Raw genomic sequence first — 56,905 nt, forward strand, 5'->3', positions numbered from 1 at the left:
GCCCTCACGGGCATGCTGGCTGCGGGTGAGTTCGGTCCAGGCCATCGTGGTCTCCGTTCAGTGTCGTACCCGAACAGAAACACAACCTCCTGAACTCACTCAATTAGTTTCAAATCGGGCTCTAAGGTCATGCTTAAGGCCACTGTGGCGTGCGGGAAACCCCCTTGGTTTGGTCAAAATACTGCCGCATTCATCGGCTTCAACGTGGTTAATCAAGCATTAACGAGCGTCGGTTTGCCCGGCCAGCTACAGTGAGGACCCCATGTGCCTAGCCCAGATCCCGCACCCCGTCATTCCCGGATCCTTTGCCACAGCCCCTGGCGCCATGAGGGGCGGGTCGCTTGTGCTGGGGTTCAAAGCGAATTGGCCGATGCGGAGGATGCTGCTGCAGATGCTGGGCGTGGCTTTATTGCTCTGCGCGGGAGGGCTGTGGATGATGAACGCGGAAATGATGCACCCGGGGGACAAAGTGATCCGGGTGGGCGTTTGCGTGGTCTTTTTCTTTCTGGGGATGGTTCTGCTGACCATACGGCCCCTGCGGCCCGGCACAGAGGTGTGTTTCGATCCGGTGCGGCGGGAATTGCGGGTCCTGAGAACCAATAGCCAAGGCGCGGTCCGGACTATTCTGCGCCGCCGCTATGACAGCCTTGGGGCAGCACGGCTGACCTCGGCCACGGTTCAGTTGTTCGAGGCGGATGGCAGCTTGTTGTTCGAGGTGCCGCTGAGTACTGTGCAGTCTCGCAGCCTGTTGCGCGATCAGCTCAGCGGATCTGTGCCGCTGCTGACCTGAAAACCGCTTGAAAAATGGGCGCAGGATTTTCGCGGTTGCTCGGTAAGGTATTGCAATCAAAAGGACAACTTCCCGGTTCGCGGGTAACTGTTCGGTTAGGAACAGACAATGTGGAAAATTGCCAGTTTCATTTCGTCGCCCGGTGGCACAGGTGTTGGGCATACAAAATTCGTTCCAACGGAGTCCTCTGACGATGAAAAACCTTCTGCTTGCCGCCGCCCTGACCGGCGCCGCCGCCACCGCCGCTGTCGCCGCGCCTGAAAAATACGTGCTGGATTCCAGCCACAGCCAGGTGGTGTTCAACTACAACCACCTCGGCTTTTCGACCACTTGGGGCATGTTCTCGGGGTTTGAAGGCGAGATCATGTTCGACAAGGAAGATCCGGCAGCCTCCAGCGTTTCCGTGTCGATGCCCGTGATGTCGATGCTGACCGGCTGGCAGGCGCGTTTCGATCACTTCATGTCCAATGACTTCTTTGCGGCAACCGAAGATGAAATGGTGACCTTCACCTCCACCGAGATCCACGTGTCCGGCGAGAACACCGCGCACATCACCGGCGATCTGACACTGAACGGTGTGACCAAATCTGTCGTCCTGGATGCCAAGCTGAACCAGTCGGGTGATCACCCGATGGCGGGCAAGCCCTGGGCCGGTTTCAACGCAACCACCACGCTGCTGCGCAGCGACTACGGTCTGGAAAAATTCGCTCCTTACGTCAGCGATGAAGTCCAGGTTCAGATCTCCATCGAAGCGATGAAAGCTGAATAAGCTACTGACTCGATCGTAAGATCCGCCGCCGGTTCCAGTCTGGGACCGGCGGCTTTTTTGTGCGCGCTGGTGTGGTGCGCTCTGGGGGGCTTCAATAGGCTCTCGGAGCGATGGCCGGAGGAGCCGCGGGCAGGGAGGCATCTCAGCAGGAGCGTTAGGATCCCTGCTGCGTCACCGGTTATGGCGTGGAGGACAACAGGTACGGGTTTTCATTCCGTTGGCCTCATTGCACCGTGGAGGCTGTAACTGTCGGGGCCGCCCCTATGCGGAGGCTCTGCCGTCCTTTTGTACCCGCATACGATTATCGATGGCCTAAACGAAAACGCGGGCCACTGGTGTGGCCCGCGTAAAGAAGCGCTTTGATCGGGGGAAGCCGCGCCGTCAGTTGCGCGTCGCCTCCAGCTCCACCGAGATCTCCACCGCAAAGGCAAGAGTGCCTTCGTCCTGGGTGCCCTGACCGATATTGAAATCCAGCCGGTTGACGGTGGTCTGTCCGCGCATGCTTGCTTTGTCACCGTCCAGGGTCAGTTCGAATGGCAAGGTGATGGGCACGCTTTGATCGCGGATGGTGAGCGGTCCAACCGCCTGATAGCCGTCTGCGGTCTTTTCGATCTCACCTTCGAATGTTGCGGTGGGATATGTCGCCTGATCGAAGTAATCCGGGCCCATCGCCTGGTCCGTGACCGATCCAAGGGTCAGCGAAGCGATCGAGATGGTGACGGAAACATCGCCAGCCGGTCCCGGCGCAGTAGGCTCTTCGAAATTGATGTCGGCGTTCCAGTCGGCGAACTGACCGGTTACGCTGCTGCCCATCTGCACAACCGAGATGGCAAGGGTGCCGCTCTCGACGCGCCAGCCAGAGGTATCTGGTGTCTCGGTTTCTGCACTCGCGGTGGACTGCGGTGCAGGGGCTTCGGCCTGCGTTGCTGTGGCGGTTTGGTCGTCGTCGAGACCAAGGAACGCACCGGTACCAAGGACCACTGCAAAGACGGCAATGGCGGCAAGGGCAGGAAGGGCGCTGTAGCTTTGCGCCGGGGGCACGGGCATATCGCCGGATCCGGGCAGCATACGACGCAAGGTCGAATCCTTGTCGATCACATGATGCTTCAGCGCGCCCGCCACGTGCAGGGCCAGCGCGGCCAGCAGGGTCCAGACCAGAATACCATGTGCCGCGCCAAATAGACTGGCAACGCTTTCGGATTTGGCGACAAAGGGCAGGGACTGGCCAAAGGGCCAGAGGATCGGTGCGAAGCCCGTTGTCGCGGCGTGGTGGATCCAGCCGGTCAGCGGCACCGCCACCAGAGAGATATAGAGCATCCAGTGCACGATTTCAGCCGCCAGTGCTTCGGGCTTGTTGTCTGGGTGCAGCAGCCCCGGCTTCTCCTGCGTCACCGCCCAGAGAATCCGGGCCAGGGCCACAAAGAACACGGCAACGCCGACCGTCTTGTGCAGGGAAAACAACAGCGTGGCGCGGGAAATGGTTTCCTGCGCGCCGTCAAAGCCGGGGCTTTGGATGGTGTGTGCCAGCTCGTTGGCAAAATAGCCAAGCGGGAAGGCGGCAAGGATCAGCAAGGCTGTCAGCCAGTGAAACGTCTTGGCAACACTGCCGTAGCTGGAGAAAGAATTGCGGCGGGACACGGGGACAAACCCTCCTTGGGTACGGGATACGGCTACAGCCTACCGTGCGGGCGCGCGCATGCAATGCGGGCAGCTGTCAACCGGTGCACATGGGAGGTGCGCTGACGCGGCATCGAATGCAGATCCCTTGTACGCAGGGTCAGCTGCGTCTAAACCGGCTGAAATGGCAAATAAAGATGGGGTCTTTGATGACTGTCGCATTCGTGTTTCCCGGGCAGGGTGCCCAGACAATCGGCATGGGCAAGGAGTTGGCCGAGGCCTATCCCGCCGCAAAAGCGGTGTTTGACGAGGTCGACGCGGCGCTGGGGGAATCCCTTAGCAACCTGATCTGGGAGGGCGATATCGAAACCCTCACCCTGACTCGCAATGCCCAGCCGGCGCTGATGGCGACCTCCATGGCCGCGATGCGCGCACTTGAGGCCGACGGTATCACCATCAACAAGGCCGCTTTTGTCGCCGGGCATTCGCTGGGGGAATATTCCGCGCTGGCTGCCGCTGGGGCGATCTCGGTTGCCGATACCGCGCGTCTGCTGCGCACCCGCGGCGCTGCCATGCAGGACGCCGTGCCGGTGGGCGAGGGCGCAATGGCCGCGATCTTGGGGCTGGATCTTGATGCGGTTCGGGCGGTTGCAGAAGAGGCCGCTCAGGGCGAGGTCTGTCAGGCCGCCAATGACAACGACCCGACGCAGGTTGTGGTCTCCGGTTCCAAGGCCGCCGTTGAGCGCGCCGCCGTGATTGCCAAGGAAAAGGGCGCCAAGCGCGCCGTGATGCTGCCGGTCAGTGCCCCATTCCACTGCGCGCTGATGCAGCCTGCCGCCGATGTGATGGCCGAGGCCTTGGCTGGTGTTGAAATCAAAGCCCCTGCCGTGCCGCTGATCGCCAATGTGCGCGCTGATGAGGTGACCGATCCCGATACCATCCGCCAGCTGCTGGTCGAGCAGGTCACCGGCTCGGTGCGCTGGCGCGAAAGCGTGCAGGCGATGGCCGCCAAGGGTGTGACCGAATTCTGGGAAATCGGCGCGGGCAAGGCCCTGTCCGGTATGATCCGCAAGATCGACCGCAGCCTGACTTGCCGTCAGTTCGGCACCGCCGAGGGCGTTAAAGCTGCGGTTGAAGGCTGACGCGCGGCCTGAGCGATATGTCTGCCGGTTGCCCGGCGGGACGTGGTCGCCCGGGTGGGCGTAAACGCGCCCGCCATGGGGCGGGCGGACGCGTCCCGACGCTTGCGCGCCGGGAGAAGACCATAAATAGCGTCTCTGCATGAGGCCGTTCAAAGACTTGAGGAAAAGAACATGTTTGATCTGACTGGCAAGACTGCCCTCATCACCGGCGCATCCGGCGGCATTGGCGGCGATATCGCCCGCGCGCTACATGCTGCTGGCGCCACTGTTGCCCTTTCCGGCACCCGCGAAGAGCCGCTGAAGGCCCTGGCCGAGGAACTGGGCGAGCGCGCCTTTGTGCTGCCTTGCAACCTCAGCGACGCGGACGCCGTCGAAGCGCTGCCGAAACAGGCGGCCGAGGTAATGGGCTCCGTTGATATCCTCGTGAACAACGCAGGCATCACCAAAGACAACCTGTTCATGCGCATGAAGGATGAGGAATGGCAGAGCGTTCTGGACGTGAACCTCACGTCCACCATGCGCCTGTGCCGGGGCGTGCTGCGCGGCATGATGAAGGCGCGCTGGGGCCGGATCATCAATATTTCCTCAGTGGTCGGTGCGACCGGCAACCCGGGGCAGGCCAACTACGCAGCCTCCAAGGCCGGTATGGTCGGCATGTCCAAATCCCTCGCCTATGAAGTGGCCAACCGGGGCATCACCGTCAATGCGGTTGCCCCCGGTTTCATTGCCACAGCGATGACCGACAAGCTGAACGACAACCAAAAGGACGCGATCCTGACCCAGATCCCAGCAGGCCGCATGGGAGATTCGAAAGAGATCGCTGCCGCGGTTCTATACCTTGCCAGCGCTGAGGCCGCTTATGTGACCGGCAGCACCTTGCACGTGAATGGCGGTATGGCGATGCTGTGATTAGCAATAGCCTTGCCGCGCCGGATTGCGGCGTTGCAGAATGATGAAAAAGGGGCCCTCTCGGGCTCCTTTTTTGCGTCTGTCAGAGGTGATCTCCTTCACAAGTATCTGTTAACAAAAACTTTATGGTGAAATCCGCGGCGCGGGGCTTGTGGGCGTTCCCCACAACCTCCATTTGCCAGTGCAGCACGCGTTTTAACCCGTTCTCTGGATCACCCGGAACGGCGCGAAAACGTTTGCCTCTGGGCGCGTCTGTGCTATAGGCGGCCCATATTTCCGCTGACGAAGGGGTTTGACCCCTGTCTCGGTCAGCCCCCGCCCGGCGGGGGCACAACCGCCCGGATCGGGCAAAACCACGCCAGCCCGAGCGGGTAAGGGCAAAACCGGGCAGATTGCCCTGAAGAAAAAACGAGGAATGGATATGAGCGACGTCGCAGACCGCGTGAAAAAGATCGTTGTAGAGCACCTGGGTGTTGAAGAAGCCAAAGTGACCGAGAATGCCTCGTTCATCGACGACCTGGGCGCAGACAGCCTGGACACGGTCGAGCTGGTTATGGCCTTTGAAGAAGAGTTCGGAATCGAAATTCCGGACGATGCAGCCGAAACCATCCAGACCTTCGGCGACGCAGTGAAATTCATCACTGAAGCTTCCTAAGATACGTCATTCACATATCTGTGAATGCCAAGGCGGCGCTTTCCTACCGGGAAGCGCCGTTTTGCGTCATGGAGGGTGGACGGTTTTGTGGCGAGGTGATCATGGACGTCCCCAGTCTGTGGTATGCTGGGGACGATATCCTGATCCAACCCGCTAGGAGGACCTATGCCATGATGATCTACCCCACGATGGAGCTGATGAACGGCGGTTGCGTAACGCTGGACAAGGGGCGCCTGGAGGAACCGGTTCTTTGGCATGTGGATCCGGTCAAGACGGCCAAGGATTTTGCGGCCGCCGGAGCGGAATGGATGCACCTGACCGACTTCAATGCGGTGCAGGGCGATGATTCCAATGCTGCCCTTGTCGAGGAAATCATCCGCAGCGTCGGCATTCCGGTGCAACTGGGGGGCGGCCTGCGAAGCCGCGAGCAGGTCGAGCACTGGATCGACCTTGGTGCCGGGCGGGTCACCGTCAGCACCCTGGCCGCGCGGGATCCTGCGCTGGTCAGCGAATTGGCCAAGCAACACCCCGATCAGATCGTGCTCGCGGTGGATGTCTGGCAGGGGCAGGTGATGACCGAAGGCTGGCGCCAATCCGGTGCGTTCTCTCCTGAAGCCTATATCGCCGCCTTTGAAAACGCGCCTTTCGCGGCAATCCTGGTCACCGATATCGACAGCGACATGTCCGAGGTCGAGGCGCAGCTGGGTCTGATTTCCGGCCTAGCAGCCGAGGCGAAAGCGCCGGTCATCGCCAGCGGCGTGGTGCGCAACGTGGATGACATTTCGCGGTTGAAATACATCCCCAATATTGCCGGTGCCCTGGTCGGGCGGGCGCTGTTCCGCAAGACGCTGACGCTTGAGGAAGCGCTGGAAACCGCGCGTCCGCAACCCGAACCCGTCGCGGAATTTCGCTAAAGCACCGATGACGCGGTCGTTATTTCGGCGCTCTGCGGGCTCCGGCGGCGGATGCTCCGGGCTACCAAGGTGATAGGTCAGTCGCTTAGTCTGCTGAAAAGAAATGAAAACACCCTTCGGCGCAGCAGGCCGTAGGGTGTTTTTCTTTGGTGGCTCTCCGACAATACAGTCCGACCGGCCCATCTGCGCGGACCTGCGTCGGCGCTCTTGCACCTTTTGGTAAATCCAAGGTATCTGGATGGGCGAAAAATGCCGAGGCAGAGGAGAGCATGGAATGCGTCGAGTAGTTGTCACCGGACTTGGCCTGGTTACCCCTTTGGCCAGCGGGGTAGAAGAAACATGGTCGCGTCTGCTGGAAGGTAAATCCGGCGCCGGGCCGATCACCCTGTTCGATGCCCATGAAAGCGGCGTCGCCACCACCTATGCCTGCGAAGTCCCGCGCGGTGATGGCACCGATGGTACCTTCAACCCCGATGAGTTCCTTGCCCCGAAGGAACAGCGCAAGGTGGATGATTTCATCCTCTATGGCATGGCGGCTGCGGATATGGCCGTCAAGGATGCGGGCTGGACCCCGAGCGATGAGGAAAGCCTGCTGCGCACCGGCGTGATGATCGGCTCCGGCATCGGCGGGCTCAGCTCGATCGCAGACACCGCGGTTCTGATCAAGGAACGCGGTCCGCGCCGTGTCTCTCCCTTCTTCATTCCTGGCTCGCTGATCAACCTTGCCTCCGGTCAGGTGTCGATCCGTTATGGCTTCCGCGGCCCGAACCACTCGGTCGTCACCGCCTGTTCCACCGGTGCGCACGCCATCGGTGATGCCAGCCGCATCATCCGCGCAGGCGACGCAGATGTAATGGTCGCTGGCGGCGCCGAGGCGGCAATCTGCGAGATCGGCATCGCGGGCTTCAACGCTTGCAAGGCGCTCAGCACCAAATACGGCAACGATCCGCAATCCGCGAGCCGCCCCTATGACGAGGACCGCGATGGTTTCGTCATGGGCGAGGGCGCCGGCGTGGTAGTGCTGGAAGAATACGAACACGCCAAGGTGCGCGGCGCCAAGATCTATGCCGAGGTCCTGGGTTACGGCATGTCGGGCGACGCCTATCACATCACCGCCCCGTCGGAATCGGGTGAGGGTGGCGAGCGCGCCATGCGGGCCGCGCTGTCCAATGCGGGCCTGAAGCCGACAGACGTGGATTACATCAACGCACATGGCACCTCGACCATGGCCGACACCATCGAGCTGGGCGCGGTTGAGCGGATGCTGGGCGATCACGCGGGCAATGTCACCATGTCCTCCACCAAATCGTCGACCGGGCACCTTCTGGGTGCGGCCGGCGCGATCGAGGCGATCTTCTCGATATTGGCGATCCGCGATCAGGTGGCACCGCCGACCATCAACCTGGACAACCCCGCCATTGAAAGCCGGGTCGATCTGGCGCCCAACGCCAAACGCGAACGCAAGATCGACGTGGCCCTGTCGAACTCCTTTGGCTTTGGCGGCACCAATGCTTCGGTGATTTTCGGAAAGCCGAAATAAATGTGGCGCGCACTGGCCTCCAACATGCTGACGGTCCTCATCGTGGCGCTGTTCCTCTTGGGCGGCGTCATCATGTGGGGCCAGTCGCAATACACCTCTGAGGGACCGCTGGAGCAGGCCATCTGCCTGCGCGTCAAAAGCGGCTCCAACATGACCCGCGTGTCCCGCACGCTGGAGGATCAGGGCGCGGTGACATCCGGGGCCCTGTTCCGGGTTGGTGTGAAGTACAGCGACAAGGCATCGCTGCTGAAGGCAGGTAGCTACCTGGTACAGCCCGGCGCCTCGATGGAGGAGATCGTCGATCAGATCACCCGTGGCGGCGCCAGCACCTGCGGCACCGAGATCGTCTATCGCGTCGGCGTCACCCGGGTTCTGGCTGAGGTGCGCGAATTGGATCCGGCCAGCAACCGGTTCGTGGAGCGAGCCGAATTCAACCCCGCCGAGGATGAAGCGCCTGCCGAATACCTTGAGAAAAAGGCCGAAGCCGACACCCGGTTCCGCATCGCACTGGCCGAAGGTGTGACCAGCTGGCAGGTGACCGAGGCACTAAAGTCCATGGATATCCTTGAAGGTGATCCCGGTGAGCGCCCGCCCGAGGGCATGCTGGCGCCGGACAGCTATGAGGTCACGCCCGGTGATGAGCGGGCAGCGATCCTTGCAGAAATGCAGGAACGTCAAGTCCTGCGCATCAATGCCGCCTGGGAAGGCCGCTCTGCGGATGCTGCTGTGGAAACGCCCGAAGAGATGCTGATCCTCGCCTCGATCATCGAAAAGGAAACCGGCGTCGCCGAGGAACGGGGACAGGTGGCCAGCGTCTTTACCAACCGTCTGAAGCGCGGCATGCGCCTGCAGACGGACCCGACGGTGATCTACGGTGTCACGCAGGGCGAAGGCGTCTTGGGACGCGGCCTGCGTCAAAGCGAGCTGCGCCGGGTAACGCCTTGGAATACCTATGTCATCGAAGGGTTGCCGCCGACCCCAATTGCCAACCCTGGCTTTGCCAGCCTGGAGGCCGCGGTCAATCCGGATGAAACGGATTACCTGTTCTTCGTCGCTGATGGCACGGGTGGCCATGCCTTTGCCGAAACCCTGGCCGAACACAACCGCAACGTGGTCAAGTGGCGCCAGATCGAGGCAGAGCGTAGCAGCGATTGAGGTGTCCTTTATCTGACGCTGGCACCCAGCGGCGGACGACAAATTCACAGAGACACAAAAGGGCGCTTCGGCGCCCTTTTTCTTTGCGTGCGGACCGCGGGTTACTCGGTCGCTTTGCATCCGACGGGCCGCAAAGCCTAACAAGGATTGGCGCCGCCGTTCTGCCAACCTGCTGCAGCGCTTGACATGATGGGCAGAAACCCGTATAAGTTGAGCCGCAGTTGGAAGGAAACTTGGCGGCCCCGCAGCGCATGTCGGCGGCCGTCCTTTCTTTCTCTCATCCGGAGCATTTCCGTATGAGGCCCGATTATTCCCATGACAACACCAGACCTCGCCGATGACCATCGGCCTGTCCGCGATCTGTTGCGGTCTTTGCAGGCCTCGCTGCTGCGGCTGCGCAACGAGGCGGAGGGCTTGCACGACTCTCTGATGCAGAACGGTGCAGAGGCGCTGACACAGGGAGAGCGGCAGCAGGTGGCGAAGCTCGAAAGCCTAATCCGGGACAGCCAGAAAGTGGAGAAGTTGATTGCAGAGCGAACCCATGACACCGCCGCAGGGGATGCTGAACTCGACCTTGAAGAGGCCCGGGTTGAAATCTGCCGCCGCCTGGATTGCCTCCGTGCCGCTGCAGTTGCAGAGCCGCCTGCTGGAGAGCTTGAGTGATCAGGCCACGCGGGCGTTGCCCTATCTGTTTGAGGTCTGGGCACATCCCCATCAGCTGCCGCCAGAGGGCGATTGGCGTTGCTGGGTGATCCTTGGGGGGCGCGGGGCGGGCAAGACGCGGGCCGGCGCAGAATGGCTGCGGGCGCAGGTCGAGGGGGCGACGCCCCTGGCCGTAGGAAAGGCCCGGCGCGTTGCACTAATTGCCGAGACATACGATCAGGTGCGTGATGTGATGATCCACGGCGACAGCGGGTTGCTGGCTTGCTCTCCCTCGGATCGCCGTCCGATGTGGAAGCCGAGCGAGCGCAAGTTGATCTGGGCCAATGGCGCGATGGCGCAGGCCTTTTCCGCCCATGATCCCGAGGCGCTGCGCGGCCCGCAGTTCGATGCGGCCTGGGCGGACGAACTGGCCAAGTGGAAAAAGGGCAGGGATTGCTGGGATATGCTGCAATTTGCCTTGCGGCTTGGCACGCACCCGCAGGTCTGCGTCACCACAACGCCCCGCAATACACGGCTGCTGCGGGAGTTGCTGGCGCGGGACAGCACGGTACAAAGCCACGCCGCGACCGAGGTTAACCGGGCCCATCTGGCGCCCTCCTTCCTGGCAGAGGTCCGCACGCGCTATGCCGGATCGCGGCTGGGGCGGCAGGAACTGGACGGGGTGCTGCTCTCGGATGTGGAGGGGGCGCTTTGGTCGGCGGAACAGTTGGAGAGGGGCCGGGTCGAGACTGCGCCGCGGCTGAGCCGGGTGGTGGTGGCGGTGGACCCTGCCGTCAGCGCCGGAAAATCCTCGGACGCCTGCGGTATCGTGGTGGCCGGTGCCATCACCGACGGGCCGCCACAGGATTGGCGGGCCGTCGTGCTGGCCGACCGCACCCAGGAGGGCGCCCAGCCGCTGGCCTGGGCCCAGGCGGCGATCCGCGCGCGCGAGGAATTCGACGCCGACCGGCTGGTGGCCGAGGTCAATCAGGGCGGCGCGCTGGTCGAAAGCGTATTGCGGCAGGTGGATCCGATGGTGCCCTTTCGCGCCCTGCACGCCGCGCGCGGCAAGGCGGCGCGGGCGGAACCGGTGGCGGCGCTTTATGAACAGGGACGCGTGGCGCATCTGCAGGGGCTCGCTGCGCTCGAAGATCAGATGTGCCAGATGACGGCGCGGGGATATCTGGGCCAGGGATCGCCTGACCGGTTGGATGCGTTGGTCTGGGCCCTGCACGAATTGATGATCCGTCCTGCCGCCTCTCTGCGCTTGCCACGGGCGCGTCTGCTCTGATCCGGGGGGGTGTTGCGCCCCCGGCGGGCGCGGCACTTCGTGGATCTTCATTCCCCTCAGGCACAACTGTTTCTCAGCAAAGGGCGGATTGGCCCGATCAAGCATGAGGAGTGCAGCATGGTCTTTGACCTCCTGCGGCGCAAGACACGGGCAGCCGAACCCCCGGTGCAGCAGAAAGCAAGCGCGGCGGCCCGCGTGGTGAACTGGCACGGGCTGGGCGGTGTCAGCTGGAGCCTGCGCGACGCCGTCTCGCTGACCCGCAGCGGTTTTGCAGGCAATCCAGTGGGATTTCGCGCCGTCAAACTGATCGCCGAGGCGGCTGCCTCTTTGCCGCTGATCTTGCAGGACGCGACGCAACGCTATGACAACCATCCGCTGCTGACTCTGCTCGCACGGCCAAACCCGGCGCAATCCCGCTCGGACCTGATCGAGGCGCTGATCGGGTATATCCTGCTGTCTGGCAATGCCTACGTTGAGGCGGTAGCCGGGGAGGAGGGACTACCGGCGGAGCTGCACGTGCTGCGCCCAGACCGGATCAGCGTCGTTCCCGGGGGCGATGGCTGGCCGGTGGCCTATGACTATGCGGCGGGCGGGCGCAAGCACCGGTTTGCCGCCACTGGCACCCGCAGCCCGATCTGCCACATCCGCAGTTTCCACCCGCAGGACGACCACTACGGGCTTGCACCCTTGCAGGCCGCCGCGACGGCTGTGGACGTTCACAACGCTGCCTCGCGCTGGTCCAAGGCGCTGCTGGATAACGCTGCCCGCCCATCCGGGGCGCTGGTCTGGTCCGGCAGCGATGGGCAAGGCATGATGCCCGAGGATCAGTTTCGACGGTTAAGTGATGAAATTGAAACGAATTTCCTGGGTGCACGCAATGCTGGCCGCCCGATGGTTCTGGAAGGCGGCCTTGACTGGAAACCGATGGGGTTTTCGCCCTCGGACATGGAATTCCAAAAAACCAAGGAAGCCGCCGCGCGGGAAATCGCCCTGGCATTCGGGGTGCCGCCGATGCTGCTGGGCCTGCCCGGCGATGCTGCCTACGCCAATTATCAGGAAGCAAACCGCGCGTTTTACCGGCTGACCGTGCTGCCGCTGGCGGGCCGTGTGGCAACGGCGCTTTCGGATTGGCTGTCGGGATTTACGGGTGAGGCGCTGGAGCTGAAACCGGATCTTGATCAGGTGACGGCACTTGCAGCCGAGCGCGAGGCGCAGTGGCGCCGGATCTCTCGCGCCGATTTCCTGAGCCGGGATGAAAAACGCCGCCTGCTGGGCCTGCCGCCGCTGGCAGAGGGGGAGACGGATGTCTGAGGTACCCTTGCCCCCGTTTGATTGTTCTCCGGGATTGCGGCTGTCGGCCCATGAACGCGTCACCGAGATTCAGAATCAGGCGATGAACCGCAGGCTGGAGCGGATGGAGCAGATGATGGAACGGTTGGAAAAACGCCTGTGGCTGACTGTTTACGGCGTCGCCGCGGTGATCCTGGCGCAGGCGTTTCAATCCTTTCTGGTTGGTCTTTGATCACAAATTCAGAGTGTTATCGGGAGTATTGCATGCGACCTGAAATGGAATTGGAGCATAAGTTTGCCAAAGGCGGCGGCGGGATTGCCCTTGCGGCGGACAATGTCGTCGGGGCTACGCCAGCCTGTTTGGCGAGGTCGATCAGGGCGGCGATGTGGTGATGCCCGGGGCCTATGGCGCCTCGTTGCAGGCACTGGCTTCGCGGGACTGCAAGGTCAAGATGCTGTGGCAGCACGATCCTGCGCAGCCCATTGGGGTCTGGGACGAGGTACGCGAAGATGCGCGTGGCCTTTGGGTCAGCGGCCGGGTCCTGACCGATACCCGCCGCGGCGCCGAAGCGGTGTCCTTGATCACGGCCGGGGCCATTGACGGGCTGTCGATTGGCTATCGCACGGTCAAGGCGACCCGGCGGGCCGGGGGCGGACGGCAACTGACCGAGCTGGATCTCTGGGAGGTTTCGCTGGTGACCTTCCCGATGCTGGCGGCAGCCCGGGTGGCGGCAAAATCGCGGCGCTGCGCAGATGAGGCTCTGCGGACCCTTGCGGCGGAGCTGCGCGGTGCCTGCGCGGATGCCGAGGGGATCCAGGGCGCGCAAGACTTTCACAACACAGGACAGGCAGATGAGCAATCACAACAGTCCGGCTGACACCGGAGAAACGGCGCCTCTGGCGCAGGAAGTCCGGCAGGCGGTTTCCGGCTTTGTCAAAGACTTCAGGGGGTTCCGGGGTGAAGTGCAGGAAAAACTGAAACAGGTGGATGCGCGAATGACAATGCTGGATCGAAAATCTCAGGTGGTGAACCGGCCACAGCTGGCCGCAGGCGAGGATATCGGTGCTCCGCATCAAAAGGCCTTTGGCAGCTATCTGCGCTCGGGGGATGAGGGCGCGTTGCGGGGGCTGGACCTGGACGGTAAATCCCTGTCCACCGTGGTCAACAGCGATGGCGGCTACCTGGCGGATCCGCAAACGGCGGACACGGTGAAATCGGTGCTGCAATTGACAGCCTCGATCCGGGCCGTGGCCTCGGTCGTGAATGTCGAGGCGACCTCGTTCGATGTGCTGATCGATCATACGGATGTGGAGGCAGGCTGGGCCAGTGAAACCGATCCCACGGTCGAAACCGGCACGCCCTCCATTGACCGGATCACCATCCCGCTGCATGAACTCAGCGCCTTGCCCAAGGCCTCGCAACGGCTGCTGGACGACAGCGCCTTTGACATAGAGGGCTGGCTGGCCGGGCGTATCGCCGACAAATTCGCCCGCTCCGAGGCGGCGGCCTTTCTGAGCGGTGACGGGATCGACAAACCCACCGGGATTCTGACGCACCCGGCGGTCGACAATAGCAGCTGGAGCTGGGGCAGCCTTGGTTATGTGGCGACGGGCACCGATGGCAGCATCGGCACGGGAGATGCGATTGTCGATCTGGTCTATGCGCTGGGGGCGCGCTACCGGGCCAACGCGAGTTTTGTGATGAATTCCAAGACCGCCGGGGTGATCCGCAAGCTGAAGGACGCTGACGGCCGCTTCCTGTGGTCCGACGGTCTGGCGGCGGGCGAACCGGCGCGGCTGATGGGTTATCCGGTGCTGGTGGCCGAGGACATGCCCGATGTGGCCTCGGACAGCTACGCGGTGGCCTTTGGCGATTTTGCGGCCGGGTACACCATTGCCGAACGGCCCGACCTCCGGGTGTTGCGCGATCCCTTCAGCGCCAAACCGCATGTGCTGTTTTACGCAACCAAACGCATCGGCGGTGATGTCAGCGATTTTGCGGCCATCAAACTGATGAAATTCGGCCTGAGCTAACCGCCCGGGACCGATGACGGGACCGGCAGCCCGGACCCGTCGGCGGGCGCATGTCAGATACTCCCTGTCGTCCAGCTGCTCCCCCTCCGTCCGAGCGGCAGGGAGGATGTGCGCCCGCTGCAGCCGATCAGACAAAGCCATGAGGACGCCGGGAAGTGCGGAGAAATGTGATGATATTGACCGATGTGGCGCCGCTGCCGGACAGCGCCTTGCCGCTGGAGGCCTTCAAGGCGCACCTGCGGCTGGGCACCGGGTTTTCCGAAGACAGCCTTCAGGACGGTGTTCTGAACGGGTTCTTGCGTGCGGCGCTCTCTGCCATCGAAGCGCGGACTGGCAAGATACTGATAACACGCAGCTTCACCTGGGAGCAGACACGCTGGCGCAACGCAGAGGCTGAGTTCCTGCCCGTCGCGCCGGTGACCTCGGTGACCGAGATCGTGATGCGGGATGCCGAGGGCAGCGAAGTGATCGTGGACCCCGCACTCTACCGGCTGGAGCGCGACACCCATCATCCCAAACTCTGCTCGCAGCGCGGGTTCCTGCCCATCGTTGCCAAGGGCGGTTCGGTGAGGGTCAGTTTCGCGGCTGGGCTGGCGCCGGATTGGGGCGGCTTGCCTGCCGATCTGGCGCAGGCGGTTCTGATGCTGGCGGCGCATTACTACGAATACCGCGAGGATACCGGCCTGCACGGCGGTTGCATGCCATTTGGCGTCACCAGCCTGATCGAACGCTATCGTCCCCTGCGCCTGTCCCTGAGGGCGGTGCAATGACCGCGGCGCCGCGCCGTCCGCATCTGTCCCGGCAGTTGGTGCTGGAGGACCCGCGGCGTCTGCCCGATGGCGCGGGCGGATATGTCGAAAGCTGGAGCGCGCTTGGCACCCTCTGGGCCGAGGTCACGGCGCTCAGCGGGCGCAACGCAGACCAGCAGGGCGGCAGCCTGTCGCTGCAACGCTATCGCATCACGGTGCGGGCCGCCCCGGTGGGGGCGACGGCGCGGCCGCGTCCTGATCAGCGGCTTCGCGAAGGTACCCGCCGGTTTCGCATCGACGCGGTGAGCGAAGCGGACCCCGGCGCGCGCTATCTGACCTGTTTCGCGGTCGAGGAGCTGGGCGCATGAGCTATGCCATTTCCGCCGCGCTGCAGGCCGCGGTCTATCAGTACCTCTTGGCGGATCCGGCTCTGAGTGCGCTCATCGGCAGTGATCTGTTCGACGCACTGCCGTCGGGCACCCTGTCGCAGACCTACGTGGCTCTGGGGCCAGAGGAGGTCGAGGACCGCTCGGATGCTACAGGAGCCGGGGCGCGGCACCGGTTCACGGTTAGTGTGTTTTCTGACACCGCCGGATTTGCCCATGCAAAATCCGTGGCGGCGGCGGTTTGTGATGCATTGAGTGATGCGCCGTTGCTGCTCAGCCGGGGGCGGCTGGTGGGCCTCTGGTTCGACCGCGCCGCGGCACAGCGGCTCAGTGGCGGCGGGCGCAGCATCGTATTGCGGTTTTCCGCCCGGGTCGAAGACAGCTAACGCCACCCGGCAATCCCTTAAAACCAGACAAAATGGAGTGACCCCATGGGTGCACAGAATGGCAAGGATCTTTTGATCAAGGTGGATATGACCGGCGATGGGCAATTCGATTCCATCGCGGGACTGCGCGCCACCCGTATCAGTTTCAACGCCGAAAGTGTCGATGTGACCAGCCTTGAAAGCCAGGGCGGCTGGCGGGAGCTTCTTTCTGGCGCCGGGGTGCGCTCGGCCAATATCTCGGGTTCTGGGGTGTTTCGCGATGCGGGAACGGATGAGCGGGCACGGCAGCTGTTCTTTGACGGGATCACCCCGGATTTTCAGGTGGTGATCCCCGATTTCGGTATCATCGAAGGCCCGTTTCAGGTGACCTCGCTGGATTATGCCGGTACCCACAATGGCGAGGCCACCTACGAGCTGGCGCTGGCCAGCGCCGGGATGCTCAGCTTTACCGCGGTGTGATCCATGGCAAATCCCTACAGTGGCGAGGTGGAAATCACCATCGATGGAAAGCCTTACGCGTTGAAGCTGACCCTTGGCGCCTTGGCCGGGCTGGAGCAAAGCCTTGCAGAGGGAAGTCTCGTTGATCTGGTGCAACGGTTCGAGGCGGGGCGGTTTTCCGCCCGCGATATCCTTGCCCTGCTGGCGGCGGGTCTTGAGGGCGGCGGCCATTCTTTAAGCGCCGAGGAACTGGCCCAGGCCGATATCGCGGCGGGACCGCTGGGCGCAGCGCGGGTGGCGGCGCAGCTGCTGGCGCGCAGTTTCTCTCTTCCCAGGCCAGAAGCATGAGCAGCTTTGACTGGCCCGCGTTGATGCGTGTCGGCCTGGTTGGTCTGCGCCTCAGTCCCGATACCTTCTGGCGCCTGACCCCGGCCGAGCTGCGGCTGATGCTGACTCCTGCGGGCGCTGGCGGGGCGCTGGACCGTGCAGGGCTTGAGGATCTGATCGCAGCCTTTCCCGATACTCCGAAAGCAAAGGACCCTGACCATGGCGGAGAGTGAAATCGCCGAACTGGAACTGCGCAGCGAGGCATTGGGCGACGCGCTGGGGGATGCCGCCGGCATGGCGGCCAGTTTCGACACGGAATTGCGCCGGGTGCGCCAGGCCTTTGCCGCGACGGGCAAGGATGTGCAAAGCCTTGAACGCGGCATGTCACGCGGGCTGCGCCGCGCCTTTGAAGGCGTGGTGTTTGATGGCAAGAGCCTGTCGGACGCGCTGGATACCGTTGCGCGTTCGATGATCCGCACCAGCTACAACGCCGCCATCCGCCCGGTCACCGATCATGTGGGCGGGCTGCTGGCCAGCGGTGTTGGCAATCTGGTCAGCGACATACTGCCCTTTGCCGATGGTGCCGCCTTTTCGCAGGGGCGGGTGATGCCCTTTGCCCGGGGCGGCGTGGTCAGCGGCGCCACGATGTTTCCCATGCGCGGCGGCACCGGGGTGATGGGCGAAGCGGGGCCAGAGGCGATCCTGCCGCTGCGCCGTACCGCCGACGGATCGCTTGGCGTCACCAGTTCCGGCAGCGGTGCAACACAGGTGGTTATGAACATTGCCACCCCGGATGTGATCGGGTTCCGCCGCAGCGAAGGACAGATCGCCGCGCGCCTGTCCCGCGCCCTGTCGCGTGGCAACCGCAATCGTTGATCTGCGCGCCGCCTGATCTACCCAACGACAGATCCCAAAAGGGGGTATTCCGATGAATTTCCACGATGTCCGATTTCCCGCCTCGCTCAGCTTCGGCTCGGTCGGCGGTCCGCAGCGGCGCACTGATATCGTCACGCTCGCCAATGGCCATGAGGAGCGTAACACCCCTTGGGCGCACTCGCGGCGCCGCTATGATGCCGGGCTTGGTCTGCGCTCGCTTGAGGATATCGAGGTTCTGATTGCCTTTTTCGAGGCCCGTCGGGGGCAGATGTACGGCTTTCGCTGGAAGGACTGGTCGGATTACAAATCGGCCCGCGCCAGCGCAAAGGTCGATTTCCGGGACGAGGTGATCGGCACCGGCGATGGGCAGACTACGCGCTTCCAACTGGTGAAGTCCTATCGCTCCGGCACCTCGGTCTACCATCGCCCGATTGCCAAACCGGTGGCGGGAACGGTGCGCGTGGGCCTGAAGCAGGAGGAATTGCGCGAGAGCGTCGATTACGAACTCGACACCGCGACGGGTGAAATCACGCTGGCCTATCCGCCCGAGGCCGGGCTGGGGGTGGTCGCGGGCTTTGAATTCGATGTGCCGGTGCGGTTTGACACCGATCAGATCCTGACCAGCGTCGCCTCCTTTCAGGCGGGCGATGTGCCGGATGTGCCGATTGTGGAGGTGCGGATCTGATGGCCGGGCCGTCGCAACCTTTTCTGGCGCACCTCGCCACTGGGGTGACAACACTGTGCCGGGCCTGGGGGCTGACCTGCCGGGATGGCGAATTCTTTGGCTTTACCGATCATGACTGCGATCTGGCATTTGACGGGATGACGTTCAAGGCGGGCAGGGGGCTGACCGCACGAGCGCTGCAACAGGCGACGGGCCTGTCGGTGGACAATACCGAGGCGCTGGGGGCGCTGTCCGATACCACGCTGCGGGCCGAGGATATCGAGGCGGGACGGTTTGATGCGGCGGATGTGCGCTGCTGGCTGGTGGACTGGCAGGACCTGTCGCTGCGCTGGCTGCAGTTTCGCGGATCGATCGGAGAGCTGCGCCGCGCGGGCAGTGCCTTTGAGGCCGAGCTACGCGGGCTGAGCGAGGCACTGAACCGCCCGCTGGGCCGGGTCTATCAGAAACCTTGCAGCGCGGTTCTGGGCGATGACACCTGCCGCTTCCATCTGGACTTGCCCGGCTATAGCGAGACCCGCGCGATAGAGCGCAACGAGGAAGGTCGCCTGTTCTATTGGGAGGATCTGGCAGGCTTTGAACACGATTGGTTTACCCGTGGGCGCCTGACGGTGCTGACGGGCGCGGCTGAGGGGCTGTGGAGCGCGATCAAACAGGACCGCAGCGATGCCACGGGCCGCCTGATCGAACTGTGGGAGCCGCTGCGCGCCCCGGTGGCGCCTGGCGACCTGCTGCAGCTCGATGCGGGCTGCGACAAGCGGATGGAGACCTGCCGCCTCAAATTCAACAACCTCATCAACTTTCAGGGCTTTCCCGATATCCCCGGAGAGGACTGGGTGATGTCGGTGCCGCGCTCCACCGGCGCCAATACCGGCGGCAGCCGCCGATGACGGGCGGAAGGGTGACAGGCGCGGATATTGCCAAGGCTGCTCGGGACTGGATTGGCACGCCCTATGTGCATCAGGCCAGTTGCCGGGGTGCGGGCTGCGATTGCCTGGGGTTGATCCGGGGGATCTGGCGGGCACACTGCGCGCAGGAACCGGCGCCGCTGCCGCCCTATACGATGGACTGGTCCGAACCGCAGGCCGAGGAACGCCTATGGCAGGCGGCCCTGCGTTATCTGCGGGCAAAACCGCTCTCCGCCTGCGAGGTCGGCGATGTCTTGTTGTTTCGCATGCGCGTCGGGGCCGTGGCCAAACACCTTGGCATTCAATCCGCAACGGGGGCGCCAGAGGTGCCACAGGGGCAGCCCCGGTTCATTCATGCCTATAGCGCGGGCGGCGTGGTGGTCGAAAGCGCGCTGACCGGCCCCTGGCAGCGCCGTATCGTGGCGCGTTTTGCATTTCCCGATGAGGTGAGCTGATGGCGACCATTCTTCTTTCTGCGGCGGGCGCCGCAATCGGCGGGGCCGTGGGTGGCACGGTCGCGGGGCTGTCCTCGGTTGCGATTGGCCGGGCGGTGGGCGCGACGCTGGGGCGGGCCATTGATGAACGGTTGCTTGGCGCCGGGTCGGACCCGGTGGAAACCGGCAAGGTCAGCCAGTTCCGCCTGACCCAGGCCAGCGAAGGCCAACCCATCGCGCAGGTTCTGGGCCGCACCCGTATTGGCGGGCAGGTGATCTGGGCCTCTGATTTTCAGGAAAGCAGCACCACCACGGGTGGCGGCAAGGGCGGGCCAAAGCAGCCCAGCGTCACGCGCTACAGCTATTCGGTCTCGCTGGCGATTGCCCTTTGCGAAGGGGAGATCGCCTCGGTGCCGCGGGTCTGGGCCGATGGGGAGGAAGTTTCGCCGCTGGATCTCAACATGACGGTCTATCGCGGCACCCCGGATCAAGCGCCCGATCCAGTGATGGAGGCCATCGAGGGCGCAGGCAAGGTGCCTGCCTATCGCGGCACCGCCTATGTGGTGATGGAGAACATCGCGCTGGATGGCTTTGGCAACCGGGTGCCGCAGTTCTCGTTCGAGGTGATACGTGGCGTGCAGCCTGGCGGTGCCGAGTTCGACCTTGATCCGGCGCAGTTGGTGCGGGGCGTGGCGCTGATGCCGGGGACAGGCGAATATGCGCTGGCCAGCAGCCCGGTGAACTACTCCGGTGGGCCCGGTGATATGCGCGCCGCCAATACCCACTCGCCATCGGGGCAGACAGACCTTCTGACCTCGCTTTCGGCGCTGGAGGAAGAACTCCCGGCTTGCGGGGCCGCCTCGTTGATCGTGTCCTGGTTTGGCAATGACCTGCGCTGCGGGGAGTGCCGGATCAAACCCAAGGTGGAGCAGAAATTGGCCGAGGGCGTCGGAATGCCCTGGCAGGTCTCAGGACAGGATCGCAGCAGCGCCGGGGAGGTGCCGAAGGACGAAGACGACAATCCCCTTTATGGTGGCACCCCGGCCGATGCGGCGGTGGTGGAGGCGATCAAGGCGCTGAACGCTGCCGGGCAGCGGGTGATGTTCTATCCCTTCATCCTGATGGATCAGGCCGAAGGCAATGGTCTGCCGGATCCATGGAGCGATGATCCGGACCAGCCGCATCTGCCCTGGCGGGGCCGCATCACCCTGTCGGTGGCGCCGGGGCGCGCAGGTAGCCCGGATCAAAGCGCCGCTGCCGATGCCGAAGTCGCCGCCTTCATGGGGCAGGCCTCGGCCAGTGATTTCACCATTGGCGATGGCACGGTCACGTATAGTGGACCCGAGGACTGGGGGCTGAGGCGCTTCATTCTGCACAACGCCGCGCTTTGCGCCGCAGCGGGCGGGGTGGCGGCTTTTTGCATCAGTTCGGAAATGCGGGGGCTGACCCAGATCCGGGGCGTCAGCGGATTTCCGGCTGTGACGGCCCTGCGGGCGTTGGCCGCCGAGGTACGCCAGATCCTGGGGGCTGAGGTCAAGGTCGGCTATGCGGCGGATTGGTCGGAATACTGGGGCTACCAAAGCCCGGAAGGCGACCGCTATTTCCACCTGGATCCTCTCTGGGCCGATCCGGAGGTGGATTTCATTGGGATCGACAATTACATGCCGCTGTCCGATTGGCGGCAGGGCACGGACCATCTGGACGCCGAAGCCGGAGTGCCTGCGATCTATGATCTGGATTACCTACGTGGCAATATCGAAGGGGGCGAAGGTTACGATTGGTATTACCACTCGCCCGAGGCCGAAGCCGCCCAGATCCGCACCCCAATCACAGATGGCGCCCATCAGGAACCCTGGATCTGGCGCTACAAGGATCTGCGCAACTGGTGGGGCCATCTCCATCACGAACGGATCGGCGGCGTGCGTCAGCCGCTGCCCACGGCGTGGGAGCCGCAGAGCAAACCGATCTGGTTCACGGAACTTGGCTGCGCGGCCATCGACCGGGGTACCAATCAGCCCAACAGGTTCCTTGATCCCAAAAGCTCGGAATCGAGACTGCCGAAGTATTCCAATGGCCAGCGCGATGATCTGATCCAGCTGCAATACCTGCGCGCAATGCTGGGGTATTGGAGTGATCCGGCCAACAACCCCATCTCGGCAGAATATGACGCGCCGATGCTGGATATGGATAACGCCTATGTCTGGGCCTGGGACGCGCGGCCCTTTCCGGCCTTTCCCGCCGCGAGCGACGTCTGGAGTGACGGGGAGAATTACCTAAGGGGGCACTGGTTGAACGGGCGTGTCGGCCAGCGCACGCTGTCGTCGGTGGTGAGTGAGATCTGCGACCGCTCCGGAGTGAGCGAGACTGATGTCAGCTCGCTTTACGGGATCGTGCATGGCTATAGCCTTGAGGGAACAGAGACTGCCCGCGCCGCGCTGCAACCCCTGATGCTGCGCGATGGCTTTGATGTGATCGAACAGGATGGGCTCCTGCGCTTCCTGCCGCGCACGGGCACCGATGCGTGTCTGCTGGAGCCGCAGCATTTGGTCGACAGCTCCGAGGTGGAAGGAGAGATTGCCCATCAGCGCGCCGCCGAGGCCGAGCTGACGGGCAGGGTACGGTTGCGCTATGCCGAATGGGGCGCCAATTACGATCTCGCCGCACAAGAGGCGGTTCTGCCCGATCAGGTGACCCATGCGGTAGGCCAGCACGACCTGCCGATGGTGCTCACCCGCGCCGAAGCGCGCCAGATCGCCGAGCGCTGGTTGATCGAGGCCTGCATCGCCCGCGACAGCGCACGCTTTGTGCTACCTCCATCGCGGCTGGATATTGCGGTGGGGGATGTGGTCGCCCTGACACTTGCTGACTCCGGCGCTAAGGAGGAGACCTCGGGGCAGGGCAGTGAGAGCGCCGAGGCCGCGCCCGCCCTTTACCGGGTGGATCGTATCGACATGGCCGAAGCGCAGCTGGTAGAGGCGGTGCGGATCGATCCCGGTGTCTATATCCCATCCCCCAGCACCGAGGAGCTGCCCGGCATCAATGAATTCGCAGCGCCCGTGCCGGTGCTGCCGCTGCTCATGGACCTGCCCTTGCTGACGGGCGAGGAAACCCCGCATGCGCCGCACCTGGCCATCACCGCCAAACCCTGGCCAGGCAGTGTCGCGGTCTACGGCGCCCAGGCCGACGAAGGCTACATGCTGGAAGAGGTGATCGCAGCCCGGTCGGTCGTCGGGATCACCCAGGCGCCCTTGCTGCGCGGGCCGGTCGGGCGCTGGGACCTGAGCGCCGATCTGCAGGTCAAGCTGATCTTCGGGCAGTTGCAAAGCCGCGATATGCTGGCGGTGCTGAACGGGGCCAATGCGGCTGCAATCGGCGATGGCAGCAATGGCAATTGGGAGATTTTCCAGTTCCGCAGTGCCGAACTGGTGGCGCCCGAGACCTATCTGCTGCGCGGGCGTTTGCGCGGCCAGCTGGGCAGCGATGGGCTGATGCCCGATATATGGCCCGAAGGCTCATTCGTTGTGCTGCTGGGTGATGCCCTGCGCCAGCTCGACCTGCCGCTGGCGCAGCGGCGACGGGCGCGTCACTACCGGATCGGCCCCGCGCGCCGAGGCTATGAAGACCCAAGCTATGTGCACCGGATCGAGGCCTTTGACGGCAACGGCCTGCGCCCCTATGCGCCGGTGCATCTGCGCCTAGAGGGCGCGCTGGGCGGGGCGATACAGGTCAGCTGGATCCGCCGCTCGCGGATCGAGGGCGACAGCTGGGACCTGCCGGAGGTGCCGCTGGGAGAGGCGCGTGAGGAATATCTGCTGCGCGTCCTGCGCGGGCCCGTGGTTCTGCGGGAAGTAACCCTATCAGCGCCGGGCTGGAGTTACTCGGTAGCGATGCAGGTGGCGGATGGGGCATTGCCCGGGGACCGGGTTGAGGTGGCGCAGGTTTCTGACCGGTTCGGCGCCGGGCCTGCTGCCCGGGCGGTGCTGACATGAGGCGGCCCGTCTTGCCGGGTGATATCTCCTCCGCCGCCCGCGCGCTGTTGCATGTCCCCGAGGCAAAGCGCGCCCGCCTTTGTGCCTGCCTGTTTGCGGGTGCCGCGCGGGCTTGTGCCCATATGGAGCAGGGCATGGGGTTGCACCCCAGGTGGGGCGATGGCACCCTCAGCGCGGCAGCACGGCGGTTTCCGCTGGCGGATGAGCCACCGCTCGATGATGTCGAATACCTTGCTTGCACGATCCGGGTCCTGCGCGCCGTGCATGGGCGAATAGGGTAAGCTGTGCGGCACGCATGGGACGTCTGCCCCGCGATCCATTCATAATGAAAATACTTCTCTTCACAAATTTGCGTTTGGCCAAACTTGCGTTAGATACGTATTCTGATGTGAGAAAAGGATGCCTCACCATGATCAAGACACGCAAAGCCGTTACTCCGCTGGACCCTGTCTGGGACCGCATCGCAACCGAAGCGCAGGAGGCCGTTGATAAACAGCCCCTGATGGGCGGTCTGATTCACGCCTGCATCCTGCACCATCCAACCATCGAAAAGGCGCTCTCTTATCGCGTGGCGGCCAAGCTGTGCTCGAACGAGATGTCGATGGTGATTCTGCGCGAGATCGTCGATGCAGCCTATGCCTCCGACCCGTCGCTGATTGCAGCGGCGCGGGCCGATCTGATGGCGGTCTATGAACGTGATCCGGCCTGCCACCGGCTTTTGCAGCCGATCCTGTACTTCAAGGGCTACCAGGCCGTTCAGGCCTATCGGGTCGGGCACTGGTTGTGGAAACAGGGCGATTACGATCTGGCCTATTTCTTCCAGATGCGGATTTCAGAAATCTTCGGCGTCGACATTCACCCGGCTGCAAAGATCGGCCAGGGCATCATGATCGACCACGCCCACTCCATCGTGATCGGTGAAACCGCCGTGGTCGGCGACAACGTGTCGATGCTGCATTCGGTGACCCTGGGCGGCACCGGCAAGGAAGAAGAGGACCGTCACCCCAAGATCGAGGATGGCGTGCTGATCGGTGCCGGAGCCAAGGTGCTCGGCAATATCCGCATCGGCCACTGTAGCCGCATTGCTGCCGGTTCTGTCGTTCTGAACGATGTCCCCCCGTGCAAGACGGTGGCAGGCGTCCCGGCCAAGATCGTTGGTGAGGCTGGTTGCGATCAGCCCTCGGTCAGCATGAACCAGGTTCTGGCCAGCGGCGAGTAATTCAGGCTCCGTACGGGGCACGGAGCGGGGCGCCTTCCAAATGGAAGCCGCCCCGTTTTTGTTTTCATGGTCTGCAAGGCCCGGTGTTTCGGCAGGCTCTTGCCTCCGCCTGCTTGTCAGGAACGTTTGGTGCAGAGGTGATTTGCCGTTAGCCTTTCGTCCAGTGTTGCTGGTTTGGGAGGTTACAGCATGACAGCGTTTATTATCGGGCAGATGCAAATCCACAGCCGCGACTGGATGGAGGAGTATTTTGCCAAAATCCCCAAAGTGGTTGAGGCGCATAGCGGCGAGTTTCTGGTCCGGGGCGGCGAGCCGGAGATGATGGAAGGCAGCGACCCGCTGCCCGATGCGGCTTTCATCCTTGAGTTTCCCGACCGTGCCCATGCGCAAAGGTTCTGGAACTCGGATGAGTTTCAAAGGCTTGCGATCCTGCGCAGGTCCGGATCAACGCTGAACGCCATTCTGGTCGACAAGCTCGCCTAGGCTGTTTTGGGCGCCAGCACCGGGCTGCAGGATGCAAAAGGGCCGGACGTTTCCGCCCGACCCTTGTTTGGTGTGATAGGAACAGCTGCCTGGATCAGGCCAGCATGACCATCGGGTTTTCCAGGTTCTCGACGATGGCTGCGAGCAGGTTTGCCCCAAGCGCGCCATCGATAACGCGGTGATCGACGGACATGGTGACGCTCATCACCGTGGCGACCTTCAGCTCGCCATCGGCACCGACAACCGGTTTTTTCACGCCAGAGCCAACCGCGAGGATGCCTGCATGGGGCGGGTTCACGATGGCGTCGAAATTGTCGATGCCGAACATGCCGAGGTTGGAGATCGCAAAGGAGCCGCCCTGGTATTCATGGGGCGCCAGTTTGCGGTCGCGGGCGCGGGTGGCCAGATCCTTCATCTCGGTCGACAGACTGGAGAGCGACTTCATGTCGGCGTCTTGCAGCACAGGAGTGAAGAGCCCACCCTCAATGGCGACGGCAACCGCCACATCCGAGGCTTTCATCTGCAGTACCCGGTCACCGGCCCAGACGGCGTTGGCCTCGGGCACCGATTGCAGCGCCAAGGCCACGGCCTTGATGATGAAGTCGTTGACCGACAGCTTCACGCCGCGTCCTTCCAACTGCTTGTTCAGCTCACCGCGGAATTTCAGCAGCGCATCCAGCTGGATATCCCGGCGCAGGTAAAAATGCGGGATGGTTTGTTTTGCTTCGCTCAGGCGCGCGGCGATGGTCTTGCGCATACCGTCGAGCTTGACCTCTTCGTAATCGCGGCCTTCGTACATTTTGGCCACGGCATCCGCAGAAGGACCCGCAGGCGCGGCAGCAGCAGCCGGAGCGGCGGTTGCGGGGGCAGCGGCAGGCTGGGCCTCGGCCTTTGGTGCTGCTGTAGCGCCTTCGACGTCGGCTTTGACGATGCGACCGCGCGGGCCGGAGCCGCTGATCGCAGCCAGATCCAGCCCTTTGTCTTCCGCAATGCGCCGCGCCAGAGGCGAAGCAAAGATGCGGCTGCCGTCGGCGGCGGCAGGCGCAGCCGGGGCAGGGGAAGCGGGCGCCGTCGTGGGGGCCGGGGCTTCCTTGGGGCCGCCATTATCGTTTCCAACGCCGGTTTCTGGCGCGGAAACTTCCGGCTTCGCGGCAGGCGCTGCGTCCACGTCATCAGCGCTTTCACCATCGGCGAGCAGAACGGCGATGGCGGTATTGACCTTCACCCCTTCGCTGCCTTCAGGCACCAGGATTTTGCCGATAACGCCTTCGTCGACGGCTTCGAATTCCATCGTGGCCTTGTCGGTTTCAATCTCGGCCAGAAGATCGCCAGAGGCGACGGTGTCGCCTTCCTTGACCAGCCATTTCGCCAGCGTGCCTTCCTCCATGGTGGGAGAGAGGGCGGGCATCAGGATTTCTGTGGGCATCGCTGTCTCTCCTTACCGGTAGGTCACTTGTTTCACGGCGGCGATCACCTCATCCGTAGTGACCAGCGCGTGTTTTTCGAGGTTCGCGGCATAGGGCATCGGCACGTCCTTGCCGGTGCAGGTCACGATGGGCGCATCAAGGTAATCAAAGGCCTGCTGCATCACTTCGGAGGCGATGTAGCTGCCGACCGAACCCTGCGGCCAGCCCTCTTCGACGGTGACAAGGCGGTTGGTTTTCATTACCGATTTGATCACCGTGGGCAGGTCCATCGGACGCAGGGTGCGCAGGTCGATCACCTCGGCATTAATGCCCTCTTCGGCCAGTTTGTCCGCCGCTTCGAGCGCGTATTGCATGCCGATTCCGAAGGAGACGATGGTGACATCGTCGCCGGTCCGCCAGATACGCGCCTTGCCAAAGGGAACGGTGTAGTCATCCATGTCAGGCACATCGAAGGAGCGGCCATAGAGGATCTCATTCTCCAGGAAGATCACCGGGTTGGGATCACGGATCGCGGATTTCAGTAGGCCCTTCGCATCAGAGGCGGAATAGGGCATGGCGACCTTCAGGCCCGGGATCTGCATGTACCAGGCGGCATAGTCCTGGCTGTGCTGGGCGCCCACGCGGGCGGCGGCGCCGTTGGGGCCGCGGAACACGATGGGGCAGCCCATCTGGCCGCCGGACATATAGAGCGTCTTGGCGGCAGAGTTGATGATCTGGTCGATCGCCTGCATGGCAAAGTTGAAGGTCATGAATTCGACGATCGGCTTCAGCCCGCCAAAGGCCGAACCCACGGCGATGCCGGCAAAGCCGTGTTCGGTGATCGGCGTGTCGATGACGCGCTTGGCGCCGAATTCATCAAGAAGGCCCTGCGAGATTTTGTAAGCGCCCTGATATTCGGCGACTTCCTCGCCCATCAGGTAGACGTCTTCGGTGCCACGCATTTCCTCGGCCATGGCATCGCGCAGCGCCTCGCGCACGGTCTGCTGCTTAAGCGCGGTGCCTTCGGGCCAGTCGGGTGTTTCGTCCACCTGCGGGGCCTCTTGGGGCGCGGCAGCAGCGGCGGCCGGAGCGGGCGCCGAAGGTGCCTCTGCGGTCGGCGCTTCCACCTTAGCGGCAGGTGCGGCATCGGCGATGTCGTCGGCGCTTTCGCCCTCGGCCAGCAGCACGGCGATGGCGGTGTTGACCTTCACACCTTCGCTGCCTTCGGCGATCAGGATCTTGCCGATCACGCCTTCGTCGACGGCTTCGAACTCCATCGTCGCCTTGTCGGTTTCGATCTCGGCAAGGATATCGCCGGAATTCACGGTATCGCCTTCCTTGACCAGCCATTTGGCCAGCGTGCCTTCCTCCATGGTCGGCGACAGGGCGGGCATCAGAATTTCAGTTGCCATAGTCTTGATCTCTCCCTCAGGCGCTCTTCTGCGGAATTTCGTCGGCGTAGATATCGGTCCACAGCTCATCCAGGGCGGGCTCAGGGCTTTCCTTGGAGAAATCGGCAGACTTGTTGACGATGTCCTTGATCTCTTTGTCGATCGCCTTGAGATCGTCTTCGCTGGCGTGCTTGCCGGTCAGCAGCATTTCGCGGACCTGTTCGATCGGGTCGCGTTCGCTGCGCATCTTTTGGACTTCTTCGCGGGTCCGGTACTTGGCCGGGTCCGACATCGAGTGGCCGCGATAACGATAGGTCTTCACCTCAAGGATATAGGGACCTTTGCCCGCGCGGCAGTGGGCCACGGCGCGCTCGCCTGCGTCCTTGACGGTCAGCACGTTCATGCCATCCACTGCCTCACCGGGAATACCAAAGGCCTCGCCGCGGGTGAACAACTCGGGTGTGGAGGTCGACCGGGCCTGGGCGGTGCCCATGGCGTATTGGTTGTTCTCGATGACAAAGACCACCGGCAGCTGCCAAAGGGCTGCCATATTGAAGGTCTCGTAGATCTGGCCCTGGTTGGCGGCGCCATCGCCGAAATAGGCAAAGGTTACGCGGCCGTTGCCCTTGTATTTATCGGCAAAGGCAAGCCCGGCACCCAGAGGTACCTGCGCGCCGACGATGCCGTGGCCACCATAGAAATGCTTCTCTTTCGAGAACATGTGCATGGAGCCGCCTTTGCCCTTGGAATAGCCGCCTTCGCGGCCGGTCAGCTCGGCCATGACGCCATCCGGGTCCATGCCACAGGCCAACATATGGCCGTGGTCGCGGTAGGATGTGATGCGCTTGTCGCCTTCCTCCGCAGCGGCCTCCAGACCGACCACGACGGCTTCCTGGCCGATGTAGAGGTGACAGAAGCCCCCGATCAGACCCATGCCATAAAGCTGACCGGCCTTTTCCTCGAATCGGCGGATCAGAAGCATTTCGCGATAGTGGCGGGTCAGGTCTTCGGCGGAAACATTTGGTTTCTTGGTGCTTTTCCTAGCAGCCATGATGGCGGACTCCCCTCAAAGCCAGATAGTTTAGTGTTAAACTAATCCATATTCGATTTTGCTGTGACTGGCGAGTGCTTTTATGACGCGGGGTCACAACAATGCATAAAAATCCCATATTCCGGGCGGTCATATCTTCGTGACGCCATGGTTGCACGGCAAAGTGCCTGCAGCAACAACCGGTTTCATGCACTGGTAAAGGGAGGGTAAGCCTTGTGAGGCAGGTGCTGGATCAGCGAATGACGATTTCGTCTGCGCGCAGCATGCCCAGAACGGAACGGGCCTGCTGATCGAGAAGATCCAGATCAAGGTAATCATCAGACAGGCGCCGGGTGCGGTTTTCCATCCGATCGATGTCAGCCTGAAGGAGATCGAGATCCTGACGAAGCTCTTCGGCTTCTGCCTGGATCTCGACCCTTCTGAACAACCCGAAATCGCCCTGCACCGCCGCAAAGGTAAAATACGCGCTCAGCGCGAATGCGATGGAGAAAAAGGCGAATGCGCCGAGAGACGGCTTATTGCTTCGGGTCACGTTGAGTTTGCCTGTATGATACTGCTCAAAGTATTGTTTTTGCACCGATTGTTTCGATGTCTGCATCCTGTATGCCACAACCGAATCACTCTGTGAATCCCCAAAATGATTAACGCGGGCAGTTTCTGTTTCGCAGTCCGCGCCTGTGTCATGATCGCAACGGCAGCCAGGGCTTGTGGGGAGTGCTGTGACCAGGACTGCAGCGCAGGACAGACCGTGTTCCAGTGAGAGACCCGTCGACAGACTGCGGGCGGTGCTGCGCAATGAAAAACCGGCCGGGACTGTTGTCCCGGCCGGTTTGTATGGTCTCTTTGATTTGACTGACGCAGCGCGGGACCGGCCGCAATCAGGTGTTTCCGCGTTCAGGCGGCGGAAAGCAGCTCGTCGTCATCGGCCTCATCAAGCCAAGCGGTTTCAGCGAATTCTCCCGCCTCATCAAGCGCACCAGCCACGGTTGTTCCCTCTTGCGCCTGCCCGGTAAAGCTGAGCAGCAGCTCGCTCAGGCGGCTTGCCTCGGCGCGCATCTGGCGGCTGGCGCCATAGCTTTCCTGTACCATCGCCGCATTGTCCTGAGTGACCCGGTCCAACTGGGCAACGCCGGAATTGATCTCCTTGATGCCCTGGGCCTGCTCGCTGGAGGAATTGGCGATCGACGAGACCATGCCGGAGACCCGAGTAACGCTGCTGGCAATCAGGCTGAGGGTGTCGCCAGTGTCCTGTACCAGACGCTCACCTGCGCTCACCTGTTGCGCGGCTTCCGTGACCAGCTCCTTGATTTCGTTTGCCGATTGCGCGGACTTCAACGCGAGGCTGCGGACTTCGGAGGCAACGACGGCAAAGCCACGGCCTGCCTCGCCTGCGCGGGCTGCTTCGACCCCGGCGTTGAGGGCCAACAGGCTGGTCTGGAACGCGATGTCGTCGATGGCGGTGATGATCTGGCTGATCTGCTCGGATGAGTGCGCGATGGCGCTCATCGCTTCGCGGGCGCGATCCATGACCTTGCCGCCCTGTTCCGCGTGCTGGCGGCCTTCCTTGACCTCGCGGTCGGCATCCTGCGCCTGGGCTGCGCTGGATTGGACGCTGGCTGACATTTCTTCCAGCGCCGCAGCGGATTGTTCCAGTGTCGCGGCCTGGGTTTCGGCGCGCTGCGACATCTGGTCTGACATCTGCTCCATTTCGCGGGCATTGCGCTCGACTGCGGCGGAGCTTTGTTTGAGTTCCTCCACCAGTCCGGACAGGCTGCTTGAGAGCGCGTTGAAATCCTCGCATAGGGTGACGTAGGTGTCGCCCAGGTCGGCCCAGTCTTCGGCGTCAATCTGTTGCCCCAGATCTCCGCGCGTCAGGCCGCTCATGGCTGCGCCCATGGTCTGGAACAAGGCCACGCGACGGTCGTTTTCGGCGCGGTTTCTTGCGTCGGTTTCCTCTGCCGTGCGCAGGATTTCCTTCAGCTCTTGCAGGTTGCGGGCGATGCTGCCGACTTCGTCCTTTCGGGTGAGGCCCTGGATCTCCTGGTCATAGTCTTTGTCCATAATCTGCTGAACCGCCTGGGCGGCGCCGGTAACCGGCCCGCTGAGCTGGCGGCCAAAGGCAAAGGCGATGCCGGTGGAGATCAGAACGGCCACCAGGCCGACGATCAGCTGCGGCAGCTCGGCAAAGGCCGCAAGGTCGTCGATGCGGGTGCTGACCTCGTCATGGGTGACGCTCAGCATGTCCTGCATGTCGTTCACCGTGTCGCGGAGTTTTTGAACGGTTGGCAGGACTGTGGCAAAGGCCATGCGCTGGCGCATCTCAAGGCTCGCCGCTTCCAGTTGCTGTACCTGGCCGTGCAGTGTGGTCAATATGCCGGGCAGCGTCATGATGGTCTGATAGACCTCCGGCTGACGGGCGATGGTCAGAGGAATGTCGAGAAACCGGGCCTTCGCCATTGCGACTTCGGTCTCGACCTCTTCGATATTTCCGCGCAGGTCGCCGATACTGGCGCCGCGACCCAGAGCATAGGCAAGCAGGTCTCCGATCCCCTGCTCGATATCCTCTTTCATGTCATCAAGGCTTTTGACCTGAGCGTTGACGTAGCTGGCCTGAGAGATGGCCCCGGTGAGTTTGAGGCTGGTGAGCTAGGCGACAGTGGTGCTGGCAAGCAGCATGACTATGAAGGCGGTTGCGAATAGCAGCACTTGGCTGCGGAGTGAAAAACGGCTCATGGCTGAGTGGTGCTCCTGAGGGTGTGTTCCGTGGCGTTAATACGCGCGGCCAGCCCTAGGAAGGCAGGGGTCTATGAAGTCTTAACGGGGGTCCGAAAGGGCGCTCAAGAAAACACAAATTAATGTGAGTAATCAATTAGAAGAGCACGAAAAAGGCCGGGCGATGATGCGCCCGGCCTTGTTGTTTTCAGGTGTTCAGAAGCCCCTGCCGTGACGTATGATCTCACTCCTGATCGAGCGCGGCTACGCCGGGCAGGGTCTTGCCTTCCATCCATTCAAGGAAGGCGCCTCCGGCGGTGGAGATATAGGTGAAATCCCGCGCTGCGCCCGAGGCGTTGAGTGCCGCAACGGTATCGCCGCCACCAGCAACCGAGATCAGCTTGCCTGCCCGGGTGAGGGCCGCCGCCTTCAGCGCGGCCGCATTGGTCGCCGCGTCAAAGGGCTCCAGTTCAAAGGCGCCCAGCGGTCCGTTCCAGATCAGGGTCTGGCTCTGCTCGAAGATATCGTTGATCGTTGCGATGCTGTCAGGACCGGCATCCAGGATCATGCCCTCTGCGGGGCATTGGTCGGCGGGCAGCACCTGATGCGGCGCATGGGAGGCAAAGGCCTCGGCTACCACAACGTCGCTCGGCAGGATGATCTTGCAGCCTGCGCTTTCAGCCTCGGCCAGGATTTCGGCGGCGGTGTCTTTCATGATCCGTTCGGCTAGGGATTTGCCGACATCGATCCCCTTGGCGACCAGGAATGTATTGGCCATGCCGCCGCCGATGATCAGGTAATCGACCTTCTTGATCAGATTGCCGAGCAATTCCAGCTTGGTTGAAACCTTGGCGCCGCCGACAACGGCAGTCACCGGACGTTTCGGCGCGCCAAGGGCGCTTTCCAGTGCAGACAGCTCTGCCTGCATCAATCGGCCCGCGCAGGCGGGCAGGAGGCGGGCAATACCCTCGGTCGAGCTGTGCGCGCGATGTGCGGCGGAGAAGGCGTCGTTGCAGTAGACGTCCCCGAGACGCGCCATGCCTGCGGCCAGATCGGGGTCGTTCTTGGTTTCCTCGGCGTGGAACCGGGTGTTTTCCAGCAGCAGCACTTCGCCCGGTTGCAGGGCGGCGGCGGCAGCCTCGGCACCGGGGCCAACGCAATCGGCGGCAAACAGCACCTTGGTTTCAAAGGCACGCTCCAGCGTCGGGATCAGCTGGTTCAGCGACAGGTTCTCGCGGCGCTCCCCGCCCGGGCGGCCGAAATGCGCCAGCAGGATCGGTTTGCCACCGGCCGCCAGAATATCGCGCACGGTGGGGGCGATGCGGCGGATCCGGGTGGAGTCGGTTACCACGCCATCCACGATCGGCACGTTGATATCCACGCGTACCAGAACGCGTTTGCCGCTGAGATCCATGTCATCAAGGGTATTCCAGCCCATCCTCAGGCTCCTTCCGGTCATTGGCGAATGTGTTTGGTGCTGTTTCGGGGCTTTTGTGCGCCCAGTCAATGCTCCCTTGGCAATTGCGACCGCTGCCCTTAGGTATCTGGCAAAGCAAACACGACAGGAGAGCCAGATGGCCGAGATCAAGGACCCGGAAAACACCATCATTGTCGAGCTGAAAGACGGCAATGTGGTGATCGAGCTGCTGCCCGATGTGGCGCCCAAGCACAGCGAACGGATGAAGGAACTGGCCCGCGCCGGTGAATATGACAACGTGGCCTTCCACCGCGTCATCGACGGTTTCATGGCGCAGACCGGCGACGTGCAGCACGGAGACATGGAAGACGGTTTCAACCTTCGTATGGCGGGCACTGGCGGCTCTGACCTGCCGAACGTTCCGGCGGAATTTTCCAAACTGCCGCATGACCGTGGCACCCTGGGCGCTGCGCGCTCTGCCAACCCGGATTCGGCAAACTCGCAGTTTTTCATCAACTTCAAGGACAACCACTTCCTGAACGGCCAGTACACCGTTTATGGCCGGGTCATCGAAGGCATGGAGCACGTTGATGCGATCACCCGTGGTGAGCCGCCTGCGAGCCCTGACCGTATGATCAGCGTCAAGGTGGCCGCAGATGCTTAAGCTGGCTGCTGCATTTTCCCTGATCGCGGGCTCTGCCTTTGCCTCTGGCCTTGAAATCCAGATCGAAGGCGAGGGCGCCAATGGTACCGTCAAGATCGACCTCTTCGAGGACGTCGCGCCGAAGCACGTGGAGCAGATCACCGCGCTGGCCGCCGAGGGCAAATACGATGGCGTGGTGTTTCACCGCGTGATCGAAGGCTTCATGGCGCAAACCGGTGACGTCCAGTTCGGCAAGCTTGGCGAGGACATGCGCCGCGCGGGTATGGGCGGCTCCGAACGTCCGGACCTTCCGGCGGAGTTCTCGGATATTGCCTATGACCGCGGTGTCGTCGGCATGGCCCGTTCGCAGAACCCGAACAGCGCCAATTCGCAGTTCTTCATCATGTTCGCGCCGGGGCATTTCCTCAACGGCCAGTATACCGTCGTTGGCAAGGTCACCGAAGGCATGGATGTGGTCGACGCGATCAAGCGCGGCTCGGGGCAGAGCGGTTCGGTCAAGGGCCAGCCCGATGTCATGACCAAGGTCACCGTGACTGAGTAAGCCGACCGGGGCTGCGGCCCCGCCGATCTTTCAAATACGACAAAGCCCGCGCCAATCCGCGCGGGCTTTGCTGTTCTCGTGCGTCGGGTTGGCCTGCAAAGGCCTTAGAACAGGAAATTGTCCGCCTGCGCGATGTCCTGCACCTCCGCGTCCTCGATTAGGATGGTGACATTGGCGAAGGAGACCAGCACATCGTCTTGCTGTTGCTCGATGTCCAGTTGTCCAAAACGGGAAGCTCCGCGACCGATTTCGATCCTGTCGGTACCGACAGTGAAGTCCGAAATGGTGTCGTCGCCGTGGCCCTTTTTGAAGACAAAGATATCGGCCCGGCCACCGCCAGTCAGTTTGTCGTCGCCCTTGTGACCGATCAACCGGTCCCGGCCATTGCCACCAATCAAGCGATCACCGCCTGCGCCGCCGGTTAGGGTGTCATTGCCGCCACCGCCGTTCAGTATGTCGCGGTGATTGCCGCCAGTGATTTCATCCGCGCCCGTGCCGCCAAGGGCCCGATCCCGGCCGCTGCCGCCCTCGATCACATCGTCGCCTGCGGCGCCCACCAGCCGGTCGGAGCCGGTATTCCCGGTCAGATGGTCATCACCGGTTCCACCGAACAGCGTGTCGCGCCCGCTGCCGCCGCTCAGATGGTCATCGTTTGCGTTGCCGTAGAGCAGGTCGTCCTGCAGGCCGCCATCAAGCGTGTCATTGCCAAAGCCGTCGGCCATGACATCACTATTGGTCACGGACTGTGCGTCGCCGCGAAGCCGGTCGTTGCCAGCGTTGCCAAGGGACAGTGCCACGCTGCGGTCGATGAACTTCAGAATTTCGATATTGCTGATCCGGTCGGTTCCCATGGCGCTGCTGACCTGAACCGAAGAGTGGGATGAGAACAGATCGTCCAGCCCCCGTAGCGTGGCCTGGCTTGAATGCGTATTCAGAACCAGCGTGTCGGTCCCGGTTCCGGCGTCAATGGTGTCATCGCCGCTCCCAAGTGCAATGGTGTCATCGCCGCCATAGGTGTACCACAGGTTGCCGACAGCGCTGTTTGAGGTGATGGTATCGGTTCCCGCCAGAATACTGCGTTCTAGCGCGGCGCCGCTCATCGTAGCCAGATCGTAAAAGCTCTCGCTGAAGCCGGTCATGGAGAAGACCTGGTTACCGTAGCTGTAGATGTAGAGAGCTGTCAGCTGCCAGCTGTAGGGGGAGGAGGCTGAAAAATCACCGTCGAACCGCAGCGACAGCCCGTTTGTACCACTCATGGTGATTGATGTGGTGGATTGTTGGGTAATAACAGGATCCGAAAAGTCCGCGGAGTTCAGATCGTTGATCGACCAGGTTCCGCTAGTATCCTGAATGAGCACATTAGCCAATTTCGATTCCCTAATGAATTAAGTCCGCACTCCGGCTTCTGGTACCGCATTTGCGGACGCCACTGGAATGCATAATCCTGTCAACCATGACGTTTAAAGAGCTGAAGGTAAAGGTGAGAAAATCCAGCAGTTTGTGTTTTGAAGAACCAGGGGAGAGAGAACGTAATACAACCTGAATCTTGCCGTGAAATGCGAAACGCCGCAGGGCTCTGCGGCGTTTACGGTCTTCTATTAAGTTCAGCGACCGAGAGGTCCCTGTGACTTTTAGCTGTCGGAGCTGGGGGCCGAGCCTGCCGGTGCGGTAGCAGGGCGCGCCGGAGCGGCGGCAGCCGGAGCGGCTTTCTTGCCGCCGGGGTTAAGCGGATCGTCCTGACGCTGCACGGAGCCTTCGAAATGGGCGCCGCTCTCGATGGCGATGGTCTTGTGGATGATATCGCCTTCGACACGGGCGGTGGAGGTCAGGCGGACCTTCAGGCCGCGCACGCGACCCACGATACGGCCATTGATCACCACGTCATCAGCCGTGACTTCACCCTTGATGGTAGCAGTTTCGCCGATGGTCAGCAGGTGGGCGCGGATGTCGCCTTCAACGGTGCCTTCAACCTGGATGTCGCCGGTTGTTTTCAGGTTCCCGGTGATATGCAGATCGGAGCTGAGCACGGATGCCGGCGGTTTTGCCTTGGGCGGCGTGGCCTTGTAATCGCTCGCGGGCGCAGAGGGCGGGGCGCTCGGCGTTGCAGCCGCCGGAGTTGCTTCGGCCTGCTTCGGCCCGGGCTCATTGATTTTGCTCTTAGAAAACATTTCTCGCAGCCTTGATGTAGATCATAGGGTTTACGGGTTTTCCGTTGACCCGAACCTCGTAATGAAGGTGGGTCCCGGTGGACCGTCCGGTGTTACCCATATCAGCAATGTGATCCCCGCGCGAGACCCTTTGACCGACCTTCACGCGGAGTTTTGAGTTATGGGCATATTTCGTCTCAATACCAAAGGCATGGCGGATCGTGACCAGCCTGCCATAGCCGGATTGCCAGCCCGCATGGGTCACAACGCCATCAGCAGTGGCGTAGATATCTGTGCCGGTGCGGCCGGCGAAATCCGATCCTTTGTGGAGCCGGCGGCCGCCAGTTTTTGGGTCACGGCGATAGCCAAAGCCCGAGCTTTGCCGCACGAGGCCAAGGTTCACCGGTGTCGCAAAAGGCGCCTGCTGCGCGGCCATGCGATAAAGGTTCAGTTGGTCCAACTCATTGAGAATGCTGTTGGCCCGACGCTCTTCCGCGGTTGGTTCTTCACCGCGGGTCGACAGGGCTAAAGGGGTGAGGGGACCACCCCCCTGTCCATTATAGCCGCGGCGCACCTGCTCCAGGATCCGATCCGGCGGCATACCGGCGCTGCGGAACATCTTGTCCAGCGGCGCTACGGAAACGGTAACCGCCTCTTCCAACTGCCGGAAGATCTGGTTGTTGCGCTCGTCCATCAGCTTGATTTCCATCTCAAGCGAGTCTCGCTGCTCCAGCGCCGATTGCGCGTCTGCCATGACCTGATCCCGCTCGGCGGCGGTTTCTGCCAGCGCGTCGGCGAGGAACTCCATCTGCACCGGGGCAACAGCAGCCATCGTCTGGACCGGGCTGTCTTCCTCGGTTTCCTTGCGCAATTCGGCAAGGGCATCGCGCGCCTTGCCCCGCTGGGTCATGGTGTCGCGCAGCGTGGCCTGAATGACTTCGATGCCGGTTTCAAGCTCCCGGCGCCGAGCTTCGGAGGCGAGCAATTCGGACTGCATGTCGGAAATCTGCGCCAGAGCTGCGTTGAACCGCTGCTGCGCCGCCAGCGCCTCTTCGGCGCGGTTGTCCCGCTCCAGCGATAGGGCGTTGAGCCGGGCGCGGTAGTTCAACTGATCGCGTTTGGCTTGCTCGCGGAAGTTTCCGGCGCCGATCCCGTCCATCAGCACAATGGCTGTTGCCATGATCGACCAGGCGACAAACAGAACGATACCGGCAACGGCAATAAGCTGTGTTTCCGGCCTGAGCCGAATGAATCTGGTGTCGTCATCCGATTTGAGGAAAACGCGCCGTTCGGGGAAGCGCCGTTCGAGAAACGCGTGAATTTTAATAGTCAGACGTGTGCGCACGCGCTGATCCTTGTCCCATCCCAATTGCATGGCGCAGGGCCACTCACATCCCTGTGAGCCCAGGCGCCATGGCCCATTTGAATAGCCAGCCGGGCTTCATTGGGCAAGTCTGTTGACCAATCAGTAAGGAGTTTGTGCCTGCAAGGCAGGATATTGGCGGAAATTTGCCGGGTAGCGGCAGGGCGGCGGCGGTCACGCGCCGCCCGACCGCTTTGTCAGCCTGAGGTCAACCTGCGGGCTGTGCGCCGGTGTCGGTCAGCGGCCAGTAGAAATCGGGTGGCAGCCCGGCCTCGGCGCGTTTTTCCCCGTTGAAGGGCGGTTTTAGCGTGCTGTGGAAATAGGTTCGGACCAGATCGTGAAAGACATCCTTGGGATCGAGGTTCTCGCGCCCGCAAAGGAAATGGAACCATTTGGAGCCATAGGCGACATGGCCAACTTCTTCCTTGTAGATCACCTCCAAGGCCTCCACTGCCTGGGTCAGCTTTGCCTGGCGGAAAATCTTGATCATGCCGGGGGTGACATCAAGACCCCGGGCCTCCAGCACCATCGGCACCACGGCAAGACGGCCCATCAGGTCCTCGGCGGTGTCTTCGGCAGCGCGCCACATGCCGGCATGGGCCGGAAGGGCGCCGTAGTGGCTGCCGAGGCTTTCAAGGCAATCGCACATCAGGTTGAAATGCTTGGATTCTTCATCCGCCGCCTTGACCCAGTCGTCAAAGAAACCAATGGGCATCGGCACATGGGAAAACCGCGCGATGATATCCCAATGCAGATCGACCGCGTTGAGTTCGATATGGGCCACCGCATGGAGCAGCGCGATACGGCCCGCCTCCGAGCCGGGTTTGCGTTTTGGCACGTCGCGGGGATCAAGGAGTTCCGGCTTTTCGGGCCGGGCCGGGCGCAGTGGCGGGCTGGCGGTGCCGACCGGGATCTCGGGTGCCTCACCGCGACGATAGGCAAACCAGCGGGCCGCGTGCTGGCGGGAAAGGGCGGTTTTTTGGCGGCCGTCGGCGGTGGTCAGAACCTCTGTCGCCATTTCGGCGAGGGAAAGTTCGGCCTCAGAACTGGGGGTATCGGTCATCTCGCCTCCGTCGGGTTTCCAGTTGCGCCGCGTTCCTGCCCTGTGGCGCGCGCCATGGCAACGGATTTGTCTGTGACGAAGGCCGGGACCTCCCGCCCGTCGTTGGTCACTTGCGAAGTGACCGGCTCCCGTTGGGCCCGGCGCCGCGCGCGGCGCCGGGTGGATCATTCTACAGGCTTCAAAGTGCCTTTGCGGCCTCCAGAACCTCCTCAACATGTCCGTCCACCTTGACCTTGCGCCAGACCCGCGCGATGCGGCCCTCGGCGTCGATCAGGAAGGTGGAGCGTTCGATGCCCCAGTGTTTCTTGCCGTACATGTTCTTTTCCTTCCACACACCGTAATCCTCGCAGGTGGTGCCTTCGGCATCGGAGAGGAGAGGCGTGGTCAGCTCATGTTTGGCAACGAATTTGTCGTGTTTGGCGACGGTGTCCTTGGAAATCCCATAAACCTCGACCCCGGCATCGGCAAAAGCCTGCAAAGCGCCTGAAAATCCAATGGATTCCTTGGTGCAGCCCGGGGTATCATCTCGCGGATAGAAAAACAGGACGACGGCTCGTCCCTTGAGGTCGGCAAGCGAGATTTCACCGCCGCCGTCACGGGGCAGGGTGAACATCGGGGCGAGATCGGATGGTTCGAGCATATGGGGTCTCCGCTTGGTTTTGCATCATTGGGTGCCATAAATAGGCAATGGCGAGCAAAGGAAAAGCACAGATCGCGAGGTCAGCGGATCAGCCGGAGAAAGTCGCGGCACCCGAGGCTGTCGAACACGCGGCGTCCGGGCAGGAGGCTGCACGGGCCGAGCAGGTCGCTGGTCCCGCTGATGCGGAGGCCGCGGAAGGGCTTGCGGCGCGCCCCAAAGACCGGCGGCGCTGGCGGCGGCTGAAAACCGTGGTGCGCGTTGTGGCCGTCCTATGCTTTCTCGGGGCGGGCGCGGTCTATTTCGGGATCGGCACCCGCATCGATGCGCCGCAATGGCTGCGCCAGAAGGTCGAAACGCGCCTGGAACAAAGCCTTGGTGGTCTTCAGATCGAGTTTGGGGAAATCCATCTGGTGGTGAACAAGGGCTGGCGCCCACGGCTCGGTCTGCGCGATGTATCTCTGGCGCAGGCGGATGGAACGCCGGTGGCCCGGCTGGCGGATGCGCAGGTGTCGCTGGCGATGCGACCCTTGCTGAGTGGGAAGTTTCAGCCCCGCAAGATCTGGCTCAGCGGGCTTTTTGCCTCTTTGCGGCGCGGCGCGGATGGCAAGTTCGAACTCAGCCTTTCCGAGGCGGGATCGCCGTTCCGCGAAGCATCCGACCTGCCGCAATTGATCGAACACTGGGATACTCAATTTGAACGCCCGGTCCTTGCGGCGCTGTCCGAGGTTGAGACCGAAGGTTTGACGCTGCGCTATGAAGACGGCCGACTGAACCGGGTCTGGACACTGGACGGCGGCACCGTGCGGCTGGCGCGTGAGGGCAGATCACTGGCCTTGTCTGGCGGCTTTTCGGTGCTGAGCGGGCGGCAGTATGTCGGCACCATTGAGGCCAACTACAAATCCGACATCGGCGATGCCTCAGCCGAATTCGGATTCCTGATCGAAGAGATCGCGAGCGAGGATATCGCGGTTCAGGCGCCGACGCTTGGCTGGCTTCAGGCGCTGCGGGCACCGATTTCCGGCTCGCTCCGCGGTGGCCTGGGCAGCGAAGGCGAGCTGCTGACCCTTTCCGCGGGCTTGCAAATCGGGCGTGGCGTGATCCAGCCGTCGGAAGAAACCCGCCCCGTGCCGATCCAAAGCGCGCATAGCTATTTCACCTACTACCCTGATCAGCAGGCCCTGCAGTTCGATGAGCTGAAAGTCGAAAGCGGCTGGGTCTCAGGTACGATGGAGGGGCGCGCGCATCTGAGCGGGATCGAGAACGGGCGGCTCACAGAACTGGTCGGGCAGTTGCAGTTTTCCGACCTCAGCCTCAACCCGCGCGACCTGTACGATCAGCCGCTGGAACTGGCGGGCGTTGGGGTGGATTTTCGGTTGGAGCCGGAACCCTTTAGCCTGACCCTGGGCGAGGTTTTGATCCAGGACGGGGATTCCAACATCCTGCTCGACGGCAAGGTCTCCGCCGAAGAAGCAGGATGGACCTATGCGCTGAACGGTCATGTGGATCAGATGTCGGTGGATCGGATCAAGGAACTGTGGCCAGCAGCGGCGCCGCCGAAACCGCGCGAATGGGTGCGGGATAACCTTTATCAAGGCACTGCCCGCGATGCCTATGTGGCGTTGCGTGGCGCCGGGCTGGAAAAGCCGTTTCTGCATCTGGATACCACCTTTTCCGGGGTCGATGCGCGCTTTCAGAAGCATCTGCCGCCGGTGCGGGGCGCCGATGGCCATTTCAGCATCCATGGCACGCGTCTGGTGGTGATCGCCAGCCGGGGCACGGTGACCGCCGATGACGGTGGCGAGGTGGATGTGACGGGCACGTCTTTCATCATTCCCGACACTTCGATCAAAGGCGGTGCGCCGGGGATCGTCCGGGTCAAGGCCTCGGGTACGGTAACGGCGGGGCTGTCGCTGCTCGAACGTCCGCCGCTCAATATCATGTCCAAGGCGGGGCTGCCGGTGAAGCTGGCAGAGGGGCAGGTGCAGGTCAGCGGAACCTTGTCGCTGCCCCTGCGCGCGGGCGTGCCGCCAGAGGAGATCCTTTATCACTACACCGGCAGCGTGACCGGCGTCAGTAGCGGGGTTCTGGTGCCGGGACATCCGGTCGCCGCAGAGCGGCTGGAGCTGTCGGGGGATCAAAGCCACGTGCAGCTCTCTGGTGCTGCGACCCTGTCGGATGTGCCGCTGACGGCAACATGGCGCCAGCCGGTTGGCCCCGGTACCGATCCGACCAGCTATGTCACCGGTAAGGTGGCGCTTTCGAACGCGGTGGTGGAGAGGTTCAATATCGGCTTGCCGACGGGGTCCGTCTTTGGGGCCGGTCAGGGCGAATTCGTGCTGCGCCTTGCGCCCGGGGTGCCACCCGAGTTGAACCTGCGCTCGGCGCTCGAAGGGATCGGTCTGCGTGTTCCGGCGCTGAGCTGGCGCAAGGCGGAGGCGGACACGGGTCTTCTGGATCTTGTGGTAACGCTGCGGGCGCAGCCTTCGGTGGACCGGCTGCGGGTCGAGGCTGCGGGGTTGAAGGCCGAGGGCACCGTGACCACGCGGGAAGATGGCGGGCTGGACCGAGCGGCCTTTAGCGCGGTGTCGCTGGATGGCTGGCTGCGCGGACCGGTGACATTCGTCGGGCGCGGGGTGGCGGCACCGGAAATCCGTATTGGCGGCGGCGTGATCGATATGCGCCGGGTGCCTTTTACCAGGTCCAGCGGCAGCAGTGGCTCCGGATCGGGCGGCACCGGACCGATCCTCTTGAGCCTTGATCGGCTGCAGGTGACTGACAGTATCGCCCTCAATGGCTTTCAGGGGCGGTTTTCCACGGCGGGCGGCTTCAATGGCAAGTTCACCGCGCGGCTGAATGGTCAGACCCCGCTGAGCGGTATTGTGGTCCCGGACAAGGGCGGCACGGCGACGCGGATCAAGTCCGAGGATGCTGGCGGGATCTTCCGATCGGCCGGGGTGTTGCGGCACGGGCAGGGCGGCAGTTTTGACATGACGCTGGTGCCAGCGGCCACGCCGGGCGAATACGATGGCCGCATGACCGTGCGCAACACGCGGGTGAAGGACGCGCCCTCCATGGCAGCGCTGGTCAACGCGATCAGCCTCGTGGGTCTGGTCAATGAACTCGCCGGGCAGGGGATTCAGTTTTCGGAAGTCGAAGCAAAGTTCCGCCTTGGCGCCACCTATCTGATCGTTCACGAAAGCAGTGCAGTGGGTCCGTCGATCGGTCTGTCGATGGACGGGAATTACAATCTTGAGACCACGGCACTGGATATGCGGGGGGTGATTTCCCCGATCTATGTGCTGAACGCCATCGGCAGCGTCCTGACCCGCAAGGGCGAAGGGTTGATCGGCTTTTCCTACCGGCTGCGGGGCACGGCGGATGATCCCAAGGTGCAAGTCAATCCTTTGTCCGGCCTGGCGCCGGGCATCTTCCGCGAGTTGTTCCGGGGACGGGCGCCGGAGGTGCCGGGACAAACTCCCGCCGCGCCGCCGCCCACCAGCGGGCCATTGGCGCCGGAGGAAGCATCGAAACCCCCGGTGGCCTCTCAGGCGGGCGAACGCTGAGTACACAGGCAATCTGGCGCAGATTGCCATAGCCAAGGCATCACAAAGCTCCTATATGCCGCCGCATGAAACTGAGCGATTTTGACTTTGATCTCCCCGAGGATCTGATTGCAACCCGCCCTGCCTCTCCGCGCAGCGCGGCCCGTCTTTTGGTGGCCGAAGGAGACCGGATTACCGATGCGCGGGTTTCAGACCTGCCGGAGTGGTTCCAGCCCGGCGATCGTCTGGTATTGAACGACACCAAGGTTATTCCAGCGCGCCTGTCGGGGCAGCGCCATCGCAGCAGTGCGCAAGGCGATACCTCCGCCCGCATCGAAGTCACCTTGCTGGAGCCGGGCGCAGGCGGTACCTGGAATGCCCTGCTGAAACCCCTGAAAAAGGTAAAACCGGGCGAGACGATCCGTTTTGCCGATGGTTTCAGCGCCGTGCTGGAGGGTGTTGCCGACGGGCAGGGCGCCCTGCGGTTCAATCTGGAAGGCGACGAGTTCGAGGCGGCCCTGGCCGAGGCGGGCGCCATGCCGCTGCCACCCTATATTGCTGCCAAACGCCCGGCGGATGCGCAGGACAAGACCGATTACCAGACGGTCTGGGCGCGCCACACCGGCGCCGTAGCGGCGCCGACCGCCTCGCTGCATTTTGATGCACCGCTGCTGCAGGCACTTAAGGATCGCGGGATCGCGTTCAGCTATGTCACCCTGCACGTGGGTGCAGGCACCTTCTTGCCAGTCAAGGTGGAGGATGTGACCACCCACAAGATGCACGCCGAATGGGGCCGGGTCAGCCCCGAAGCTGCCGCCGAGATCGCGGCGACTAAGGCTGCAGGCGGGCGCATCATCCCGGTGGGCACCACAGCGCTGCGTCTGATCGAGAGCGCCGCGCGCAGCGGTGCGATCGCGCCCTGGGAAGGGGAGACCGACATTTTCATCTACCCGGGCTTTAACTTCCATGTTGCCGATGCGCTGATGACGAATTTCCACCTGCCGCGCTCCACCCTGATGATGCTGGTTTCTGCGCTGATGGGGCAGGAGACCGTGCGGCAGATCTATGCCCACGCGGTCGACAGCGGTTACCGGTTCTTCTCCTATGGCGATGCGTCGCTTCTGATCCCCTCTGGGGCGGGATCGCGGCAGAGCTGAGCCCCACCAGATCGCCAGCGCCAGACCTTCAGAAAATGCAGAGAATTCCGCTGTAAACGTGACGGCGGGATGAAATCGTCTCTGCGATCTGCGATAGTTCTTTCCACACACCGCATCCGCAGATAAGGGCGGAAGATGCGAAATGAAACACCGCCTGCCGGATCCAAAACCGGGGCAGGCGGCGGATGCAAAAGGATACGGGCAATGCTGCAGGTACTCTCAAGCGCATGGGCGCTGCTTCTGGGGATGGGAATGCTGATGATCGGGAACGGTCTTCAGGGCACCATTCTTGGGGTGCGCGGCGACCTTGAAGGGTTCTCGACGTTGCAGATGTCCTTTGTTATGTCCGCCTATTTTGTTGGCTTTCTGGGCGGCTCGCGGATGGCGCCGGAAATGATCCGGCGGGTCGGCCATGTCCGCGTCTTTGCCGCGCTGGCCTCGCTGATTTCTGCCGTGATGATTCTTTATCCCGCGATCACCAACCCCTTTGCCTGGATGGCCGGGCGGGTGCTGATCGGGTTTTGCTTTTCCGGCGTGTATGTCACCGCTGAAAGCTGGCTGAACAATGCGGCAGACAATGCCAACCGCGGCAAGGCGCTGTCGCTTTACATGCTGGTGCAGATGCTGGGCATCGTCTCGGCGCAGGCGCTGATGCTGCTTGGTAACCCGTCGGGCTATGAGACCTTTGTGATCGCATCGGTTGTGATTTCGGTGTCCTTTGCGCCAATTTTGCTGTCGATTTCGCCGACGCCTGCCTTTGACACCACGAAACCGATGACCCTGCGCCAGCTGATGGATGCATCGCCTCTGGGCTGCGTGGGTATGTTCCTGTTGGGCGGCGTCTTCTCGGCCCAGTTCGGGATGAGCGCAGTCTACGCGGCTTCGGCCGGGCTGACCTTGCCGCAGATTTCGCTGTTCGTCGCGACCTTCTATGTTGGCGCGCTGGTGCTGCAATATCCGCTGGGATGGATTTCCGACCGCATGGACCGGCGCGTGGTGATCCTGTTCGCGGCGGCCTTCAGTGGCGCGGCGGCGGTTCTGGGTATGGCGATGGGCGCGAATTTCTGGATGCTGCTGCTGGCGGCCTTTTTTATCGGCGGGATGACCAACCCGCTTTACTCGCTGCTGATCGCCCACACCAACGACTATCTGGATTACGACGATATGGCGGCGGCCTCGGGCGGGCTGGTCTTCATCAACGGCCTTGGCGCCATTACCGGGCCACTGATCACCGGTTGGCTGATGGGCGAAAGCGTCTTTGGCCCTCCGGGATTCTTCCTGATCATGGCGGTGCTGACCTTTGCGCTGGCGGCATACGCGCTTTACCGGACGACGCAGCGTGCCTCGATCGCAGCCGAAGATTCGGGCACCTTCGCGCCGATGGCGCCGACAGGCTCGCCCGTGGCGGTCGAATTTGCACAGGAATACGTCATTGAAACCGAGATGGAAGAGCAGGAAGCCGCGCATGAGGCGGGGTGATTGCGCTAACCTGCAGGAAACGTGAGCAATATTTCACCAATTGCCGCTCCTGTTGCAATTTGTGACGGTTCTATGACTTGCCATGAGGGGCCAAAATCTTCTGAACTTGGAGGTAGGCAACACATGTGGAGTAAATGGGATGGTTGGCCCCGAAGAAATCCTTGAATTCTGGCTGGATGAGGTCGGAGAAAAGGGCTGGTATCTGCAGGATGATGATCTGGACGAGACCATCCGCAGACGTTTTGGAAAGGCCTGGGAGGAGGCTTGCGAGGGCAAGTTCTCGCTTTGGCTGACCTACCCGAGCGGAACCCTTGCCTATATCATCCTGATGGACCAGTTCCCGCGCAATATGTTCCGCGGCGAAGGTCAGGCCTTTGCCTCGGATGAGATTGCGCTGGCCGTGGCCAAGAACGCGCTGAACAAGAAATGGGATCTGAAGATCGATGAGCCGGCGCGGCAGTTCTTTTATCTGCCGCTGATGCATTCGGAAAACCTGTGCGATCAGGAGCGCTGCGTGCGCCTGCTGAAGGAACGGATGCCGGAATATGGTGCTGCCAATCTGCTGCACGCGCGCGCCCATCGCGACGTGATCCGCAAATTCGGCCGCTTCCCTTATCGCAACGAGGCGCTATTGCGCCACAGCACCGAGCCGGAGCGCGACTATGTCGAAGCCGGCGGTTATGGCGCCACGATCCGGACCTTTCAGCAAGCCAGCTGAACCGAGGGGAGCGACTATCCGGGGGTATCCCTGACGCTGACATTCTAAAGGCGCTGTCTGGCCGATCGGACAGCGCCTTTTCTGTGCCGGGCTTTCGGCGCCAGACAATCCGTTTGCCATCCCTCTATGCGGCCAGCCGTGATCACATCTTCTTGAAACGGTCGTCGCGGGATGACTGTGCTTGAGCGGGATTTTCTGTGGCCTGTAGCAGGGACTGTGCCTATGGTTGTTCTGGCGCGCAGGTTTCGCGGTGAATGCCGGTTGGAGTAAATGCCAACCACGTTCCCAAAGGCTTTTCTCACTGCGAGATTGCGGCGTGCAAAAAATTGGTTTAACGGTAAACTAGTTTTAGATCCAGTTTGGCGAGGGATATCATGGCCGCACAAACCTATGACGTGATCGTAATCGGCGCAGGCCCCGGCGGCTATGTGGCTGCCATCCGCGCGGCCCAGCTGGGGCTCAAGACCGCGGTCATCGAGCGTGAGAACTTGGGCGGTATTTGCCTCAACTGGGGCTGCATCCCGACCAAGGCGATGCTGCGCTCCTCGGAAGTGTTCCACCTGATGCACCGGGCCAAGGAATTCGGGCTCAGCGCCGATGGCATCGGCTACGATCTGGACGCGGTGGTGAAACGCTCGCGCGGGGTGGCAAAACAGCTGTCCTCGGGCGTCGCCCATCTGCTGAAGAAGAACAAGGTCACCGTGATCATGGGCGAGGCGACGATCCCCGCCAAGGGCAAGGTCTCGGTCAAGACCGACAAGGGCACCGAGGATCTGGCGGCCAAGAACATCATCCTCGCGACTGGCGCCCGCGCGCGGGAGCTGCCGGGGCTGGAGGCAGACGGTGATCTGGTCTGGACCTACCGCCACGCGCTGACCGCACCGCGGATGCCGAAAAAGCTGCTGGTCATCGGATCGGGCGCCATCGGCATCGAATTTGCCAGCTTCTTCAACACGCTGGGCGCCGACACCACCGTGGTCGAGGTGATGGACCGGGTGCTGCCGGTCGAGGATGCCGAGATTTCCGGCATGGCCAAGAAGGCCTTTGAGAAGCAGGGCATGAAGATCATGGAGAAATCCATGGTCAAGCAGTTGGATCGGGCAAAAGGCAAGGTCACCGCTCATATTGAGGCTGGCGGCAAGGTCCAGAAGATGGAATTCGACACGGTGATCTCGGCCGTTGGCATCGTTGGCAATACCGAAGGGCTGGGTCTGGAGGCGCTTGGCGTCAACGTTGACCGCACCCATGTGGTGACCGATGAATTCTGCCGCACCGGCGTCGAGGGGCTTTATGCCATCGGGGATATCGCCGGGGCGCCCTGGCTGGCGCATAAGGCCAGCCACGAAGGCGTCATGGTGGCAGAGCTGATCGCAGGCAAACACGCCCATCCGGTCAAACCCGAAAGCATTGCAGGCTGCACCTATTGCCATCCGCAGGTGGCCAGCGTTGGCTACAGCGAGGCGAAGGCCAAGGAGCTGGGGTACGACATCAAGGTTGGTCGTTTCCCCTTTGTCGGCAACGGCAAGGCCATCGCGCTTGGGGAACCCGAAGGGCTGGTCAAAACCATCTTTGACGCCAAGACGGGTGAACTGCTGGGCGCGCATATGATCGGCGCCGAGGTGACGGAGCTCATTCAGGGCTATGTGGTGGGCCGCCAGCTGGAAACCACCGAGGAAGACCTGATGAACACCGTCTTCCCGCATCCGACGCTGAGCGAGATGATGCATGAAAGCGTCCTCAACGCCTTTGACCGCACCATTCACTTCTAAGCGCTGCGACATGTGACACACGCACCGCCCAAGGCCATTCGCGGCTTTGGGCGGTTTTTTATTGAGCGGCTGGTCGCTGCAATTGTTTCGGGGTATTGCGGCGAGGCATATTTATCATGACCTATTCAGACGGGATTTCAGCATGACACCGAGCCAGGACACCCGCTGGAGTGTGATCCTTCTGATTTGGGGCGCTGGCCTTGGCGCTGCAGCGCAATATGGCAAGGTGAGCGTGGTCTTCGCTGAGATGGCCGAGCTGTTTCCGGATGCGGGCAGCGCCATCGGATTCACGGTCTCGCTGGTTGGGTTCCTCGGGATCGGGCTGGGTGTCATTGCGGGCATGGTGGTGGCCTCTTTCGGCTTCCGTCGCACGCTTGTGGCGGCCCTGGCCAGCGGCGCTGCGATGTCCGCCCTGCAAAGCCTAGATCTGCCTTTCTCGCTGTTTCTGGCCACCCGCGTGATCGAAGGCCTGTCGCATCTGGGCGTGGTGGTGGCGGCACCGACCCTGATTGCCCAGATCAGTTCCAATCGGCACCGGGGCGCGGCGCTGACGCTGTGGAGCACGTTTTTCGCGGTAGCCTTTGCGTTCCTTTCGTGGTTTGGCGTTCCGCTGGCACGGATGGCTGGGGTTCAGGCGCTGTTTGCCACCCACGCCGTGATCATGGCAGCGCTGGCTTTGTTGCTGCTGCGGGTGCTGCGCGATGTGCCGGTGCCGCCGCGCCAGCCGCTACCCCGGTTCGCCGATCTACCGCGTCTGCATCTGGAGATTTTCCGCTCTCCCTGGCTGGCGGCACCTGCGGCTGGCTGGCTGTTCTACACCATCTGTTTCGTTGCGATCCTGACCGTCCTGCCGCCCTATCTGGCGCCGCAGGTGCGTGGCTTTGTGATGGGTGCGATGCCGCTGACCAGCATCGCAGTGTCGATGACGCTGGGGGTGTTCCTGCTGCGGCGGATCCATGCCGTGCCATTGATCCAGGCGGGCTTTGCGCTCAGCGCGCTGGCGCTGGTTTGGATGTGGGCCGATCCCGGTGCGCCGCTGGCCTGTCTGGCGCTGGCCGGGGCGCTAGGGCTGGTGCAGGGACCGAGTTTTGCCTCGGTGGCGCAACTCAATTCCGGGGCGGTCGATCAGGCCAGCTCCAATGGCGCCCTCGCCATGGCCGGCAATCTTGGCAATACCATCGGCACGCCGCTGATGGTCTGGGTGCTGGGGCTGGCGGGCTATAATGGCATGATCGTGACCGGCGTCATTGTGTTCATCTGCGGATGTTTGGTGCATGGCTGGCTGGCGGCACTGCGCAGAAAATCAAATGTTCGCTGAACGTTCTCGATTTTGGGTTGGAGACTCGGAAAGCTTTGCCTATCTGTAGGGTCGGGCGACCGGTGCAGGCCGGGGCGCGGATAACGGGGGTTCCATGGCTGAGCTGAAGTCCATCGAGGTGCGCGGCGCGCGCGAACACAACCTGAAAAACATCGACGTGGACATTCCGCGCGACGAATTGGTGGTGATCACCGGCCTTAGCGGCTCGGGCAAGTCGTCGCTCGCCTTTGATACCATCTATGCCGAAGGGCAGCGCCGCTATGTGGAATCGCTCTCGGCCTATGCGCGCCAGTTCCTCGACATGATGGAAAAGCCCGATGTGGATCACATCAGCGGCCTATCTCCGGCGATCTCCATCGAGCAGAAGACCACCTCGAAAAACCCGCGGTCTACCGTCGGCACCGTGACCGAAATCTACGACTACCTGCGCCTGTTGTTCGCGCGGGCAGGGACGCCCTATAGCCCCGCGACCGGCTTGCCGATCGAGGCACAGCAGGTGCAGGATATGGTCGACCGTGTCATGGCGCTGGAGGAGGGCACGCGCGGCTACCTGCTGGCGCCCATCGTGCGGGATCGCAAGGGCGAGTACAAAAAGGAATTTCTTGAACTTCGGAAGCAGGGCTTCCAGCGGGTCAAGGTGGACGGCGAATTCTATGAGCTGGACGAACCGCCGACGCTGGACAAGAAGTTCCGCCATGACATCGACGTTGTAGTTGATCGGATCGTTGTGCGCGAAGGGCTGGAAACCCGGCTGGCGGACAGCTTGCGCACCGCGCTGGATCTGGCGGATGGCATAGCCATTCTGGAAACGGCTCCGCGTGAAGGCGATCCCGAACGGATCACCTTCTCGGAAAACTTTGCCTGCCCGGTCAGTGGCTTCACCATCCCCGAGATCGAGCCGCGCCTGTTCTCCTTTAACGCGCCCTTTGGGGCCTGTCCGGAATGTGACGGGCTGGGAATGGAGCTGTTCTTTGACGAACGTCTGGTGGTGCCGGATCAGAGCCTCAAGGTTTATGACGGTGCGCTGGCGCCCTGGCGCAAGGGAAAATCTCCCTATTTCCTGCAAACCATCGAGGCGATTGCCAAGCACTATGAGTTCGACAAGAACACGCCGTGGAAGGATTTGCCTGCCCATGTGAAGCAGGTGTTCCTTTATGGCTCGGGCGATGAGGAAATCCCGTTCCGCTATGACGAAGGCGGCCGGGTTTACAACGTGACCCGTGTTTTCGAAGGCGTCATTCCCAATATGGAACGCCGCTATCGCGAGACGGACAGCAATTGGATCCGCGAAGAATTCGAACGCTACCAGAATAATCGCCCCTGCGGTGCTTGTGGCGGCTACCGCCTGCGGGAAGAGGCGCTGGCGGTGCGGATCGCCGATATCCACGTCGGTCAGGTGGTGCAGAAATCCATCCGCGAGGCACTTGCCTGGATCGAGGAGGTGCCGGATCACCTCAGCACCCAGAAACAGGAAATCGCCCGCGCCATCGTCAAGGAAATCCGCGAACGGCTGGGTTTCCTCAACAACGTCGGCCTTGAATACCTAACGCTCAGCCGGAATTCCGGCACGCTCTCGGGCGGCGAGAGCCAGCGGATCCGACTGGCCAGCCAGATTGGTTCAGGCTTGACCGGGGTCCTGTATGTTCTGGATGAGCCGTCCATTGGCCTGCATCAGCGCGACAACGACCGGCTGATAACGACCCTGAAAAACCTGCGTGATCAGGGCAATACGGTGATCGTGGTCGAGCATGACGAGGATATGATCCGTCAGGCCGACTATGTGTTCGATATCGGCCCCGGTGCCGGGGTGCATGGCGGGCAGGTGGTGAGCCACGGCACGCCGCAGCAGATCGCTGCCGATGCGGCTTCGGTCACCGGGCAGTATTTGTCAGGCGTGCGGGAAATCGAAATCCCTGCCAAACGGCGCAAGGGCAACAAGAAGAAAATCAAAGTGGTCAAGGCGACCGGCAACAACCTGAAAGAGGTGACTGCAGAATTCCCGCTTGGCAAATTCGTCTGCGTGTCCGGCGTATCCGGGGGCGGTAAATCCACCCTGACGATTGAAACCCTGTTCAAGACCGCCTCGATGCGCCTCAATGGTGCGCGGCAGACCCCGGCGCCGTGTGAGACCATCAAGGGGCTGGAGCACCTGGACAAGGTGATCGACATCGATCAGCGCCCCATCGGGCGCACACCGCGTTCTAACCCGGCGACCTATACCGGTGCCTTTACCCCGATCCGCGACTGGTTCGCGGGCCTGCCCGAGGCCAAGACGCGCGGCTATAAACCGGGGCGTTTCTCCTTCAACGTCAAGGGGGGGCGCTGCGAGGCCTGCCAGGGGGATGGCGTCATCAAGATCGAGATGCACTTCCTGCCGGATGTCTACGTGGAATGCGAAACCTGCAAGGGCAAGCGCTATAACCGCGAAACACTTGAAGTCACCTTCAAAGGCAAGAGCATCGCGGATGTGCTGGATATGACCGTGGAAGAGGCGCAGCAGTTCTTTGCCGCCGTGCCGTCGATCCGTGACAAGATGGATGCGCTGATGCGGGTTGGCCTTGGCTATATCAAGGTGGGCCAGCAAGCGACCACCCTGTCAGGCGGTGAGGCGCAGCGGGTGAAGCTGTCCAAGGAGCTGTCGAAACGCTCCACTGGTCGGACACTCTATATCTTGGACGAACCCACCACCGGTCTGCATTTCGAAGACGTGAAAAAACTGCTCGAAGTGCTGCACGAGTTGGTGGATCAGGGGAATTCGGTGGTGGTGATCGAACACAACCTCGACGTCATCAAGACCGCTGACCATATCATCGATATCGGACCCGAAGGCGGTGATGGTGGCGGGGAAATCGTCGCCACCGGCACGCCGGAACAGGTGGCCGCAGAACCGCGCAGCCATACGGGGCGTTATCTGAAACCGATGCTGGAGCAAGCGGGCAGGGTGGCTGCCGAGTAAGGCAGCCTCTCCCTGTGGGCGCGGCTCAGACTATTCCAGGATGTCTGCAACCGCACCGATCAGGTTCAGAACCTTGCGGGTTTCAGGATCGACCCGATAGAGATAGCCGTCGCTGCGGTAATAGGTGTACCTCGGGTCCAGCCTGTACCGCTTGGGGTCGCGCAGAATGATGTAGTTCATCAGCCTGTCCCCCACCGCGTACGGGCCGCGGTGCTTGCCCACCTGACCCGGGGGCACGCAGGGAACTGATTTCTTGGCCAGCCCCGGCGGGCAGCCCTTTGGCGCGGCGAAACTGGCAGCGGGGAGGCTGAGGCCGAGAATGACAGCAGTGATGATGAAACGCATGACGCTCCTTTCCTGTGCTTTGTGCCAACCGTTGATTGGCGGTCAGCGCAAAGGATAGCGCGCCAAGCCGGTGCCTTCCTTGCGAAACCATCTGGGCGCAGCTGTTCAGCCTGATCTTGCCGATTGGCCGGATCAAAGCGGCAGATTGCAGCCAAATCCGGGTGACCAGTCGACCAAATCCCCAGCGGTCGCTATTTCTTCATCGGGCAGGTATTGACGCCAAGGATGGAATACAGAGGGCAGGTCCCGAGCAGACCCGTCACCAGCGGCACCACGCCGATCCACATCCACCAGCCATAGCCCATCAGCGCACCTACGATCAGCAATGCGCCGATGACGATGCGCAGGATCTTGTCCAGACCCCCAACGTTGTTTGCAAACATGGCATGTCCTTTCCTCGTTATGGGCAGAGAATACCCGGCGTCAGGACGGTCGAACATGATGTGGGTCAATGAAAAGGGGCGGCACCATCCGGCCCGCCCCTGTTTCTGATCGGCAACTGATCTGTTGCTGTGCCTTAGTCGCGGCTGCGTTTTTCGAACCGGGGCAGCATGGCCGAGAAATCCATGCCCATGCCGTCCTCGTTCTCGACGAATTGCGCATAAAGCGCCTGTGCGAGCTGGCCCATCGGTGTATCCGCATCGGCGCTGTCTGCAGCTTGCTGCGACAAGCGCAGGTCCTTCAGCATCAGCTCGGCCGCGAAACCGGGCTTGTAATCGTTGTCGGCGGGCGATTGCGGGCCGACGCCCGGCGCCGGGCAATAGGCGTTCATGGTCCAGCTGTAGCCCGAGGAGGTGGAGACCACATCGAACATTTTCTGCGGGTCCAGCCCCAGCTTGTCGGCGAGTGCAAAGGCTTCGCAGGTGGCGATCATGGTGACGCCTAGGATCATGTTGTTGCAGATCTTGGCTGCCTGTCCGGCGCCCGCATCGCCGCAATGCACGGCCTTCTGCCCCATGATGTCAAACAGCGGCTTTGCCTTCTCGAAGGCCTCAGCCGAGCCGCCGGCCATGAAGGTCAGCGTACCGCCCGCGGCGCCGCCGATGCCGCCCGAAACCGGCGCATCCACGGGCAACAGGCCTGCCGCGGCGGCTTGCTCTGCTACGGCGCGGGCGGAATCCACGTCCACGGTAGAGCAGTCCACGAAGGCCGCGCCCGCTTTCATCGCCGGGATGATCTCATCCGCAACGCTGCGCAGGATCTGGCCGTTGGGCAGCATGGTGATGACCACGTCGGCGTCCTTGGCGGCTTCGGCCCCGGATGGGGCCATGGTGACGCCCTCGACCTTGACCTCTGCCATGTCAAAGCCGGTGACATTATGGCCTGCAGCGGCAAGGTTGGCCGCCATCGGGCCGCCCATATTGCCAAGGCCGATAAATCCGATCTTCATGGGTTACTCCTCCTCAAATGTCAGTGCGTCTGCGCCCAGCGGCATCAGCATCTGGCTGACGGCAACGGCTGGCACGGAGCGGTCCGCGTATTGCCACTTGGGCTGGCGGTCCTTGTCAATGATCTGGGCCCGGATGCCTTCCAGAAAATCGCCTTTTTCCATCGACCGGTAGGTAAAGCGATACTCCAGATCCAGCGCCTTGCGGATGGTCAGGGTCGCGCCCCGCAGCCGGTGCAGGATTTCCACGGTCGCGGCCATAGACAGCGGCGAATTGCGCATCAGCGGCTTTTGGGCGGTGGCGGCGAACTCCGAGCCGTCCTGTTCAAGGACGGTCAGGATGTCATTCAGGGTTTCCCCGGCAAACAGCCGGTCGATATCACCCTGCATGGCCTCCAGTGTGCCATCGGGCGCGGCCTCGGCGGCGTTGGCCAGAATATCAGGGTTGCCGTCCTGCTCCAGCGCGGTGATTAGCCCGGGCCATTTCTCCTGCGGGATATAGTGGTCGGCAAAACCGGCGTAGATCGCGTCGGCGGCCTTCATCCGGCCCGCAGTCAGACCGAGGTATTCGCCTAATCGCCCCGGCGCCAGCGCCAGGATCAGCGTGCCGCCCACGTCGGGGATCAGGCCGATGCCAGTCTCGGGCATGGAGATCTGGCTGCTCTCGCAGACGATCCGATGAGTGCCGTGGCAGCCGATGCCGACGCCGCCGCCCATGGTGAAGCCTTGCAGGAAGCTGACCACAGGTTTCGGGTATTCAAAGATCCGCGCGTTCAGGCGGTATTCGTCGCGCCAGAAGGTGCGCCCATAGCCGTAATCGCCCTTGGTGCCGGTGGCATAAAGCTCGGCAATGTCACCACCCGCGCAAAAGGCCTTTTCGCCGCTTGCGTCGATGACGACGATTTTGACCGCATCATTGGTTGCCCAGTCTTTCAGCGCCGCATCAATTGCCATGCACATGTCATAGGACAGAGCGTTCAGGGCCTTTTCGCGGGTGAGGGTGATCCGGCCTGCGCAGCCGGTCACGCGAATGTCGATATCGCTCATCCCAGACCTCAGCGATTTTCAGACAGCATGTGGCGGGCCACGATCACGCGCATGATCTCGTTGGTGCCCTCAAGGATCTGGTGCACCCGCAGATCGCGGACCAGTTTCTCGATGCCGTAATCCGCGAGGTAGCCATAGCCGCCGTGCAGCTGCAGGCACTGATCGACGATCTTCGATCCCGCTTCGGTGACGAATTTCTTGGCCATGGCGCAGAACTTGGTCGCATCCGGCGCGCCCTGATCCAGCTTCCAGGCCGCTTGACGCAGGAAAGTACGTGCGGCCTGCAGTTCGATCTCCATATCCGCAAGGCGGAACTGAAGGCCCTGGAACTGGTCGATCGACTGGCCAAAGGCTTTGCGCTCGCTCATGTATTGCAGGGTCATGTTGAGCGCGGTCTGCGCAGCACCGAGCGAGCAAGACGCAATGTTCAGGCGTCCGCCATCAAGGCCCATCATGGCGTATTTGAAGCCCTTGCCTTCTTCGCCGACAAGGTTGTTCGCGGGGATCTTGCAATCGTCGAACTGAACCTGCGCGGTCGGCTGGCTCTTCCATCCCATCTTGTCCTCAAGCCCACCAAAGGACAGGCCCGGCGTGCCGTCTTCGACATAGACGGTGGAAATCCCCTTGGGACCATCCTCGCCGGTGCGGACCATGCAGACATAGGCGTCGGAATAGCCGCCGCCCGAGATGAAGGCCTTGGTGCCATTCAGGGTGTAGCCTTCGTTGGTCTTTTCAGCGCGGGTTTTCAGTGCGGCCGCGTCGGAACCGGAACCGGGTTCCGTCAGGCAGTAGGAGAGCACCGTGTTGAGGGTCAGAACGTCGGGCATCACGCGGGCCTTCATTTCGTCGCTGGCAAAGGTGTCCAGCATCTTGGCGCACATGTTGTGGATCGACAGGAAGGCCGCGACCGAGGGGCAGGCCATCGACAGCGCCTCAAACACCAGCGTGGCGTCAAGACGCGTCAGAGCGGATCCGCCGCCTTCTTCGCTGACGTAAAGACCACCAAAGCCCAACTCACCGACCTTGGGCCAAAGATCCTTGGGAATGGTGCCTTCAGCTTCCCACTGGCGGGCAAAGGGGGCGATGTTGTCCTGACCAAAGGCATGAGCCATGTCAAAAATGGCGGTCTGTTCTTCTGTCAAAGCGAAATCCACGTCGTGTCCTCCC

54 protein-coding genes are annotated in these 56,905 nt (G+C 62.3%); 37 read left to right on the forward strand and 17 right to left on the reverse strand.

Annotation, left to right across the window (positions count from 1 at the left end):
* The first annotated feature begins 433 nt into the window (after window positions 1–433).
* Both AAFO90_RS10110 and AAFO90_RS10115 read left to right on the forward strand, forming a co-directional pair.
* Window positions 434–790: a hypothetical protein gene (locus tag AAFO90_RS10110; protein WP_347509321.1), complete on the forward strand. Its 357-nt coding sequence runs from the start codon at window positions 434–436 to the stop codon at window positions 788–790.
* A 193-nt stretch (window positions 791–983) separates the two neighbouring features.
* Window positions 984–1,559, forward strand: a complete 576-nt coding sequence (locus AAFO90_RS10115) for a YceI family protein (RefSeq protein WP_274839125.1) — start codon at window positions 984–986, stop codon at window positions 1,557–1,559.
* Between the two features lie 381 nt (window positions 1,560–1,940).
* Here AAFO90_RS10115 and AAFO90_RS10120 read toward each other — a convergent pair whose 3' ends face one another.
* Window positions 1,941–3,197, reverse strand: a complete 1,257-nt coding sequence (locus AAFO90_RS10120) for a cytochrome b/b6 domain-containing protein (protein WP_347509322.1) — start codon at window positions 3,195–3,197, stop codon at window positions 1,941–1,943.
* A 188-nt stretch (window positions 3,198–3,385) separates the two neighbouring features.
* Between AAFO90_RS10120 and fabD the strand changes: the two genes are divergently transcribed.
* From fabD to AAFO90_RS10250, 26 genes are all read left to right on the forward strand, one after another.
* On the forward strand, window positions 3,386–4,318 hold the full coding sequence (gene fabD / locus AAFO90_RS10125) for an ACP S-malonyltransferase (RefSeq protein WP_347509323.1): 933 nt from the start codon (window positions 3,386–3,388) through the stop codon (window positions 4,316–4,318).
* A 171-nt stretch (window positions 4,319–4,489) separates the two neighbouring features.
* Complete coding sequence (gene fabG / locus AAFO90_RS10130; protein WP_347509324.1) at window positions 4,490–5,227, forward strand: 3-oxoacyl-[acyl-carrier-protein] reductase; 738 nt, start codon at window positions 4,490–4,492, stop codon at window positions 5,225–5,227.
* A gap of 421 nt (window positions 5,228–5,648) precedes the next feature.
* A complete protein-coding gene (locus AAFO90_RS10135; RefSeq protein WP_065273474.1) occupies window positions 5,649–5,882 on the forward strand; it encodes an acyl carrier protein in 234 nt (77 codons plus the stop codon).
* Between the two features lie 170 nt (window positions 5,883–6,052).
* A complete protein-coding gene (locus AAFO90_RS10140; protein ID WP_065273473.1) occupies window positions 6,053–6,796 on the forward strand; it encodes a 1-(5-phosphoribosyl)-5-[(5-phosphoribosylamino)methylideneamino] imidazole-4-carboxamide isomerase in 744 nt (247 codons plus the stop codon).
* Window positions 6,797–7,070: 274 nt separating this feature from the next.
* Window positions 7,071–8,336 carry a beta-ketoacyl-ACP synthase II gene (gene fabF, locus AAFO90_RS10145; RefSeq protein WP_347509325.1) on the forward strand — a complete coding sequence of 422 codons (1,266 nt, stop codon included), beginning with the start codon at window positions 7,071–7,073 and terminating at the stop codon, window positions 8,334–8,336.
* Window positions 8,337–9,491 (forward strand): endolytic transglycosylase MltG, encoded by a 1,155-nt coding sequence (gene mltG / locus AAFO90_RS10150; RefSeq protein WP_065270417.1) that lies wholly within the window; start codon window positions 8,337–8,339, stop codon window positions 9,489–9,491.
* Window positions 9,492–9,806: 315 nt separating this feature from the next.
* Window positions 9,807–10,154, forward strand: a complete 348-nt coding sequence (locus AAFO90_RS10155) for a recombinase (RefSeq protein ID WP_347509326.1) — start codon at window positions 9,807–9,809, stop codon at window positions 10,152–10,154.
* Window positions 10,051–11,424 (forward strand): terminase family protein, encoded by a 1,374-nt coding sequence (locus AAFO90_RS10160; protein WP_347509360.1) that lies wholly within the window; start codon window positions 10,051–10,053, stop codon window positions 11,422–11,424. Before AAFO90_RS10155 ends, AAFO90_RS10160 begins: the two co-directional genes overlap by 104 nt.
* 117 nt (window positions 11,425–11,541) lie before the next feature.
* Complete coding sequence (locus tag AAFO90_RS10165) at window positions 11,542–12,735, forward strand: phage portal protein (RefSeq protein WP_347509327.1); 1,194 nt, start codon at window positions 11,542–11,544, stop codon at window positions 12,733–12,735.
* Complete coding sequence (locus tag AAFO90_RS10170; protein WP_347509328.1) at window positions 12,728–12,946, forward strand: hypothetical protein; 219 nt, start codon at window positions 12,728–12,730, stop codon at window positions 12,944–12,946. Before AAFO90_RS10165 ends, AAFO90_RS10170 begins: the two co-directional genes overlap by 8 nt.
* 160 nt (window positions 12,947–13,106) lie before the next feature.
* A complete protein-coding gene (locus AAFO90_RS10175; protein WP_347509329.1) occupies window positions 13,107–13,592 on the forward strand; it encodes an HK97 family phage prohead protease in 486 nt (161 codons plus the stop codon).
* Entirely contained in the window at window positions 13,567–14,748 is a 1,182-nt protein-coding gene (locus tag AAFO90_RS10180; protein ID WP_347509330.1) for a phage major capsid protein, read from the forward strand. The genes AAFO90_RS10175 and AAFO90_RS10180 overlap by 26 nt, the downstream gene beginning before the upstream one ends.
* Window positions 14,749–14,918: 170 nt before the next feature.
* Window positions 14,919–15,518, forward strand: a complete 600-nt coding sequence (locus tag AAFO90_RS10185; protein WP_347509331.1) for a head-tail connector protein — start codon at window positions 14,919–14,921, stop codon at window positions 15,516–15,518.
* Window positions 15,515–15,865: a head-tail adaptor protein gene (locus tag AAFO90_RS10190; protein ID WP_347509332.1), complete on the forward strand. Its 351-nt coding sequence runs from the start codon at window positions 15,515–15,517 to the stop codon at window positions 15,863–15,865. Before AAFO90_RS10185 ends, AAFO90_RS10190 begins: the two co-directional genes overlap by 4 nt.
* A complete protein-coding gene (locus AAFO90_RS10195; protein WP_347509333.1) occupies window positions 15,862–16,269 on the forward strand; it encodes a DUF3168 domain-containing protein in 408 nt (135 codons plus the stop codon). The genes AAFO90_RS10190 and AAFO90_RS10195 overlap by 4 nt, the downstream gene beginning before the upstream one ends.
* Window positions 16,270–16,314: 45 nt before the next feature.
* Complete coding sequence (locus AAFO90_RS10200) at window positions 16,315–16,728, forward strand: phage major tail protein, TP901-1 family (RefSeq protein ID WP_065270409.1); 414 nt, start codon at window positions 16,315–16,317, stop codon at window positions 16,726–16,728.
* Window positions 16,729–16,731: 3 nt separating this feature from the next.
* Window positions 16,732–17,055 (forward strand): gene transfer agent family protein, encoded by a 324-nt coding sequence (locus AAFO90_RS10205; RefSeq protein ID WP_347509334.1) that lies wholly within the window; start codon window positions 16,732–16,734, stop codon window positions 17,053–17,055.
* A complete protein-coding gene (locus tag AAFO90_RS10210; RefSeq protein ID WP_347509335.1) occupies window positions 17,052–17,267 on the forward strand; it encodes a rcc01693 family protein in 216 nt (71 codons plus the stop codon). The genes AAFO90_RS10205 and AAFO90_RS10210 overlap by 4 nt, the downstream gene beginning before the upstream one ends.
* Entirely contained in the window at window positions 17,254–17,910 is a 657-nt protein-coding gene (locus AAFO90_RS10215) for a phage tail tape measure protein (protein ID WP_347509336.1), read from the forward strand. Before AAFO90_RS10210 ends, AAFO90_RS10215 begins: the two co-directional genes overlap by 14 nt.
* Window positions 17,911–17,962: 52 nt before the next feature.
* Entirely contained in the window at window positions 17,963–18,595 is a 633-nt protein-coding gene (locus tag AAFO90_RS10220) for a DUF2460 domain-containing protein (RefSeq protein ID WP_347509337.1), read from the forward strand.
* Window positions 18,595–19,482, forward strand: coding sequence for a DUF2163 domain-containing protein (locus tag AAFO90_RS10225; RefSeq protein WP_347509338.1), 888 nt, complete (start codon window positions 18,595–18,597; stop codon window positions 19,480–19,482). Before AAFO90_RS10220 ends, AAFO90_RS10225 begins: the two co-directional genes overlap by 1 nt.
* Window positions 19,479–19,955, forward strand: coding sequence for an NlpC/P60 family protein (locus tag AAFO90_RS10230; protein ID WP_347509339.1), 477 nt, complete (start codon window positions 19,479–19,481; stop codon window positions 19,953–19,955). Before AAFO90_RS10225 ends, AAFO90_RS10230 begins: the two co-directional genes overlap by 4 nt.
* Complete coding sequence (locus tag AAFO90_RS10235; protein ID WP_347509340.1) at window positions 19,955–23,923, forward strand: glycoside hydrolase TIM-barrel-like domain-containing protein; 3,969 nt, start codon at window positions 19,955–19,957, stop codon at window positions 23,921–23,923. Before AAFO90_RS10230 ends, AAFO90_RS10235 begins: the two co-directional genes overlap by 1 nt.
* Window positions 23,920–24,204 carry a hypothetical protein gene (locus tag AAFO90_RS10240; protein ID WP_347509341.1) on the forward strand — a complete coding sequence of 95 codons (285 nt, stop codon included), beginning with the start codon at window positions 23,920–23,922 and terminating at the stop codon, window positions 24,202–24,204. Before AAFO90_RS10235 ends, AAFO90_RS10240 begins: the two co-directional genes overlap by 4 nt.
* A 128-nt stretch (window positions 24,205–24,332) precedes the next feature.
* A complete protein-coding gene (cysE, locus tag AAFO90_RS10245) occupies window positions 24,333–25,142 on the forward strand; it encodes a serine O-acetyltransferase (protein WP_065270400.1) in 810 nt (269 codons plus the stop codon).
* Window positions 25,143–25,331: 189 nt separating this feature from the next.
* Window positions 25,332–25,625: a DUF1330 domain-containing protein gene (locus tag AAFO90_RS10250; protein WP_065270399.1), complete on the forward strand. Its 294-nt coding sequence runs from the start codon at window positions 25,332–25,334 to the stop codon at window positions 25,623–25,625.
* A 94-nt stretch (window positions 25,626–25,719) separates the two neighbouring features.
* Here AAFO90_RS10250 and AAFO90_RS10255 read toward each other — a convergent pair whose 3' ends face one another.
* The 6 genes from AAFO90_RS10255 to AAFO90_RS10280 form a co-directional block, all read right to left on the reverse strand.
* Window positions 25,720–27,051: a pyruvate dehydrogenase complex dihydrolipoamide acetyltransferase gene (locus AAFO90_RS10255; protein WP_347509342.1), complete on the reverse strand. Its 1,332-nt coding sequence runs from the start codon at window positions 27,049–27,051 to the stop codon at window positions 25,720–25,722.
* A gap of 12 nt (window positions 27,052–27,063) precedes the next feature.
* Complete coding sequence (locus AAFO90_RS10260) at window positions 27,064–28,443, reverse strand: pyruvate dehydrogenase complex E1 component subunit beta (protein WP_347509343.1); 1,380 nt, start codon at window positions 28,441–28,443, stop codon at window positions 27,064–27,066.
* Window positions 28,444–28,459: 16 nt separating this feature from the next.
* Window positions 28,460–29,473 carry a pyruvate dehydrogenase (acetyl-transferring) E1 component subunit alpha gene (gene pdhA / locus AAFO90_RS10265; RefSeq protein ID WP_065270396.1) on the reverse strand — a complete coding sequence of 338 codons (1,014 nt, stop codon included), beginning with the start codon at window positions 29,471–29,473 and terminating at the stop codon, window positions 28,460–28,462.
* A gap of 232 nt (window positions 29,474–29,705) precedes the next feature.
* Entirely contained in the window at window positions 29,706–30,005 is a 300-nt protein-coding gene (locus AAFO90_RS10270; RefSeq protein WP_065273470.1) for a septum formation initiator family protein, read from the reverse strand.
* Between the two features lie 362 nt (window positions 30,006–30,367).
* Entirely contained in the window at window positions 30,368–32,044 is a 1,677-nt protein-coding gene (locus AAFO90_RS10275; RefSeq protein ID WP_347509344.1) for a methyl-accepting chemotaxis protein, read from the reverse strand.
* Window positions 32,045–32,429: 385 nt separating this feature from the next.
* Window positions 32,430–33,623, reverse strand: coding sequence for a phosphoglycerate kinase (locus tag AAFO90_RS10280; RefSeq protein WP_347509345.1), 1,194 nt, complete (start codon window positions 33,621–33,623; stop codon window positions 32,430–32,432).
* Between the two features lie 136 nt (window positions 33,624–33,759).
* On the opposite strand from AAFO90_RS10280, the gene AAFO90_RS10285 reads away from it, so the two are divergent.
* Window positions 33,760–34,266 carry a peptidylprolyl isomerase gene (locus AAFO90_RS10285; RefSeq protein ID WP_274833735.1) on the forward strand — a complete coding sequence of 169 codons (507 nt, stop codon included), beginning with the start codon at window positions 33,760–33,762 and terminating at the stop codon, window positions 34,264–34,266.
* Window positions 34,259–34,807, forward strand: coding sequence for a peptidylprolyl isomerase (locus tag AAFO90_RS10290; protein ID WP_065270392.1), 549 nt, complete (start codon window positions 34,259–34,261; stop codon window positions 34,805–34,807). Before AAFO90_RS10285 ends, AAFO90_RS10290 begins: the two co-directional genes overlap by 8 nt.
* 104 nt (window positions 34,808–34,911) lie before the next feature.
* Here AAFO90_RS10290 and AAFO90_RS10295 read toward each other — a convergent pair whose 3' ends face one another.
* The 5 genes from AAFO90_RS10295 to AAFO90_RS10315 form a co-directional block, all read right to left on the reverse strand.
* Window positions 34,912–36,165 carry a calcium-binding protein gene (locus AAFO90_RS10295; RefSeq protein WP_347509361.1) on the reverse strand — a complete coding sequence of 418 codons (1,254 nt, stop codon included), beginning with the start codon at window positions 36,163–36,165 and terminating at the stop codon, window positions 34,912–34,914.
* A 273-nt stretch (window positions 36,166–36,438) separates the two neighbouring features.
* Window positions 36,439–36,975, reverse strand: a complete 537-nt coding sequence (locus tag AAFO90_RS10300; RefSeq protein ID WP_274866474.1) for a polymer-forming cytoskeletal protein — start codon at window positions 36,973–36,975, stop codon at window positions 36,439–36,441.
* Complete coding sequence (locus AAFO90_RS10305) at window positions 36,965–38,299, reverse strand: M23 family metallopeptidase (protein WP_347509346.1); 1,335 nt, start codon at window positions 38,297–38,299, stop codon at window positions 36,965–36,967. Before AAFO90_RS10305 ends, AAFO90_RS10300 begins: the two co-directional genes overlap by 11 nt.
* A 226-nt stretch (window positions 38,300–38,525) precedes the next feature.
* The gene (locus AAFO90_RS10310) at window positions 38,526–39,380 is read right to left on the reverse strand and encodes a ferritin-like domain-containing protein (RefSeq protein WP_347509347.1); all 855 of its coding nucleotides are present in this window, start codon (window positions 39,378–39,380) and stop codon (window positions 38,526–38,528) included.
* Window positions 39,381–39,558: 178 nt separating this feature from the next.
* Window positions 39,559–40,020, reverse strand: coding sequence for a peroxiredoxin (locus AAFO90_RS10315; RefSeq protein WP_274829238.1), 462 nt, complete (start codon window positions 40,018–40,020; stop codon window positions 39,559–39,561).
* A gap of 47 nt (window positions 40,021–40,067) precedes the next feature.
* Here AAFO90_RS10315 and AAFO90_RS10320 point away from each other — a divergent pair, with 47 nt between their 5' ends.
* From AAFO90_RS10320 to uvrA, 7 genes are all read left to right on the forward strand, one after another.
* Window positions 40,068–43,583, forward strand: coding sequence for an AsmA-like C-terminal region-containing protein (locus AAFO90_RS10320; RefSeq protein WP_347509348.1), 3,516 nt, complete (start codon window positions 40,068–40,070; stop codon window positions 43,581–43,583).
* A 65-nt stretch (window positions 43,584–43,648) separates the two neighbouring features.
* Window positions 43,649–44,719, forward strand: coding sequence for a tRNA preQ1(34) S-adenosylmethionine ribosyltransferase-isomerase QueA (gene queA / locus AAFO90_RS10325; protein ID WP_347509349.1), 1,071 nt, complete (start codon window positions 43,649–43,651; stop codon window positions 44,717–44,719).
* A gap of 204 nt (window positions 44,720–44,923) precedes the next feature.
* On the forward strand, window positions 44,924–46,198 hold the full coding sequence (locus AAFO90_RS10330) for an MFS transporter (protein ID WP_065270385.1): 1,275 nt from the start codon (window positions 44,924–44,926) through the stop codon (window positions 46,196–46,198).
* A 139-nt stretch (window positions 46,199–46,337) separates the two neighbouring features.
* Window positions 46,338–46,916 (forward strand): DUF924 family protein, encoded by a 579-nt coding sequence (locus AAFO90_RS10335; RefSeq protein WP_274866480.1) that lies wholly within the window; start codon window positions 46,338–46,340, stop codon window positions 46,914–46,916.
* Window positions 46,917–47,290: 374 nt separating this feature from the next.
* Window positions 47,291–48,685, forward strand: coding sequence for a dihydrolipoyl dehydrogenase (lpdA, locus tag AAFO90_RS10340; RefSeq protein WP_274837128.1), 1,395 nt, complete (start codon window positions 47,291–47,293; stop codon window positions 48,683–48,685).
* Window positions 48,686–48,827: 142 nt separating this feature from the next.
* On the forward strand, window positions 48,828–50,003 hold the full coding sequence (locus AAFO90_RS10345; RefSeq protein WP_274837127.1) for an MFS transporter: 1,176 nt from the start codon (window positions 48,828–48,830) through the stop codon (window positions 50,001–50,003).
* A gap of 94 nt (window positions 50,004–50,097) precedes the next feature.
* Window positions 50,098–52,959: an excinuclease ABC subunit UvrA gene (uvrA, locus tag AAFO90_RS10350; protein ID WP_347509351.1), complete on the forward strand. Its 2,862-nt coding sequence runs from the start codon at window positions 50,098–50,100 to the stop codon at window positions 52,957–52,959.
* A gap of 30 nt (window positions 52,960–52,989) precedes the next feature.
* Here the strand turns inward: uvrA and AAFO90_RS10355 are convergent, their stop codons facing one another.
* The 5 genes from AAFO90_RS10355 to AAFO90_RS10375 all read right to left on the reverse strand — a co-directional run bounded on the left by AAFO90_RS10355 (window position 52,990) and on the right by AAFO90_RS10375 (window position 56,892).
* Window positions 52,990–53,304: an excinuclease ABC subunit A gene (locus tag AAFO90_RS10355; protein WP_274833718.1), complete on the reverse strand. Its 315-nt coding sequence runs from the start codon at window positions 53,302–53,304 to the stop codon at window positions 52,990–52,992.
* Between the two features lie 191 nt (window positions 53,305–53,495).
* Window positions 53,496–53,687 carry a DUF2892 domain-containing protein gene (locus AAFO90_RS10360; RefSeq protein ID WP_065270379.1) on the reverse strand — a complete coding sequence of 64 codons (192 nt, stop codon included), beginning with the start codon at window positions 53,685–53,687 and terminating at the stop codon, window positions 53,496–53,498.
* A 134-nt stretch (window positions 53,688–53,821) separates the two neighbouring features.
* Window positions 53,822–54,694: a 3-hydroxyisobutyrate dehydrogenase gene (gene mmsB / locus AAFO90_RS10365; protein WP_347509352.1), complete on the reverse strand. Its 873-nt coding sequence runs from the start codon at window positions 54,692–54,694 to the stop codon at window positions 53,822–53,824.
* 3 nt (window positions 54,695–54,697) lie between these two features.
* Window positions 54,698–55,738 carry an enoyl-CoA hydratase/isomerase family protein gene (locus AAFO90_RS10370; protein ID WP_347509353.1) on the reverse strand — a complete coding sequence of 347 codons (1,041 nt, stop codon included), beginning with the start codon at window positions 55,736–55,738 and terminating at the stop codon, window positions 54,698–54,700.
* A gap of 8 nt (window positions 55,739–55,746) precedes the next feature.
* Window positions 55,747–56,892 (reverse strand): acyl-CoA dehydrogenase family protein, encoded by a 1,146-nt coding sequence (locus tag AAFO90_RS10375; protein ID WP_274834238.1) that lies wholly within the window; start codon window positions 56,890–56,892, stop codon window positions 55,747–55,749.
* Between the last annotated feature and the right edge of the window lie 13 nt (window positions 56,893–56,905).

Source organism: Phaeobacter sp. CAU 1743 (assembly GCF_039839315.1).
GTDB lineage: Bacteria > Pseudomonadota > Alphaproteobacteria > Rhodobacterales > Rhodobacteraceae > Phycobacter > Phycobacter gallaeciensis_A.

Coding starts and splice junctions, on each gene's coding strand:
- AAFO90_RS10110 (WP_347509321.1), top strand. CDS start 434: ATGATGAACGCGGAAATGATGCACCCGGGGGACAAAGTGATCCGGGTG.
- AAFO90_RS10115 (WP_274839125.1), top strand. CDS start 984: ATGAAAAACCTTCTGCTTGCCGCCGCCCTGACCGGCGCCGCCGCCACC.
- fabD (WP_347509323.1), top strand. CDS start 3,386: ATGACTGTCGCATTCGTGTTTCCCGGGCAGGGTGCCCAGACAATCGGC.
- fabG (WP_347509324.1), top strand. CDS start 4,490: ATGTTTGATCTGACTGGCAAGACTGCCCTCATCACCGGCGCATCCGGC.
- AAFO90_RS10135 (WP_065273474.1), top strand. CDS start 5,649: ATGAGCGACGTCGCAGACCGCGTGAAAAAGATCGTTGTAGAGCACCTG.
- AAFO90_RS10140 (WP_065273473.1), top strand. CDS start 6,053: ATGATGATCTACCCCACGATGGAGCTGATGAACGGCGGTTGCGTAACG.
- fabF (WP_347509325.1), top strand. CDS start 7,071: ATGCGTCGAGTAGTTGTCACCGGACTTGGCCTGGTTACCCCTTTGGCC.
- mltG (WP_065270417.1), top strand. CDS start 8,337: ATGTGGCGCGCACTGGCCTCCAACATGCTGACGGTCCTCATCGTGGCG.
- AAFO90_RS10155 (WP_347509326.1), top strand. CDS start 9,807: ATGACAACACCAGACCTCGCCGATGACCATCGGCCTGTCCGCGATCTG.
- AAFO90_RS10160 (WP_347509360.1), top strand. CDS start 10,051: ATGCTGAACTCGACCTTGAAGAGGCCCGGGTTGAAATCTGCCGCCGCC.
- AAFO90_RS10165 (WP_347509327.1), top strand. CDS start 11,542: ATGGTCTTTGACCTCCTGCGGCGCAAGACACGGGCAGCCGAACCCCCG.
- AAFO90_RS10170 (WP_347509328.1), top strand. CDS start 12,728: ATGTCTGAGGTACCCTTGCCCCCGTTTGATTGTTCTCCGGGATTGCGG.
- AAFO90_RS10175 (WP_347509329.1), top strand. CDS start 13,107: ATGCCCGGGGCCTATGGCGCCTCGTTGCAGGCACTGGCTTCGCGGGAC.
- AAFO90_RS10180 (WP_347509330.1), top strand. CDS start 13,567: ATGAGCAATCACAACAGTCCGGCTGACACCGGAGAAACGGCGCCTCTG.
- AAFO90_RS10185 (WP_347509331.1), top strand. CDS start 14,919: ATGATATTGACCGATGTGGCGCCGCTGCCGGACAGCGCCTTGCCGCTG.
- AAFO90_RS10190 (WP_347509332.1), top strand. CDS start 15,515: ATGACCGCGGCGCCGCGCCGTCCGCATCTGTCCCGGCAGTTGGTGCTG.
- AAFO90_RS10195 (WP_347509333.1), top strand. CDS start 15,862: ATGAGCTATGCCATTTCCGCCGCGCTGCAGGCCGCGGTCTATCAGTAC.
- AAFO90_RS10200 (WP_065270409.1), top strand. CDS start 16,315: ATGGGTGCACAGAATGGCAAGGATCTTTTGATCAAGGTGGATATGACC.
- AAFO90_RS10205 (WP_347509334.1), top strand. CDS start 16,732: ATGGCAAATCCCTACAGTGGCGAGGTGGAAATCACCATCGATGGAAAG.
- AAFO90_RS10210 (WP_347509335.1), top strand. CDS start 17,052: ATGAGCAGCTTTGACTGGCCCGCGTTGATGCGTGTCGGCCTGGTTGGT.
- AAFO90_RS10215 (WP_347509336.1), top strand. CDS start 17,254: ATGGCGGAGAGTGAAATCGCCGAACTGGAACTGCGCAGCGAGGCATTG.
- AAFO90_RS10220 (WP_347509337.1), top strand. CDS start 17,963: ATGAATTTCCACGATGTCCGATTTCCCGCCTCGCTCAGCTTCGGCTCG.
- AAFO90_RS10225 (WP_347509338.1), top strand. CDS start 18,595: ATGGCCGGGCCGTCGCAACCTTTTCTGGCGCACCTCGCCACTGGGGTG.
- AAFO90_RS10230 (WP_347509339.1), top strand. CDS start 19,479: ATGACGGGCGGAAGGGTGACAGGCGCGGATATTGCCAAGGCTGCTCGG.
- AAFO90_RS10235 (WP_347509340.1), top strand. CDS start 19,955: ATGGCGACCATTCTTCTTTCTGCGGCGGGCGCCGCAATCGGCGGGGCC.
- AAFO90_RS10240 (WP_347509341.1), top strand. CDS start 23,920: ATGAGGCGGCCCGTCTTGCCGGGTGATATCTCCTCCGCCGCCCGCGCG.
- cysE (WP_065270400.1), top strand. CDS start 24,333: ATGATCAAGACACGCAAAGCCGTTACTCCGCTGGACCCTGTCTGGGAC.
- AAFO90_RS10250 (WP_065270399.1), top strand. CDS start 25,332: ATGACAGCGTTTATTATCGGGCAGATGCAAATCCACAGCCGCGACTGG.
- AAFO90_RS10255 (WP_347509342.1), bottom strand. CDS start 27,051: ATGCCCACAGAAATCCTGATGCCCGCCCTCTCTCCCACCATGGAGGAA.
- AAFO90_RS10260 (WP_347509343.1), bottom strand. CDS start 28,443: ATGGCAACTGAAATTCTGATGCCCGCCCTGTCGCCGACCATGGAGGAA.
- pdhA (WP_065270396.1), bottom strand. CDS start 29,473: ATGGCTGCTAGGAAAAGCACCAAGAAACCAAATGTTTCCGCCGAAGAC.
- AAFO90_RS10275 (WP_347509344.1), bottom strand. CDS start 32,044: ATGAAAGAGGATATCGAGCAGGGGATCGGAGACCTGCTTGCCTATGCT.
- AAFO90_RS10280 (WP_347509345.1), bottom strand. CDS start 33,623: ATGGGCTGGAATACCCTTGATGACATGGATCTCAGCGGCAAACGCGTT.
- AAFO90_RS10285 (WP_274833735.1), top strand. CDS start 33,760: ATGGCCGAGATCAAGGACCCGGAAAACACCATCATTGTCGAGCTGAAA.
- AAFO90_RS10290 (WP_065270392.1), top strand. CDS start 34,259: ATGCTTAAGCTGGCTGCTGCATTTTCCCTGATCGCGGGCTCTGCCTTT.
- AAFO90_RS10300 (WP_274866474.1), bottom strand. CDS start 36,975: ATGTTTTCTAAGAGCAAAATCAATGAGCCCGGGCCGAAGCAGGCCGAA.
- AAFO90_RS10310 (WP_347509347.1), bottom strand. CDS start 39,380: ATGACCGATACCCCCAGTTCTGAGGCCGAACTTTCCCTCGCCGAAATG.
- AAFO90_RS10315 (WP_274829238.1), bottom strand. CDS start 40,020: ATGCTCGAACCATCCGATCTCGCCCCGATGTTCACCCTGCCCCGTGAC.
- AAFO90_RS10320 (WP_347509348.1), top strand. CDS start 40,068: ATGGCGAGCAAAGGAAAAGCACAGATCGCGAGGTCAGCGGATCAGCCG.
- queA (WP_347509349.1), top strand. CDS start 43,649: ATGAAACTGAGCGATTTTGACTTTGATCTCCCCGAGGATCTGATTGCA.
- AAFO90_RS10330 (WP_065270385.1), top strand. CDS start 44,924: ATGCTGCAGGTACTCTCAAGCGCATGGGCGCTGCTTCTGGGGATGGGA.
- AAFO90_RS10335 (WP_274866480.1), top strand. CDS start 46,338: ATGGTTGGCCCCGAAGAAATCCTTGAATTCTGGCTGGATGAGGTCGGA.
- lpdA (WP_274837128.1), top strand. CDS start 47,291: ATGGCCGCACAAACCTATGACGTGATCGTAATCGGCGCAGGCCCCGGC.
- AAFO90_RS10345 (WP_274837127.1), top strand. CDS start 48,828: ATGACACCGAGCCAGGACACCCGCTGGAGTGTGATCCTTCTGATTTGG.
- uvrA (WP_347509351.1), top strand. CDS start 50,098: ATGGCTGAGCTGAAGTCCATCGAGGTGCGCGGCGCGCGCGAACACAAC.
- AAFO90_RS10355 (WP_274833718.1), bottom strand. CDS start 53,304: ATGCGTTTCATCATCACTGCTGTCATTCTCGGCCTCAGCCTCCCCGCT.
- AAFO90_RS10360 (WP_065270379.1), bottom strand. CDS start 53,687: ATGTTTGCAAACAACGTTGGGGGTCTGGACAAGATCCTGCGCATCGTC.
- mmsB (WP_347509352.1), bottom strand. CDS start 54,694: ATGAAGATCGGATTTATCGGCCTTGGCAATATGGGCGGCCCGATGGCG.
- AAFO90_RS10370 (WP_347509353.1), bottom strand. CDS start 55,738: ATGAGCGATATCGACATTCGCGTGACCGGCTGCGCAGGCCGGATCACC.